Source organism: Pseudomonas sp. BAV 4579 (assembly GCF_009765395.1).
GTDB lineage: Bacteria > Pseudomonadota > Gammaproteobacteria > Pseudomonadales > Pseudomonadaceae > Chryseomonas > Chryseomonas aestiva.
Map to the genome: position 1 here is coordinate 1 of NZ_WHOV01000014.1, position 55,969 is coordinate 55,969.

General features: G+C 66.5%; 53 protein-coding genes (1 of these 53 cut by a window edge). 18 read left to right on the top strand and 35 right to left on the bottom strand.

The window, feature by feature from the left end:
• A partial coding sequence (locus GSQ95_RS04930; protein WP_178123833.1) for a 4Fe-4S dicluster domain-containing protein occupies window positions 1-575 on the top strand: 575 nt, incomplete at its 5' end.
• Between the two features lie 31 nt (window positions 576-606).
• Here the strand turns inward: GSQ95_RS04930 and GSQ95_RS04935 are convergent.
• The 4 genes from GSQ95_RS04935 to GSQ95_RS04950 all read right to left on the bottom strand — a co-directional run bounded on the left by GSQ95_RS04935 (window position 607) and on the right by GSQ95_RS04950 (window position 3,556).
• Window positions 607-1,167 carry a DUF1285 domain-containing protein gene (locus GSQ95_RS04935; protein WP_158892640.1) on the bottom strand — a complete coding sequence of 187 codons (561 nt, stop codon included), beginning with the start codon at window positions 1,165-1,167 and terminating at the stop codon, window positions 607-609.
• Between the two features lie 11 nt (window positions 1,168-1,178).
• Window positions 1,179-1,793, bottom strand: a complete 615-nt coding sequence (locus GSQ95_RS04940) for a DUF4823 domain-containing protein (protein WP_158892638.1) — start codon at window positions 1,791-1,793, stop codon at window positions 1,179-1,181.
• An 87-nt stretch (window positions 1,794-1,880) separates the two neighbouring features.
• Window positions 1,881-2,849: a GTP 3',8-cyclase MoaA gene (locus tag GSQ95_RS04945; RefSeq protein ID WP_158892636.1), complete on the bottom strand. Its 969-nt coding sequence runs from the start codon at window positions 2,847-2,849 to the stop codon at window positions 1,881-1,883.
• 65 nt (window positions 2,850-2,914) lie between these two features.
• Window positions 2,915-3,556 (bottom strand): TetR/AcrR family transcriptional regulator, encoded by a 642-nt coding sequence (locus GSQ95_RS04950; protein WP_007160588.1) that lies wholly within the window; start codon window positions 3,554-3,556, stop codon window positions 2,915-2,917.
• 171 nt (window positions 3,557-3,727) lie between these two features.
• On the opposite strand from GSQ95_RS04950, the gene GSQ95_RS04955 reads away from it, so the two are divergent.
• Complete coding sequence (locus GSQ95_RS04955; protein WP_158892633.1) at window positions 3,728-4,858, top strand: aminotransferase class V-fold PLP-dependent enzyme; 1,131 nt, start codon at window positions 3,728-3,730, stop codon at window positions 4,856-4,858.
• Between the two features lie 216 nt (window positions 4,859-5,074).
• Here the strand turns inward: GSQ95_RS04955 and GSQ95_RS04960 are convergent, their stop codons facing one another.
• The 13 genes from GSQ95_RS04960 to GSQ95_RS05020 form a co-directional block, all read right to left on the bottom strand.
• Window positions 5,075-5,857, bottom strand: coding sequence for a TatD family hydrolase (locus GSQ95_RS04960; protein WP_158892631.1), 783 nt, complete (start codon window positions 5,855-5,857; stop codon window positions 5,075-5,077).
• Window positions 5,858-5,912: 55 nt separating this feature from the next.
• Window positions 5,913-6,269 carry a PilZ domain-containing protein gene (locus tag GSQ95_RS04965; protein ID WP_158892629.1) on the bottom strand — a complete coding sequence of 119 codons (357 nt, stop codon included), beginning with the start codon at window positions 6,267-6,269 and terminating at the stop codon, window positions 5,913-5,915.
• Window positions 6,270-6,308: 39 nt separating this feature from the next.
• Window positions 6,309-7,292, bottom strand: a complete 984-nt coding sequence (locus GSQ95_RS04970) for a DNA polymerase III subunit delta' (RefSeq protein WP_158892627.1) — start codon at window positions 7,290-7,292, stop codon at window positions 6,309-6,311.
• Complete coding sequence (gene tmk / locus GSQ95_RS04975; RefSeq protein WP_158892625.1) at window positions 7,285-7,923, bottom strand: dTMP kinase; 639 nt, start codon at window positions 7,921-7,923, stop codon at window positions 7,285-7,287. The genes GSQ95_RS04970 and tmk overlap by 8 nt, the downstream gene beginning before the upstream one ends.
• Window positions 7,920-8,978: an endolytic transglycosylase MltG gene (gene mltG / locus GSQ95_RS04980; RefSeq protein WP_158892623.1), complete on the bottom strand. Its 1,059-nt coding sequence runs from the start codon at window positions 8,976-8,978 to the stop codon at window positions 7,920-7,922. The genes tmk and mltG overlap by 4 nt, the downstream gene beginning before the upstream one ends.
• 3 nt (window positions 8,979-8,981) lie before the next feature.
• Complete coding sequence (gene pabC, locus GSQ95_RS04985) at window positions 8,982-9,794, bottom strand: aminodeoxychorismate lyase (protein WP_178118415.1); 813 nt, start codon at window positions 9,792-9,794, stop codon at window positions 8,982-8,984.
• Window positions 9,794-11,038 (bottom strand): beta-ketoacyl-ACP synthase II, encoded by a 1,245-nt coding sequence (gene fabF / locus GSQ95_RS04990; protein ID WP_158892619.1) that lies wholly within the window; start codon window positions 11,036-11,038, stop codon window positions 9,794-9,796. Before fabF ends, pabC begins: the two co-directional genes overlap by 1 nt.
• A gap of 137 nt (window positions 11,039-11,175) precedes the next feature.
• The gene (gene acpP / locus GSQ95_RS04995) at window positions 11,176-11,412 is read right to left on the bottom strand and encodes an acyl carrier protein (RefSeq protein ID WP_007160597.1); all 237 of its coding nucleotides are present in this window, start codon (window positions 11,410-11,412) and stop codon (window positions 11,176-11,178) included.
• 168 nt (window positions 11,413-11,580) lie between these two features.
• On the bottom strand, window positions 11,581-12,324 hold the full coding sequence (gene fabG, locus GSQ95_RS05000) for a 3-oxoacyl-ACP reductase FabG (RefSeq protein WP_158892617.1): 744 nt from the start codon (window positions 12,322-12,324) through the stop codon (window positions 11,581-11,583).
• A 15-nt stretch (window positions 12,325-12,339) separates the two neighbouring features.
• Window positions 12,340-13,275 carry an ACP S-malonyltransferase gene (fabD, locus tag GSQ95_RS05005; RefSeq protein WP_158892615.1) on the bottom strand — a complete coding sequence of 312 codons (936 nt, stop codon included), beginning with the start codon at window positions 13,273-13,275 and terminating at the stop codon, window positions 12,340-12,342.
• 82 nt (window positions 13,276-13,357) lie between these two features.
• Window positions 13,358-14,347, bottom strand: coding sequence for a phosphate acyltransferase PlsX (plsX, locus tag GSQ95_RS05010; RefSeq protein ID WP_372240056.1), 990 nt, complete (start codon window positions 14,345-14,347; stop codon window positions 13,358-13,360).
• A 6-nt stretch (window positions 14,348-14,353) separates the two neighbouring features.
• A complete protein-coding gene (rpmF, locus tag GSQ95_RS05015) occupies window positions 14,354-14,536 on the bottom strand; it encodes a 50S ribosomal protein L32 (RefSeq protein ID WP_007160601.1) in 183 nt (60 codons plus the stop codon).
• A gap of 10 nt (window positions 14,537-14,546) precedes the next feature.
• Window positions 14,547-15,074 (bottom strand): YceD family protein, encoded by a 528-nt coding sequence (locus GSQ95_RS05020; RefSeq protein ID WP_158892611.1) that lies wholly within the window; start codon window positions 15,072-15,074, stop codon window positions 14,547-14,549.
• A 99-nt stretch (window positions 15,075-15,173) separates the two neighbouring features.
• Between GSQ95_RS05020 and GSQ95_RS05025 the strand changes: the two genes are divergently transcribed.
• A complete protein-coding gene (locus tag GSQ95_RS05025) occupies window positions 15,174-15,752 on the top strand; it encodes a nucleoside triphosphate pyrophosphatase (RefSeq protein ID WP_158892609.1) in 579 nt (192 codons plus the stop codon).
• Window positions 15,753-15,773: 21 nt separating this feature from the next.
• On the opposite strand, the gene sppA is transcribed toward GSQ95_RS05025, so the two are convergent.
• From sppA to rluC, 3 genes are read right to left on the bottom strand one after another with little or no spacing between them, the layout of a single operon-like run.
• Window positions 15,774-16,766: a signal peptide peptidase SppA gene (gene sppA / locus GSQ95_RS05030; protein ID WP_158892607.1), complete on the bottom strand. Its 993-nt coding sequence runs from the start codon at window positions 16,764-16,766 to the stop codon at window positions 15,774-15,776.
• Window positions 16,759-17,445 (bottom strand): HAD-IA family hydrolase, encoded by a 687-nt coding sequence (locus GSQ95_RS05035; protein ID WP_158892605.1) that lies wholly within the window; start codon window positions 17,443-17,445, stop codon window positions 16,759-16,761. The genes sppA and GSQ95_RS05035 overlap by 8 nt, the downstream gene beginning before the upstream one ends.
• The gene (gene rluC / locus GSQ95_RS05040; protein WP_133862675.1) at window positions 17,438-18,391 is read right to left on the bottom strand and encodes a 23S rRNA pseudouridine(955/2504/2580) synthase RluC; all 954 of its coding nucleotides are present in this window, start codon (window positions 18,389-18,391) and stop codon (window positions 17,438-17,440) included. The genes GSQ95_RS05035 and rluC overlap by 8 nt, the downstream gene beginning before the upstream one ends.
• Window positions 18,392-19,095: 704 nt before the next feature.
• Here rluC and rne point away from each other — a divergent pair.
• Window positions 19,096-22,374, top strand: coding sequence for a ribonuclease E (gene rne, locus GSQ95_RS05045; protein WP_256664480.1), 3,279 nt, complete (start codon window positions 19,096-19,098; stop codon window positions 22,372-22,374).
• 691 nt (window positions 22,375-23,065) lie between these two features.
• Here the strand turns inward: rne and rpsI are convergent.
• From rpsI to GSQ95_RS05075, 6 genes are all read right to left on the bottom strand, one after another.
• On the bottom strand, window positions 23,066-23,458 hold the full coding sequence (gene rpsI, locus GSQ95_RS05050) for a 30S ribosomal protein S9 (protein WP_158892603.1): 393 nt from the start codon (window positions 23,456-23,458) through the stop codon (window positions 23,066-23,068).
• Window positions 23,459-23,473: 15 nt separating this feature from the next.
• Complete coding sequence (rplM, locus tag GSQ95_RS05055; protein WP_007160609.1) at window positions 23,474-23,902, bottom strand: 50S ribosomal protein L13; 429 nt, start codon at window positions 23,900-23,902, stop codon at window positions 23,474-23,476.
• Between the two features lie 207 nt (window positions 23,903-24,109).
• Window positions 24,110-24,811: a deoxyribonuclease V gene (gene nfi, locus GSQ95_RS05060; RefSeq protein ID WP_158892601.1), complete on the bottom strand. Its 702-nt coding sequence runs from the start codon at window positions 24,809-24,811 to the stop codon at window positions 24,110-24,112.
• Between the two features lie 54 nt (window positions 24,812-24,865).
• Window positions 24,866-25,960 carry a cell division protein ZapE gene (gene zapE, locus GSQ95_RS05065; RefSeq protein ID WP_158892599.1) on the bottom strand — a complete coding sequence of 365 codons (1,095 nt, stop codon included), beginning with the start codon at window positions 25,958-25,960 and terminating at the stop codon, window positions 24,866-24,868.
• Window positions 25,961-26,046: 86 nt separating this feature from the next.
• Window positions 26,047-27,393: a tryptophan--tRNA ligase gene (locus GSQ95_RS05070; protein WP_158892597.1), complete on the bottom strand. Its 1,347-nt coding sequence runs from the start codon at window positions 27,391-27,393 to the stop codon at window positions 26,047-26,049.
• Window positions 27,394-27,426: 33 nt separating this feature from the next.
• The gene (locus GSQ95_RS05075; RefSeq protein WP_158892595.1) at window positions 27,427-28,062 is read right to left on the bottom strand and encodes an alpha/beta hydrolase; all 636 of its coding nucleotides are present in this window, start codon (window positions 28,060-28,062) and stop codon (window positions 27,427-27,429) included.
• Window positions 28,063-28,247: 185 nt separating this feature from the next.
• Here GSQ95_RS05075 and GSQ95_RS05080 point away from each other — a divergent pair, with 185 nt between their 5' ends.
• From GSQ95_RS05080 to GSQ95_RS05100, 5 genes are all read left to right on the top strand, one after another.
• Window positions 28,248-28,688: a YhcB family protein gene (locus tag GSQ95_RS05080; protein WP_064307427.1), complete on the top strand. Its 441-nt coding sequence runs from the start codon at window positions 28,248-28,250 to the stop codon at window positions 28,686-28,688.
• Between the two features lie 132 nt (window positions 28,689-28,820).
• A complete protein-coding gene (locus GSQ95_RS05085) occupies window positions 28,821-29,183 on the top strand; it encodes an ArsC family reductase (protein WP_158892593.1) in 363 nt (120 codons plus the stop codon).
• Window positions 29,184-29,256: 73 nt separating this feature from the next.
• Window positions 29,257-30,291, top strand: a complete 1,035-nt coding sequence (gene dapD / locus GSQ95_RS05090) for a 2,3,4,5-tetrahydropyridine-2,6-dicarboxylate N-succinyltransferase (protein WP_158892591.1) — start codon at window positions 29,257-29,259, stop codon at window positions 30,289-30,291.
• 50 nt (window positions 30,292-30,341) lie between these two features.
• On the top strand, window positions 30,342-31,550 hold the full coding sequence (locus GSQ95_RS05095) for an aminotransferase class V-fold PLP-dependent enzyme (protein WP_158892589.1): 1,209 nt from the start codon (window positions 30,342-30,344) through the stop codon (window positions 31,548-31,550).
• Window positions 31,547-31,945 carry a SufE family protein gene (locus GSQ95_RS05100; RefSeq protein WP_158892587.1) on the top strand — a complete coding sequence of 133 codons (399 nt, stop codon included), beginning with the start codon at window positions 31,547-31,549 and terminating at the stop codon, window positions 31,943-31,945. The genes GSQ95_RS05095 and GSQ95_RS05100 overlap by 4 nt, the downstream gene beginning before the upstream one ends.
• On the opposite strand, the gene tadA is transcribed toward GSQ95_RS05100, so the two are convergent.
• Window positions 31,942-32,445, bottom strand: a complete 504-nt coding sequence (tadA, locus tag GSQ95_RS05105) for a tRNA adenosine(34) deaminase TadA (protein WP_133862666.1) — start codon at window positions 32,443-32,445, stop codon at window positions 31,942-31,944. The genes GSQ95_RS05100 and tadA overlap by 4 nt on opposite strands.
• A 251-nt stretch (window positions 32,446-32,696) precedes the next feature.
• Here tadA and GSQ95_RS05110 point away from each other — a divergent pair, with 251 nt between their 5' ends.
• Window positions 32,697-34,919, top strand: a complete 2,223-nt coding sequence (locus GSQ95_RS05110) for an ATP-binding protein (protein ID WP_158892585.1) — start codon at window positions 32,697-32,699, stop codon at window positions 34,917-34,919.
• A 219-nt stretch (window positions 34,920-35,138) separates the two neighbouring features.
• The gene (locus GSQ95_RS05115; RefSeq protein WP_158892583.1) at window positions 35,139-35,726 is read left to right on the top strand and encodes a LysE family translocator; all 588 of its coding nucleotides are present in this window, start codon (window positions 35,139-35,141) and stop codon (window positions 35,724-35,726) included.
• Here GSQ95_RS05115 and GSQ95_RS05120 read toward each other — a convergent pair.
• A complete protein-coding gene (locus tag GSQ95_RS05120) occupies window positions 35,712-36,533 on the bottom strand; it encodes an AraC family transcriptional regulator (RefSeq protein ID WP_158892581.1) in 822 nt (273 codons plus the stop codon). The two genes, GSQ95_RS05115 and GSQ95_RS05120, sit on opposite strands and share 15 nt — an antisense overlap.
• A gap of 429 nt (window positions 36,534-36,962) precedes the next feature.
• Between GSQ95_RS05120 and GSQ95_RS05125 the strand changes: the two genes are divergently transcribed.
• Window positions 36,963-37,871 (top strand): AEC family transporter, encoded by a 909-nt coding sequence (locus GSQ95_RS05125; protein ID WP_158892579.1) that lies wholly within the window; start codon window positions 36,963-36,965, stop codon window positions 37,869-37,871.
• A gap of 142 nt (window positions 37,872-38,013) precedes the next feature.
• On the top strand, window positions 38,014-39,525 hold the full coding sequence (gene mqo, locus GSQ95_RS05130; RefSeq protein WP_158892577.1) for a malate dehydrogenase (quinone): 1,512 nt from the start codon (window positions 38,014-38,016) through the stop codon (window positions 39,523-39,525).
• A gap of 39 nt (window positions 39,526-39,564) precedes the next feature.
• Here mqo and GSQ95_RS05135 read toward each other — a convergent pair whose 3' ends face one another.
• The 4 genes from GSQ95_RS05135 to GSQ95_RS05150 form a co-directional block, all read right to left on the bottom strand.
• Window positions 39,565-40,446, bottom strand: coding sequence for an NAD(P)-dependent oxidoreductase (locus tag GSQ95_RS05135; protein WP_158892575.1), 882 nt, complete (start codon window positions 40,444-40,446; stop codon window positions 39,565-39,567).
• A 201-nt stretch (window positions 40,447-40,647) separates the two neighbouring features.
• Entirely contained in the window at window positions 40,648-41,403 is a 756-nt protein-coding gene (locus GSQ95_RS05140) for a molybdopterin-dependent oxidoreductase (RefSeq protein WP_158892573.1), read from the bottom strand.
• Window positions 41,390-42,016, bottom strand: a complete 627-nt coding sequence (locus GSQ95_RS05145; protein WP_158892571.1) for a cytochrome b/b6 domain-containing protein — start codon at window positions 42,014-42,016, stop codon at window positions 41,390-41,392. The genes GSQ95_RS05140 and GSQ95_RS05145 overlap by 14 nt, the downstream gene beginning before the upstream one ends.
• Before the next feature lie 54 nt (window positions 42,017-42,070).
• A complete protein-coding gene (locus GSQ95_RS05150) occupies window positions 42,071-42,682 on the bottom strand; it encodes a hypothetical protein (protein ID WP_158892569.1) in 612 nt (203 codons plus the stop codon).
• 120 nt (window positions 42,683-42,802) lie between these two features.
• Here GSQ95_RS05150 and GSQ95_RS05155 point away from each other — a divergent pair, with 120 nt between their 5' ends.
• From GSQ95_RS05155 to GSQ95_RS05165, 3 genes are all read left to right on the top strand, one after another.
• Window positions 42,803-43,474 (top strand): heavy metal response regulator transcription factor, encoded by a 672-nt coding sequence (locus GSQ95_RS05155; RefSeq protein WP_158892566.1) that lies wholly within the window; start codon window positions 42,803-42,805, stop codon window positions 43,472-43,474.
• Complete coding sequence (locus GSQ95_RS05160) at window positions 43,471-44,853, top strand: heavy metal sensor histidine kinase (protein WP_158892564.1); 1,383 nt, start codon at window positions 43,471-43,473, stop codon at window positions 44,851-44,853. The genes GSQ95_RS05155 and GSQ95_RS05160 overlap by 4 nt, the downstream gene beginning before the upstream one ends.
• Before the next feature lie 140 nt (window positions 44,854-44,993).
• Entirely contained in the window at window positions 44,994-50,126 is a 5,133-nt protein-coding gene (locus tag GSQ95_RS05165; protein WP_158892562.1) for a DUF4011 domain-containing protein, read from the top strand.
• 501 nt (window positions 50,127-50,627) lie between these two features.
• Here the strand turns inward: GSQ95_RS05165 and GSQ95_RS05170 are convergent.
• Complete coding sequence (locus GSQ95_RS05170; protein ID WP_158892560.1) at window positions 50,628-51,983, bottom strand: OprD family porin; 1,356 nt, start codon at window positions 51,981-51,983, stop codon at window positions 50,628-50,630.
• Between the two features lie 153 nt (window positions 51,984-52,136).
• On the opposite strand from GSQ95_RS05170, the gene GSQ95_RS05175 reads away from it, so the two are divergent.
• Window positions 52,137-53,075, top strand: a complete 939-nt coding sequence (locus GSQ95_RS05175; protein WP_158892558.1) for a DNA/RNA non-specific endonuclease — start codon at window positions 52,137-52,139, stop codon at window positions 53,073-53,075.
• A 139-nt stretch (window positions 53,076-53,214) separates the two neighbouring features.
• Here GSQ95_RS05175 and GSQ95_RS05180 read toward each other — a convergent pair whose 3' ends face one another.
• Complete coding sequence (locus GSQ95_RS05180; RefSeq protein WP_158892556.1) at window positions 53,215-54,396, bottom strand: MFS transporter; 1,182 nt, start codon at window positions 54,394-54,396, stop codon at window positions 53,215-53,217.
• Window positions 54,397-54,491: 95 nt separating this feature from the next.
• On the opposite strand from GSQ95_RS05180, the gene GSQ95_RS05185 reads away from it, so the two are divergent.
• The gene (locus GSQ95_RS05185; protein WP_158892554.1) at window positions 54,492-55,049 is read left to right on the top strand and encodes a TetR/AcrR family transcriptional regulator; all 558 of its coding nucleotides are present in this window, start codon (window positions 54,492-54,494) and stop codon (window positions 55,047-55,049) included.
• A gap of 97 nt (window positions 55,050-55,146) precedes the next feature.
• On the opposite strand, the gene GSQ95_RS05190 is transcribed toward GSQ95_RS05185, so the two are convergent.
• Window positions 55,147-55,969, bottom strand: the 3' portion of a protein-coding gene (locus GSQ95_RS05190; RefSeq protein ID WP_158892552.1) for a YrzE family protein. Its footprint extends 191 nt past the window's final position; the window shows 823 of its 1,014 coding nt (coding positions 192-1,014); its start codon lies beyond the right edge, outside the window; its stop codon occupies window positions 55,147-55,149.

Below are 55,969 nucleotides of genomic sequence, written 5' to 3' on the forward strand. Positions count from 1 at the left end.
CGGCCGGTCGCGAAGGCGACGAACTCCAGGGTTACGTCGATGGCTTCAAGGGCAGCTGGGTGCAGGAAGAGCTGCACGCCAGCCGCAACTTCGGTCCGGCCATGCACAAGTTCGGTCCGCTACTGGGCCCGGCCTTCGCCTTCGTCGAGCACAACCTGCTGGGTGGCGCCCTGCCCTTTACCCTGCACGATCGGCGCATGGACCACACCTGCCTGAAGAAGGCCGACGAGGCACCGCGCATCAGCTATCCCAAGCCTGATGGCAAGCTGAGCTTCGACAAGCTGTCCTCGGTGTTCCTCTCCAACACCAACCACGAGGAAGACCAGCCGGTTCACCTGAAGCTCAGGGATCCCTCGATTCCCATCGCGCAGAACCTGCCGCTGTACGACGAACCCGCCCAGCGCTACTGCCCGGCCGGGGTCTACGAGGTGGTCCGCGATGGTGACGAGCCGCGCTTCCAGATCAATGCCCAGAATTGCGTCCACTGCAAGACCTGCGACATCAAGGACCCGGCGCAGAACATCACCTGGGTAGCGCCGGAAGGCAGCGGGGGTCCCAACTACCCCAACATGTAAGCGTAAAAAAGGGCCCTGCGGGGCCCTTTCGCTATTCAGCGGGGGCGACGGGAAAGAAGCTGCCGCGACTCCAGACGCCAAGCCAGGAACGGCCCTCGTGGGTGCCCTCCTCGACCCTCTCCATCAGCCGATAGAACACCGCCCGATTGAGCCGCGCCTCCAGACCGCCGCGCACTCGGACATAAGGTGCAGGCTGGTCATCCTGTTCTTCGAATCGCAGCGGGTGCTCGGCGCTCGCGGCGACTCGATCCCCGACGTTAGTGACGAAATCCAGGGCCTGCTCCCTACCGCTGCCGCTCCATTCGACATCCACGGCCAGAAAGGGCACATCCTCGACCTGGATGCCCACGCATTCCACCGGCGTCACCAGTACATAGCGCTCGGGATCGCGCCTCAAGATGGTGGAGAACAGCCGGACCATGGCCGGGCGGGTGATGGGCGTGCCCTGGTGATACCAGCTGCCGTCCCGGGCGATGCGCATGTCGATGTCGCCGCAGAACGGCGGGTGCCAGAGCTCCACGGGTGGCAGCTTGCCGTCCTCGGCGGCTGGCAGCTGCGCCAGCAGATTCCGCGTCACGTCAACCTGGGTCACGCCCTTCTCCTCTACCGGGGGCCCAAACCGAGCAGGCGTTGGGCATATTCATTGAGCGCCGGCCCGAGCAAGTCTTCCGGGCGCTCGTCATAGAACGTCAGGAAGCCGCCACGACTGCGGATCCGCGCCGTGTCCACCAGGCGGAAGGTAGCGGTCTCCACCAGCATCATCTGCACGACGCTGCGATCGCGCCCGACCCGGCCGATGTCGTCCTGATCCTCCCATTCCTCCCAGGTGCCGATGCGATCGTCCGCGCCGGCGAAGCGGGTATAGAGCACATAGTGGGCCCCGAGCTGCCGGGCCTTGGCCATGGCCTCGTCGAAACCCTCAGGTTTGTCTGCCCGCCTTACCCGCGGGAAGTATTCCACAAAGCCTTTGAAGGCCTCTTCCGCCACCACGTTCGGGCGGGCATAGGGATGGCCCACGGGCACGAAGGCCCCCTGGGCTATGTAGATGTAGGAGTCGGCCTGCAGCCGAAAGTTGTTCAGCCGCTGGGTCTTGCTGTAGTCGAGCAGCCCCGCGTCGCGCAGGTGGTACTCGACACCGGACGCCATGTCGCTGACGTTCATGCAGCCGCCCAGGCAGGCCAGCAGCACGGAAATGAATAGAAAACGCAGTTTGACCATGAAGAGCAGACCCCTGTCCGGCGCCAAGTTGTCGTCGATACAGGGGCCTTAGCAGCTTTCGCGCCACTTCGAGGCGCAGCCGGTAGATCAGCCGCCGATGATCTTCATGACGGTCACACCCCCTGAGAAGGCCACCTCCTGCTTGTCGCCCAGCGCCTTGACCAGCAGCCGCTGCAGCGCTGGCAATGCCAGGTGACGCGGCTTGTCCAGCAGATCGCCGACATAATGGCGGTTGCTCGACGACAGACAGCCATGCAGCCAGCCGGTGGACGACAGGCGCAGTCGCGAGCAGGTCCGGCAGAAGGGCACGCTTTCGTTGGCGATGACGCCGAAGTGGCCGCCCGACTCGACGCGATAGCGCAGCGCCGTGGAATCCACCGGGGCATCGGCCTGCACATAGGCATGGCGCGACCCTATGATCTCCAGCAATTCGGCCAGGGGTACCAGCTGGTTGTTGAAGGTCGCGGGATTCTTGGCCAGGTGCCCCATGCGCATCAGCTCGATGAATCTCAGCTCGAAGCCCCGCTCCAGGCAGTAGTCCAGCAGCGGCAGCACCTGGTCGAGATTCTGGCCGCGCAGGGGCACCATGTTCAGCTTGATCTTGAGACCGGCGGCCCGCGCCGCGTCCAGTCCGGCCAGCACCGTGGCCAGATCGCCGCCCCGCGCCAGACGCGGAAAGGCTTCGGCATCGAGGGTGTCGAGGGAGACGTTGAGGCGACGGATACCGTGGTCGATGAGGAAATCCAGCTTGCGCAGCAGCAACTGACCGTTGGTGGTCAGGCTGATGTCCTTGAGGCCGAGCTGGGAGACACGGGCGAGAAAGGGTTCCAGCCGCGGCGTGACCAGGGGTTCGCCCCCGGTGATGCGCAGCCGTTCGATACCGGCGGCATCGATGAGGTATTCCACGCCCCGGGCCATGGTTTCGGCACTGAGTTCGTCCTGCGCCGCCACGAGCCGCTTGCCATCGGGCACGCAGTACGTACAGGCATAGTTGCAGGCCGCCGTGAGGCTGATCCGCAAGTTGCGAAACGCCCTACCCTGGCGGTCAACGATCATCTTGGGGGTACTCCAGTGGGACAAGAGAAAAGGGATGGCGCGGCATCCCTTGCCTCTATCGGACCCTAGGATCGGACAGGCGTTTCGACGTCTCGCTTGCGGCGGTTGCCCATGCGCACGCCGATCTCCATGAGGAACTGGAAGAAACCTTCCTGATCCTCCAGCACGTCGCGCCAGAAGGGCGAATGGTAAAGGGCCACGGCCCCGTGCACCAGCGCCCAGGCGGCGCAGTAATGGAAATAGGGCGGTACGTCCTCGAGCTTGCCTTCGTCGATCCGGCCTTCGATCAGACTGGTCAGCCGCTGGAAGTTGGAGGTGCGGATGCTGTGCAGCTGCTCGACCAGCTCGGGCACCTGACGCGTCTTGACCACCTTCTCCTCGAGTCGATCGAACAGGCGATAGCGCTGCGGATCGCTCATGCGGAATTCGAAATAGGCGCGGGAGAGCGCTTCGCGGTCGCGGGCGACGTTGTCCGACTGGAACAGCTCGGCCAGGTCCCGCTCGTAATCCAGCATCAGCCGCAGATAGATCTCGGCCTTGGAATTGAAGTGCTTGTAGATGGTGCCTTTGCCGATACCGACCGCCTCGGCGATCATCTCGACGGTGACGCTGTCTTCTCCTTCGGAGAGAAACAGCTGCAGGGCGGTATCGAGGATTTCCTGTTCGCGGCGACGGAACTCGCGGACTTTGCGGGATTCTTTCTGCATGGCAGCCCACTTGTTGTTTTGAAAAGGGATAGGGCCTTCGAATCGCCAGTCACCCCTCGGCATACCGGCACTTCGTCACACCTTGGGCGAGCTGCACCGAAAGCATCGGTGAACCGCGCGGGCGCGCCCCTTATTATGCCCCATCACACCCAGATTGTACGGATCGAGTCAATGTCTTCCTGGAAGCACGAATTCCCTCAGGCCTACGCCATGAGATACCTCAACCACGCGGCCGTGGCCCCGTGGCCCAAGCGCGCCGCGCAGGCCGTCACCGAATTCGCCGCCGAAAACTGCCAATACGGTGCGCGCAACTATCCGACCTGGCTGGTCATGGAGCAGCGCCTGCGCGATCGCCTGACCCGCCTGCTCAATGCGCCGTCCAGCAGCGACATCGCCCTGGTGAAGAACACCTCGGAAGCGCTCTCCTTCGTCGCCTTCGGCCTGGATTGGCAGAGTGGCGACCAGGTGGTGATCAGCGACGAGGAGTTCCCCTCCAACCGGGTGGTCTGGGAAGCCCTGGCCCGCTTCGGCGTCGAGGTGGTGGAAGTCAGCCTGGGTGACACCCCCGAGGCCAATCTGCTGGCCGCCTGCGGCCCGCGCACCCGACTCATGGCCATCAGCGCCGTGCAGTACGCCAGCGGCCTGCGCCTGGACCTGCCCCAGCTGGGCCAGGGCTGCGACGCCAAGGGCGTGCTGCTGTGCGTCGATGCCATCCAGCAACTGGGCGCCCTGCCCTTCGATGCCCAGGCCTGCAACTGCGCCTTCGCCATGGCCGACGGCCACAAGTGGATGCTCGGCCCGGAAGGCCTGGGGGTCTTCTATTGCCGCGCCGATCTGCGCGAGCAACTGAAGCTGCACGAGTATGGCTGGCACATGCTGGACAACGCCGGTGACTACAGCCAGCGCGAATGGCAACCGGCCAGGACGGCGATGCGCTTCGAGTGCGGCAGCCCCAACATGCTCGGTGCGGTGGCCCTGGAGGCGAGTCTGTCGCTACTGGAGGATGCCGGCATGGAACAGGTGGGCAAGGACCTGCTGGCGCGGATCGAGCTGCTCGACAGCCATATCCGCCGCCTGCCCGGTGCCGTCCTGCATTCGCCGGCCAACGTCGAGCGGCGCTCGGGCATCCTCACCTTCTCGCTCGAAGGCTGGGACAACCGCCAACTGTTCGAACGTCTCAAGACCGCCGACGTGGTCTGCGCCCAGCGGGGTCCGGGCATCCGCCTGTCGCCACACTTCTATACCAGCGAGCACGTACTGGAACAGACGCTGGATCTGGTCGGGGCGCTGGCGCGCTTCTGACGGCCTGAAAGGCCCGGGATAGCCAGTGTCGGGGCAGCGCTATTCCAAAACTGTTTAAAAAACGTCCAATCCCGACTGGACCTTTCTCCGAGCTGACCAATACTCAAGTGACTGGCCGCGTCGACCCCCGCGGCGCGGGCCAGGGAGGCGGCTCTCCATCCAGGCGAACCGCTGGTCCGGCCCGGGTATCCTTGGATACCCGGGCCATTTTTTTGCCTAGAGGGTGGCGCGGGGGAACAGCTGCCGGAAGTTGGCTGTGGTCTGCTCGGCCAGGGTCTCCAGACTGACGCCTCGCACGTCGGCCAGGCACTGGGCGACCTCGACCACGAATTGCGGCAGATTGGCCTTGCCGCGGTGGGGCACCGGTGCCAGATAGGGCGAATCGGTTTCCACCAGCAGGCGATCGGCCGGCACCTGGCGTGCGACGTCGCGCAGGTCGGCGGCATTGCGAAAGGTCAGGATGCCGGAAAAGGAGATGTAGAAGCCCAGATCAAGGGCAGCTTTGGCCGTCGCCCAATCCTCGGTGAAGCAGTGCAGCACCCCGGCGCCTGGCAGGTCGGCGGTGCCCAGCATGGCCAGGGTGTCGGCCCGCGCCTCGCGGGTATGGATCACCAGGGGCAGCGCCGTGCGGCGGGCCGCCTCCAGGTGCAGGGCGAAGGACCGCTGCTGGATCTCGGCGGTGTCCGGCTGATAGTGATAGTCCAGCCCGGTCTCGCCGATGGCGGCGACGCGGGGATGGGCCAGCCGCGCGAGCAGCCAGTCGAGATCGATGGCACTGCCCTGGGCTGCATCCAGCGGATGGATACCCACGGCGCAGTGGACGTCGGCATAGCGTTCGGCCAGGGCCTGCACCGTGGGGGCATTGCCGGCATCGACGCCGATGCAGAGGAACTGGCTGACGCCCCGGGCGCGCGCGGCATCCAGCGCTGCGTCCAGGGAGCCGTCGTGAAGGGAAAGATCGAGTCGATCCAGGTGACAGTGGGAGTCGACGAAGTGCACGAGAAATAGCCTTGAATCAGCAGCGACACCCCGCCCCAGCGGGACGGCGCGGGCATCACATGGTATGGGTGGGACGGTCCGACTTCAGCGAGCCGGCCAGATAGGTTTCGATCTTGTTGCGCGCGGTATTGTCGCCTTCGTTGAACTGCACGCCGACCCCGGCGGCTCTATTGCCCTGGGCGCCCTTGGGGGTGATCCAGACCACCTTGCCGGCGACCGGGATCTTGTCCGGCTCGTCCATCAGGTTGAGCAGCATGAAGACCTCGTCGCCGAGCTTGTAGGTCTTGCCCGTCGGAATGAACAGGCCACCATTGCGGATGAAGGGCATGTAGGCGGCATAGAGCACCGACTTGTCCTTGATGGTAAGGGACAGAATGCCATTACGGGGGCCCAGGTTCTGCGTCAAACTCATGAGATTCTCTCAAGACAGGCAAGACGAACGCGCGGATCGCTAGCGTCCGGGCACCAGGCCGGCCCAGCGGATCAACAGCGATTCCAGCAACAATACGCGGTTGAGGTTGGCTTTGCCCAGCACCTTCTGCCGCTCGGCATGCAGCCATTCCTGCAGGGTCAGCACCGCCTGCGGCGCGCTCTTCTCGGCCAGATAACCCAGCACCTTGGCCATGTCCGGTGCGGCTTCGGCATCGGCGCCACCCCACTGCTGGCGCAGGACGCCATGGGTCCACTCGCAGAACCAGTCGAGCAACAGCGGCAGCGGCACGGCGTTCCAGCTCTCGGCCAGCTGACTGGGCCCCGCCTGGCGCTTGAGCAGGCGCTTCACCCCCTCCACCACCAGGGCCCGGCGGGCGAGCACGTCCTCGCCATGCAGGCGCAGGGCCGCCAGCGGCGAGCCGCCGGCCAGCACCAGCAACTGGATGCGGATCTCTTCCTCGAGCTCCGGCAGGCGCTCGCCCAGCCAGGCGAGACTCTCGGCGCGCGAGGGCACCGGACAGGCCTGCTGCACGCAGCGGCTGCGCACAGTGGGCAGCAGGCGACTCGGCTGATGGCTCACCAGCAGCAGCACGGTAGCGCCCGAGGGCTCTTCCAGACTCTTGAGCAGGGCGTTGGCGGCATTGAGGTTCATCGCCTCGACCGGCTCCAGCAGGATCAGCTTGCGCCCGCCCAGCTGGGCGGTCTGGGTAACGAAGTCCACCAGCCCGCGGATCTGATCGACGCGGATGGGCTTCTCGGCCTCTTCCGGCTGGATCACGCAGTAATCGGGATGGGTCCCGGCCCTGAGCAGCGAACAGGCCTTGCACTGGCCGCAGGCGGCATCGCCCTGGGGCGCCTGGCACAGCAGCAGGGCAGCCAGGCGTTCGGCCAGGTCACGCTTGCCGATGCCGCGCGGGCCATGCAGCAGATAGGCATGGGGATGCTGCCGCCGGGGCGAGATCCGCGCCCAGAGGTCCTGCTGCCAGGGATAGACGTCAGCCACCAAACGTTGACTCCAGGGTGGCGACCAGGGCGCGCAGATCCGTCTGCACCTCGGCGAGACTGCGCGAGGCATCGATCAGACGATAGCGCGCCGGCACGGCCCGGGCGCGATCCAGATAGGTCTGGCGCACCGCCTCGAAGAAGGCGCGCTGCTCCTGCTCGAATCTGTCCAGGGCACCACGGCGGGCGGCACGGGCCAGGCCGATGTCCACCGGCAGGTCGAACACCAGGGTCAGATCGGGTTGCAGATCGCCCAGCACGAAGGCTTCCAGGGTTGCGATGCGCTCGACGGGTACGCCGCGGCCGCCGCCCTGGTAGGCATAGGTCGCATCGACGAAGCGATCGCAGAGCACCAGGGCCCCGCGCGCCAGGGCGGGCCGGATGACCTGGGCCAGGTGCTGGGCGCGGGCGGCAAACATCAGCAGCAACTCGGTATCCACGGCCATGGGCTCGGCCGCCGGCGCCAGCAGGATCTCGCGGATACGCTCGGCCAGCGGCGTGCCACCCGGCTCGCGGGTCAGCACCACCTCACGCCCGCTGGCGCCAAGAAGTTCGGCGAGATAGTCGCGGTTGGTGCTCTTGCCCGCGCCCTCGGGGCCTTCGAGGGTTATGAAAAGGCCGTTTGCCGTCATGGGGTTTCCTTGGTTTCGGGCGTCTGCGGAGCGGGACTGGAGCGATAGTCGGAGCGCCGCTTGAGCTGGAAGTCGCGGACCGCCTGGTTGTGCGCTTCCAGGTCCTTGGAGAAGACATGGCTGCCATCACCACGGGCGACGAAATACAGGCTGTCGCCGTCCTTGGGATGCAGCGCCGCATGGATGGCCTCGCGACCGGGCATGGCAATCGGCGTGGGGGGGAGCCCCGCGTTGAGATAGGTGTTGTAGGGCGAGGGCTCGCGCAGATCGGCGCGGGTGATCCGGCCGTTGTAGCGCTCGCCCATGCCGTAGATCACCGTGGGATCGGTCTGCAGCAGCATGCCGGCCGCCAGGCGCCGGACAAAGACCCCGGCGATCTCGTCGCGTTCTTCGGGGACGCCCGTTTCCTTTTCCACCAGCGAGGCCATGATCAGCGCCTGGTAGGCGTCCTTGTAGGGCACCGCGGGATCCCGCGCCTGCCATTCCTGATCGAGCACGGCCTGCAGGCGCTGGTTGGCCTGGCGCAACAGCTCGGATTCGCGCTGGCCCTTCACATAGCGATAGGTATCGGGAAAGAAACGTCCCTCGGGGTGCTGGCCGTCCAGCCCCAGGCGTTTCATCAGGGCCGCATCGTCCAGCTCGGCGGTGTCGTGCTCGAGCTTGGGCTGGCGCGCCAGGGCAGCGCGGACCTGGTGGATATTCCAGCCTTCCACCAGGGTAAGGCCGTATTGCACCACCTCGCCCTTGCGCCAGAGGCTGAACAATTGCTCCACCGTCATGCCCGGGGTCAGGCGGTATTCGCCACTGTGCAGCGTCTGCCCGGCCAGATTGAAGCGCCAATACAGGCGCAGCCAGAAGGCGCCATCGAGTACGCCCTGCTCTTCCAGGCGCAGCAGACTGCCGCCCGGGGTCCCGCCCTTGGGGATCTCGATCAGTTGCTCGCCATCGACTTTCAACGGCTGAATCAGTGCCTGGTGCTGGCGCCAACCGGCCAGGACCAGCAGCAGGCCACCGGCGGCCAAGACCGCCGTAAGCAGAGCTCTCGCCTTGCGCATCGGCTATTCCAGAATCTCGTTTATCGAACCTTGCAGTTTACGGGTCACCGGCCCCACGGACCAGTTCGCGGCTGCGTACCGGCGCACGGGCCAGATACCGTATTGGCTGTTGCAGAGGAAAACTTCGTCGGCACCGAGCAGCTCGTCCAGCGCCAGTGGCCGGACCTCGCTCCGGATGCCTGCCTGGGCAGCGAGGTCGAGCAACAGACCGCGCAGCACGCCGGCCACGCCACAATGATCGAGCGCGGGGGTCTGCAGCCGCCCCGCGCAGACCAGGAACAGATTGCTGAACACCCCTTCGATCGGCCGGCCGTCCTGATCCAGCATCAGGCCTTCGGCATAGTCGGTAATGGTCCATTCCCCACGCGCCAGGACCTGTTCGAGTCGATTCAGGTGCTTGAGCCCGGCCAGCAACGGCTGGGTAGCCAGACGCGTCGTGCAGGGATAGAGGGCGATGCCCTCGGTCGCGTGAGCCGGTGGATAGGCCGCCGTGGGCGAGCCCAGCAGCAGGCGCCGGACCTCTGGTTCGGCCGGCGGGGCGTAACCGCGCAGGCCTTCGCCGCGGGTGAGCAGCAGCTTGGCCACGCCCTCCCCCAGCAGCGCCGCATAGGCGCGGATCTCGGCGTCCAGCTGGGCGATGTCGCAGGGAATACGCAGCCGCTGGCAACCGGTGGCCAGCCGCTGCAGATGACGCTCGAGCAGACGCGGCTGGCCCCGGCGTACCGCGATGGTCTCGAACAGCCCATCGCCATAGGCCAGACCCCGATCGCGTTGCAGACCAGGCTCCAGCGGTTGGCCGTTGAGCCAGTCCTGGATCAAGCGTCGAAGCGCCGGAACACCAGACTGCCGTTGGTGCCACCAAAGCCGAACGAATTGGACAGCGCCACTTCGATGGGCCGCTGCCGTGCCTCGTGGGGCACGAAGTCCAGATCGCAGCCGTCGCTGGGATTGTCCAGATTGATGGTGGGCGGCGCCACCTGGTCGCGCAGGGCGAGCACCGTGAAGATGGCTTCCACCGCACCGGCGGCGCCCAGCAAATGACCGGTCATGGACTTGGTAGAGCTCACGCTCAGGCGCTTGGCCTGCTCGCCGAACACCTGCTTCAAGGCCGCCACTTCGGCCAGGTCGCCGGCCGGCGTGGAGGTGCCATGGGCGTTGACGTAGTCGACCGCTTCCGGCGCGATACCGGCATCCTTGAGCGTCGCTCTCATGCAGCGAGCAGCACCCGCGCCATCTTCCGGCGGGGCGGTCATGTGGAAGGCGTCCGCGCTCATGCCGAAGCCGATCAGCTCGGCATAGATGCGGGCGCCCCGCGCCTTGGCGTGCTCGTAGTCTTCCAGCACCAGGGCGCCGGCACCGTCGGACAGCACGAAGCCATCGCGATCACGATCCCAGGGACGGCTGGCGCGGGTCGGATCGTCATTGCGGGTCGACAGGGCACGCGCCGCGCCGAAGCCACCCAGACCCAGCCCCGAGGTCGCCATCTCCGAACCGCCGGCGACCATGACGTCGGCTTCGCCATAGGCGATGTTGCGCGCCGCCATGCCGATGCAGTGCGTCGCCGTGGTACAGGCAGTGGCGATGGCGTAATTGGGGCCCTGCAGACCCAAGTGGATCGACAGGAAGCCGGACACCATGTTGATGATGGAGCCCGGTACGAAAAAGGGGGAAATACGGCGGGGACCCTGGGCGAGCAGCGACTGGCAATTCGCCTCGATATTGGTCAGTCCGCCGATGCCGGAACCCATGGCGACACCCATGCGCTCGCGATTGCCATCGTTGACCTCGAGACCGCTGTCACGCATGGCCTGGAAGCTGGCGGCGAGACCGTATTGGATGAACAGATCCAGCTTGCGGGCTTCCTTCGCGGACAGATACTGCTCCACGTCGAATCCCCTGACCGATCCGCCGATCCGCGTGCTGAAGGCAGAGACGTCCATATGCTCGATCGGCGCGATACCGCTGCGACCGGCCAGGATGCCTTCCCAGCTGCTCGCCACATCGGCGCCAAGCGGCGATACCATGCCCATACCCGTGATCACGACACGTCTACGCGACACACCCAACTCCTCTTGTCCTTCCGGGGCGGCCACCCCTCTTAAAAACAGCCGATTGCATCGATCTTGACCTTGGACCTAAAGAAAAGCCGCACGCCCTACAGGACGTGCGGCTTCTTTTGTCCGAAACTGGCGGCTACTTATTGCTGGTGAGCAACGATGTAGTCGATAGCTTCCTGGACGGTGGTGATCTTCTCAGCCTGCTCGTCCGGGATTTCGGTCTCGAATTCCTCTTCCAGAGCCATCACCAGTTCGACGGTGTCAAGGGAGTCGGCGCCCAGATCCTCGACGAAGGAAGCGCTGTTGGTAACTTCCTCTTCCTTCACGCCGAGCTGCTCAGCGACGATCTTCTTAACGCGTTCTTCGATGGTGCTCATACCGTGTTCTCACTCCTAAAGGAAAAATCCGCACAACGGATTGCGCGTAAGTGTATAGAAAGGGATTTCCGTATTTCAAGCTGACGCGACATCAAGACGTATGCGCGGCCATTGCTGGTCCGACAGTTTACCAGCTTAGCGCAATAGCCGCGCGGGGGGTAACGTCGGTCAGCTCATGTACATTCCGCCATTCACGGGGATCGTGGCGCCGGTCACATAGGCCGCGCCCTCGCCCGCCAGGAAGCCGACCACCTTGGCGATCTCGTCGGCCTGACCGAGGCGGCCGGCCGGGATCTGGGTCAGCAGCGCGGTGCGCTGGGCTTCGGGCAGCTCACGGGTCATATCGGTGTCGATGAACCCCGGGGCCACGGCATTGACGGTGATGTTGCGCGAACCCACCTCGCGGGCCAGCGCCCGGGTAAAGCCCTCGAGACCGGCCTTGGCGGCGGCATAGTTGGCCTGACCGGCATTACCCATGGCGCCGACCACCGAGCCGATGCTGATGATACGACCCCAGCGCCCCTTGGTCATGCCCTTGAGCACGGCCTTGGAGAGCCGGAACAGGCTGTTGAGGTTAGTATCGATCACGTCGAACCACTCATCGTCCTTCATCCGCAGCATCAGGTTGTCGCGGGTGATACCAGCGTTGTTGACCAGGATCGACGGCGCGCCGAATTGCGTCTGGACCTGCTCGAGGGCAGTCGCGACGGAGGCGCTGTCGGACACGTTGAGCACCAGACCGGTACCTTCGATGCCATTGGCCTTGAGCGACTCGGCGATGCGCTGGGCGCCCGCCTCGCTGGTCGCGGTGCCGATTACGGTGGCGCCGAGCCGACCCAGTTCCTGGGCGATGGCTTGACCGATACCACGCGTGGCGCCCGTGACCAGGGCGACCTTACCTTGCAGACTCATCTCGTTTTCCTCGATTCAAAAAGCCGCGCGCGCGGCGGCGAAGGCGTCGGGGGTGTCCAGGGCCAGTGTTTCCACGCCCTTGACGCATCTCTTGTTCAGACCGGCCAGGACCTTGCCGGGGCCGCACTCCACCAGGTGGGTGACACCCTGGGCAGCCAGGTACTGCACGGACTCGACCCAGCGCACCGGACTGTACAGCTGGGCCAGCAGATCCTGCTGGAGGCTGGCCAGATCGGTGTTGACGCCGGCATTGACGTTTTGTACTACCGGAATCTCGGGCTGGCTCCAGGTGCAGCCACGCACGTCCTTGGCGAAGCGCTCGGCCGCCGGACGCATCAGCTCGCAGTGGGAGGGCACGCTGACCGGCAGGGCCACGGCGCGCTTGGCACCCAGGGCCTTGCAGGCCTCGATGGCGCGCTCTACCGCAGCGGCGGCACCGGCGATCACCACCTGCCCCGGAGCGTTGAAGTTGACCGCACTCACCACTTCACCCCGGGCGGCTTCGGCACAGGCGGCCAGCACCTGGGCGTCTTCCAGACCCAGGATGGCGGCCATGCCACCCTGCCCGGCGGGGACGGCTTCCTGCATCAGCTCACCGCGGCGCGCCACCAAGCGTACCGCCTCGGCGAACGGCAGACTGCCTGCGGCGACCAGCGCCGAATATTCGCCCAGGCTGTGACCGGCGACATAGGCCGGCCTGGCGCCGCCTTCGGCCAGCCACAGACGCCACAGCGCGATGGAGGCGGTCAGGATGGCGGGCTGGGTACGGTGGGTCTGATTGAGCGACCCCTGCGGGCCCTGCTGGGTCAGCGCCCAGAGGTCATAGCCGAGGACAGCGGACGCTTCGGCGAAGGTTTCGCCGATCAGCGCGTGGTGCGTGGCCAGCTCACCCAGCATGCCCAGGGCCTGGGAACCCTGACCGGGAAAGACGAAAGCGAGAGAGGCGGACATAGGCAGGTCTCTTGTAGGTCCATTGCCGGCGAAACCGTGGTTCCGCCACTGACAGACTGAGATGTCGGTGTCGACCGGTCGGTCACACCGCTTTCAGAACCGCCAAGTTTAACCGGATCCGTCCGGGGAGATCAGTCTCCACATCGCGCAGGGCCCGCTCGATGGCCTGAACGAGACCGACTTCGCCTGCCGCGCCATGGCTTTTCACCACCACCGCATTCAGGCCGAGAAAGCTCGCGCCATTGCGCAACTCCGGATCCCAGTGACGGAAACGTCGGGCCAGCCAGGGCTGCAGCAACTGACGCTCAAGCCAGGAGGCCGTGCCGCTGCGCTCAACCAACAGGCGTAGCAGCGCCTCTCCGGACTTGAGCACGGCATTGCCGGTGAAGCCATCGCAGACCACCACATCCGCCACCGCGGCATAGAGATCACTGCCCTCGACGAAGCCGATGAAGTTGAAGGCCTGACTCTGGGCGAGGCGCCGTGCGGCGTCCTGGATCACCGGCGTGCCCTTGCCCGGTTCACGACCGACATTGAGCAGCGCGACCCTTGGCCGCGCCAGGCCCCGGGCCTGGGCCGCACCTGCCCCCAGATAGGCGAATTGCACTAGCTGTTCGGCGGTGGTGTCGAGATTGGCGCCAAGATCCAGCAGCAGCGTCTGATGCCTGCCCTGCCCGGGCAGTGCCGACATCATCGCCGGGCGATCGATGCCCGGCAGCGTCCCGAGCAGCAGGCGCGCCAGCGCCATCCAGGCCCCGGTATTGCCGGCGCTCAGGCAGCCCTGGGCGCGGCCTTGCTGCACCGCTTCGAGCGCGGCGTGCATGGACGTACGGGTGCGACTGCGCACCACACTGGCGGGTCGCTCATCGGGCCCGACGAGGCCATCGACGTATTCGAACTGCAGGCGAGCGGCAAGAGAGGCAGGCGGTGACCAGGCCGACAGGGCGTCGCGCTGACCACAGAGAAGGAGGTGTAAGGCGGGGAAACGCTCGAGAGCGTCGAATGAAGCAGGAACAATGCAGCGGGGACCGAAGTCCCCGCCCATTGCATCGATCGCGATGACGATTTCGATCGAGGATTACTCGTCGGAACCTTTGTCGATCACTTTGCGACCGCGGTAGAAACCGTCGGGCGACACGTGGTGGCGCAGGTGAACTTCACCAGTGCTCTTTTCCACGGACAGAGCGTTCGCTTCGAGGGCGTCGTGCGAACGACGCATATCGCGAGCGGAACGGGATTTTTTGTTCTGCTGAACAGCCATGATTTAACTCCTAAACGTTTGGGTCACGCTTCAACTGCGCAAGTACACTGAACGGGTTGGGTCGCTTTTCCTCGTCCGCCGGCTCTTCGGGCGCCTCGAAACCTTCCGGATGCTGGCAAGCACCTTCTGGATGCACGGGAATGATCGGCAGCGCGAGCAGCAGCTCTTCTTCGATCAGACTATGCAGATCCAGGGGCTCTTCACCAACCTCCAGGGCATCGTAACCCTGTGGCAAGGCATCGGCCGACTTCCCTTCCCAGAGCACGGCGAAATCGAATTCGCTGCTAATGGGAAGCACTGCCGGCTCCAGACAACGCTGGCAAATCATCTCGACCCTGGTATCCAGGACACCATGGATAACGAATTGCTTTTGTTGATCACGCCCGAAGTCGAGGACGACGGCAACCGCGCCTTCGGACTTCACGAGCTGCTCGCCGACACGCCGCATGTTCGCGAGAGGCAGCTCATCCTTGAGGGTTACGCCGCGATCCGCCAATTTGCGAGGATCGACCTGAGGTGGAATTGGCCCATTCAACATAAGCGCGCCATTATAGGGACGGCCTTACGGCTGTCAAAGGAAATTAACCCCGAAGCGACTCCGACCGACCTTTGGTCGACCTCGCCCGAGAACAAACTGATGCCTCTCATTCTACTCGCTTCCAGCTCGCCTTACCGCCGCCAATTGCTGGAAAGGCTGCAGCTGCCCTTCGTCCACCAGTCGCCGGACATCGACGAGACGCCGCTACCCGGCGAAAGCCCGCGGGCACTGGTGGAGCGCCTGGCCCGCGCCAAGGCCGCCGCCCTGGCCGATCAGCGGGAGCCGACACTTATCATCGGCTCGGATCAGGCGACCGCCATCGACGGCGAGATTCTTGGCAAGCCCCTGACGCATGACCGCGCCCACCAGCAGCTGGCCCGGGCCAGCGGTCGCACCCTGGTGTTCCATACCGGCCTGGCCGTACTGGACAGCCGCAGTGGCGAGTGCCGCAGCGAGGTGGTGGATTTCCAGGTGCGCTTTCGCCCGCTGGATGCTGCGACCATCGACCGCTATCTGCGGGCGGAGCAACCCTATGACTGCGCTGGCAGCTTCAAGGCCGAAGGCCTAGGCATCGCCCTGTTCGAAGCCATGCAGGGAGAGGATCCGACCAGCCTGATCGGCCTCCCGCTGATCCGCCTGGCCGCATTGCTGCGCCAGGCAGGACTGCAGGTGCCCTAGGCCACCTGCAGCGGGCACCAGCTAACGCAGCACCGGACCCTGCCAGCCCATATAGAGGGCCAGACGCTCGGCGACGCTGGCACCTAGCCGCTTGGCGAAGCGATCAAAGGGCGAGTCCTCCTGGGTAAAGTCCACCAGGCGCTCCTCCTTGACCACATCCCGTGCCACATAGCTGGTGCTGCCGAGGCCATCGATCAGCCCCAGGGAAAGCGCCTGCTCGCCGGACCAGACCAGTCCCGAGAACAACTCGGGATGACCCTCGACCTTGAGTCGATCGCCGCGGCCTTTCTTGACGCTGTCGATGAACTGCTGATGGGTGGTATCCAGCACCTGCTGCCAGAAGCGGGTTTCCTCGGGCTTCTGCGGCTGGAAGGGATCCAGGAAGGCCTTGTGTTCGCCGGAGGTATAGACGCGGCGTTCCACGCCCAGCTTTTCCATGGTGCCGACGAACCCGAAGGAAGCCGCGGTCACGCCGATGGAGCCGACCAGACTGGCCTTGTCGGCATAGATGGCATCGGCGGCACTGGCCACATAGTAGGCGCCCGAGGCACCCAGGTCGGTGATTACCGCGTACAGCTTGATGTCCGGATGCAGGCCGCGCAGGCGCTTGATCTCGTCATAGATGTAGCCGGATTGCACCGGACTGCCGCCGGGGCTGTTTATACGCAGCACCACACCGCGGGTGTTGCTGTCGTCAAAGGCCTTGCGCAGCGCCGTCACGACATTGTCGGCACTGGCCTTCTCGTCGTCGGCGATCACGCCCTTGAGTTCGATGAGCGCGGTATGGGCGCCGGACTCGGTCACCCCGCCCTTCTTGCCCAGCGACAGCAGGGGCGTGAACAGCACCAGCATGACAATCAGATAGGCGAAGGTCAGCAGCTTGAAAAAGATGCCCCAGCGCCGCGCTCGCCTTTGCTCGCGCACGCTGGCGAGCATGGTCTTCTCGATCAGGGCCCAGGTCTTGTCGTCCGCCGGACGCGTACGTCCGCTGTCTTCCTTCCACTCGTCAGCCATGCCCGCTATCACTCCTGCACACAACATTGTCACCCAGCCATAGCGCCAGGTCCGCGAAAGCTTCGATCACCAGGCGCGGCCCGAAATCCCTGAGGACCTCGGCCGGCTGGGCGCCATAGGCGACCCCGATCGCCGCGACCCCGGCACGTCGCGCCATTTCCAGGTCGAAGACGGCATCCCCAATCAGCAGGGCACGCTCCGGCGCCACGCCGCAGTGGGCGAGAATTTCCTGCACCATCTGCGGATCGGGCTTGCCGGCGGCCTCGTCGGCGCAGCGGGTGATGTCGAAGAAATCGCTCAGGCCATGCTGCTGCAGCGAACGGGCCAGGCCGCGACGGCTCTTGCCCGTCGCCACGGCCAGCTGATAACCCTGGGCGCGAAAACGCTGCAGCCCGCTCAGCACATCGGGAAACAGCGGCGAGGCCGCCTGCTCGCGACGGACGAATTCGGCGCTGTAGGCATCGCGAAAGCCCTCGATCTGCGCCGGGGTCACCAGCTGCGGATAGAGGGTCTGGATCGCCGCGACCAGCTCCAGGCCGATGATGCCCTTGATGGCCACGTCGCTGCGCGGCGGCAACCCCAACTGCTCGGCCGCCACGTGCATGACCTCGACGATCCGGCCGATGGAATCCGCCAGGGTGCCGTCCCAGTCGAAGATCAGCAGCTGGTAGTCAGGCATCCAGACGCTCCAGCGTCTGACTCCAGGTGCTGTCGACCGGCGCTTCCAGGCGCAGCTCACCGCCTTCGGGCAAGGGGATCACCAGACTCGCGGAGTGCAGGAACAGTCGCTTGCCACCGAGCTCGCGGATCTCCTGGGAAAAGGCTTCGTCGCCGTACTTGGGATCGCCGGCGATGGCGTGCCCCGCATGGCGCGCGTGGACGCGGATCTGATGGGTCCGCCCCGTCACCGGCCGCGCCTCGACCAGGGTGGCGAATTCGCCATAGCGCCGCAGCACCCGGAATTCCGTGAGTGCCTCCTTGCCCTCGTCGTTGACCTCGACCATGCGCTCGCCGGACCTGAGGGTGTTCTTCAGCAGTGGCGCGCTGATCTTCTTCTTGGCCGCCGGCCAATGGCCGCGCACCAGGGCGTGATAACGCTTGTCCACGCCGTCGCCGCGCAAGGCTTCGTGCAGGAAGCGCAGCATGCTGCGCTTCTTGGCGATCATCAGCAGGCCCGAGGTATCCCGATCGAGACGATGGACCAGCTCGATGTCGCGGGCGTCGGGACGCAGCTGGCGAAAGACCTCGATGACCCCGCCGGACAGGCCACTGCCACCGTGCACGGCGATGCCGGCCGGCTTGTTGATGACGATGAGGGTCTTGTCCTCGTGGACGATGGAATCCTCCAGGCGCTCAAGCAGGCCCTTGGCCAGGGGCGCCGGCTCGTCGGGCTCGGACAGGCGCAGTGGCGGTACGCGGATCTGGTCGCCGGCCTGCAGGCGATAGTCGGGCTTGATGCGCCCCTTGTTCACCCGTACTTCGCCCTTGCGCAGGATGCGATAGATGAGGGTCTTGGGCGCACCCTTGAGCTGGGTACGCAGGAAGTTGTCGATACGCTGGCCGGCATAGTCGGCGGGCACATCGAGCAGTTGAACGCCGGTGCTGGGAGAAGGAGGCTTAGTCATCGGCAGATGATAGCAATTTTCCCTTATTTGAAGCACTTAAAGCTTGCTGCTATAGTCCGGAGGCGGTTATCAGTCCTGTCTGGATGGCACCGCTCGCGAGGCCGTAGATTCCGCCCGCGAATAATAGGCTGCAAATGCAATAGTCACTGGACGTCTGGCCGTCCAGCAGACCGCCGACTCTGCCCAAGGGGGTGAGTGGCGAGCTGCGATCCGCCTGGTAACCAAGGCAGCGGCACCCAGGGTGTCAGCTGTAAAACGACAACCGCTCCGGACCTTGCGGGCGGCACCAGATTCCTGAAGATTGTGTGCAGGATGGAGATGCACAACCAGCGTATCGCGTAGCCTGACAGTACGCCTGCAGCCCGCTTCGCGCCCAGCTTCGGCCAAGGTGACGATCGCAGGTGGAAGCCTCAAGGCCAACGGCCGATGCTCCAACCGCGACACCTGACACGAATCCCGCGACGACCCGGCTGCCTGAGCCTTTCGGCTGTCACGCCCGCACCATGCCTGGTTGATTCCTCCTCTTGTGGAGCTGCAACGGCAGTCGCTCAAGCGCCTGCAGGAGACGTAGTCGCGGCACGCCCCCGGGCCTGCTGCTGGACACGAAGGCCGGCTTGGACCGGCTTCGATACGACCCCGTGCACCCTTCTCCTGAATCCTGTTGCTACCACGCGGGCCGAGAGCCTGGAACGTAGTGGTATTACATGAAAAGAATGCTCATCAACGCGACCCAGCCCGAGGAATTGCGGGTTGCCCTGGTCGACGGTCAACGTCTGTTCGATCTGGACATCGAGTCCGGAGCCCGCGAACAGAAAAAGGCCAACATCTACAAAGGCCGCATCACCCGCATCGAGCCCAGCCTGGAAGCCGCCTTCGTCGACTTCGGCGCTGACCGCCACGGCTTCCTCCCGCTGAAGGAAATCTCCCGGGAATACTTCAAGAAGAACCCGGAAGGCCGCGTCAACATCAAGGAAGTGCTCTCCGAAGGCCAGGAAGTAGTCGTCCAGGTCGAAAAGGAAGAGCGCGGCAACAAGGGCGCCGCCCTGACCACCTTCATCAGCCTCGCCGGTCGCTACCTGGTGCTGATGCCCAACAATCCCCGCGCGGGCGGCATCTCGCGTCGCATCGAGGGTGAAGAGCGCAACGAACTGCGCGAAGCCCTGAACGGCCTGAACGCCCCGGGTGACATGGGTCTGATCGTGCGCACCGCCGGTCTCGGCCGCAGCACCGAAGAACTGCAGTGGGACCTCGACTACCTGCTGCAACTCTGGTCCGCCATTAACGAAGCCTCGGGCGAGCGCAAGGGCCCCTTCCTGATCTATCAGGAAAGCAACGTCATCATTCGCGCCATCCGCGACTACCTGCGCCAGGACATCGGCGAGGTGCTGGTCGACAGCGTCGAGGCCCAGGAAGAAGCCCTGAGCTTCATCCGCCAGGTGATGCCGCAGTACGCCAGCAAGATCAAGCTGTATCAGGACAGCGTCCCGCTGTTCAATCGCTTCCAGATCGAAAGCCAGATCGAGACCGCCTTCCAGCGTGAAGTGAAGCTGCCCTCGGGCGGCTCCATCGTCATCGACCCCACCGAAGCCCTGGTGTCCATCGACATCAACTCGGCGCGCGCCACCAAGGGTGGCGACATCGAAGAAACCGCCCTGCAGACCAACCTGGAAGCGGCTGAGGAAATCGCCCGCCAGCTGCGCCTGCGCGACATCGGCGGCCTGATCGTCATCGACTTCATCGACATGACCCCGGTCAAGAACCAGCGCGCCGTGGAAGATCGCGTCCGCGAAGCCCTGGAAGCCGACCGCGCCCGCGTGCAGATCGGTCGCATCTCCCGCTTCGGCCTGCTGGAAATGTCCCGTCAGCGCCTGCGCCCTTCCCTGCGCGAAACCAGCGGCATCGTCTGCCCCCGTTGCAACGGCCAGGGCATCATCCGCGACGTGGAATCCCTGTCGCTGGCCATCCTGCGCCTGATCGAGGAAGAAGCCCTCAAGGATCGCACCGCCGAGGTTCGTGCCCACGTACCCATCCAGGTCGCGTCCTTCCTGCTCAACGAGAAGCGCAACAGCATCACCAAGATCGAGCTGCGCACCCGCGTGCGCATCATCATCCTGCCGGACGATCACATCGAGACCCCGCACTTCGAAGTGCAGCGTCTGCGTGACGACAATCCCGAGCTGCTGAACAGCCAGTCCAGCTACGAGATGGCCAACACCGAAGCCGAAGAGGTGCAGCCGGTCAGCTCCACCCGCACCCTGGTGCGCCAGGAAGCGGCGGTGAAGGTTGCGCCCGAGCGCGCACCGGCCCCCACCCCGGTCACCGCCGAGGTCGTGGCGCCCGTCGCCCCCGCAGCCAAGGCCACTGCCGAGCCCAATCTGTTCAAGGGCCTGGTCAAGTCCCTGGTCAGCCTGTTCGCCGGCAAGACCGAAGAGCAGCCCATGGCCGACAAGGCCGTTGCCGCACCGGTCGCCGCCAAGAGTAGCGACGAGCAGCGCAGCCAGGACGAGCGCCGCAACGGCCGTCAGCAGAATCGCCGCCGCGAAGGTCGTCGTGACGACGAGCGCAAGCCGCGCGAAGAGCGTCAGCCCCGCGCCGATCGTGGCGAGCGCAGCGAGCGCCCGGCCCGCGAAGAGCGCAAGCCGCGGGAAGAGCGTCAGCCCCGCGAAGAGCGTCAGGCCCGTGAAGACCGCCCGGCTCGCGAGGAGCGCCAGCCCCGCGAAGAGCGCGCCTCTCGCGAAGAGCGTCAACCGCGTGAAGAACGCCAGCCGCGCGAAGACCGCCCGGCTCGCGAAGAGCGTCAGCCCCGCGAGGAGCGCGCCTCTCGCGAAGAGCGTCAGCCGCGTGAAGAGCGTCAACCCCGCGAAGAGCGCCAGCCGCGCGAAGAGCGCGTGAGTGCCGAAGAGCGTCCGGCTCGCGAAGAGCGCCAGCCGCGTGAGGAGCGTCAGCCTCGCGAGGAACGCAAGCCACGTGAAGAGCGTCAGCCTCGCGAGGAGCGCAAGGCTCGCGAAGAGCGTCAGGAAGCGGCCAGTGCCGAAGAGCTGAACGAAGAAGAAGTGCTGGAAGGCAATGACGAGCTGGAAGAAGGTGAAGAGCGTCCGCGTCGCCGTTCCCGCGGTCAGCGTCGCCGCAGCAACCGTCGTGAGCGTCAGCGCGATGCCAATGGCAACTTCATCGAAGACGAAGAGCCGGGTACCGATGCCGCTTTAGCGCCTGCCGCCATGGCTCTGGGTACCGCTGTCGTGGTGAGCGAGAGCGTGACTGCCGTCGCCACCCAGGAAGAGGCGCGTGACGTTCACCAGCAGGAGCCGGTGGTTGCTGCCGACACCCCTGCCGCTGAAGCCACCCGGGAAACCGCCGTGGAGCAGCCTGCCGCCGAAGCGCCGGCCCAGCCGGAGATCCTCACGCCCGACGTGAGCCAGCTGCAGGACGAGCGTGCGCCGCACCAGGAAGTGGAAATTGCCGCACCTGCCGCCGAGCAGATCGCCCCGGTCGCGACCCCTGCCGCCATTCCTGCCGCACCGGTCGAAGCCGAAACTGCAGAGTCGGCCGCAGGCCGCGCCTCCAACGACCCGCGCGAGCGTCGTCGCCGTGAGCGCATGGCTCGTGAAGCTGAAGCCGCTCGCGCCAGCCAGCCCGAGCAGCAGGCCGAGGCACCCGCCCTGGGCGCCATCGCCGAAACCGAGGAAACCTTCGCTACCGCAGCGGTAGGCACCGTGGAGCCGCAGCAGGCGCCCGAGGTCCAGCCCGTCCAGGCGACCGAAGAGCTGCCCGCAGCCGAGGCCGAGTCGGCGCCGATCGTGATGGAAGAGCCCGTCGAGGTCGTACCCAGCCCTGCCCAGGAAGAAGCGGCCAGTGCCGCCCTGACCGGTCAGGACAGTGTCACTGACGAAGCACCCAAGGCCGGTGCCGTGAAAGAGGACGAAGCCACTCAGGCCGAACTTGATCGCAAGCTCAAAGACTCCCGGGAAAATCATCCCGGCTGATCTCAGCCACCCATGAAAAGGGGCGCCTAGGCGCCCCTTTTTTTATGCCTGGAATCCGTACAGGCGCCGGTACACGCTCGAGTACGTCTTCGCCCCGGTCCAGGCAAGGCTATAGAAGCCTTGCAGGGGCTAATGCCGAGCCAGAGACAAAGTAACAGGCCCTGGGTACCGGGCTCCGAATGGGAGCTGCCTCAGCCCACCATAGGGCCCTTCGACATGGCAGACAGAGTGACGCTGAGCTTAGCGAAGCTCGACATTGAGTGGGATGACCAGGCTGTTGGGCTTCGGCGGTGGAGCCGCCTCAACCTAACCTACGGCAACTCGACAGACCGGGTAGGTTGGCGCTGAGCGCAGCGAAGCCCAACGCTGGCGGGATGGCCAGGTTGTTGGGCTTCGGCGATGGAGCCACCTCAACCCAACCTACGGCGCCCCGGCATAGCCGGTAGGTTGGCGCTGAGCGCAGCGAAGCCCAACGTTAGCGCGGTAGCTGGACTGTTGGGCTTCGGCGATGGAGCCGCCTCAACCCAACCTACGGCAACTCGACAGACTGGGTAGGTTGGCGCTGAGCGCAGCGAAGCCCAACGCTGGTGAAATAGCCCGCACGCCAAAAGCTCCAGCGCCCATGCGGGAAAAATACCGAGCATAAAAAAACCCAGCCATCGGCTGGGTTTTTCGAGCGCATCCCGAAGGATTAACGCTTGGAGTACTGCGGACGCTTACGCGCTTTGCGCAGACCGACTTTCTTACGCTCGACTTCACGGGCGTCACGAGTGACGTAACCGGCTTTGCGCAGGGAGCTGCGGTAGCCTTCGTCGTACTCGATCAGAGCGCGGGTGATGCCGTGACGGATAGCACCGGCCTGACCGCTCACACCACCGCCAGCGACGGTAACGTAGATGTCGAACTTCTCCAGGGTCTCGGTCAGCTCGAGGGGCTGACGCACGACCATGCGCGCGGTTTCGCGGCCGAAGAAGGCGTCCAGAGCGCGATCGTTGATGGAGATCTTGCCAGTGCCCGGACGGAGGAAGACACGAGCGGTGGCAGTCTTACGACGGCCGGTACCGTAATTTTGAGTTGCCGACATGTTGTACTATCCCGATTAAAACTTGAGTTCTTGGGGCTGCTGAGCGGTGTGCGGATGGTTCGCACCCTTGTACACCTTGAGCTTGCGATACATGTCGCGGCCCAGCGGGTTCTTCGGCAGCATACCCTTGACGGCGGTCTCGATGACGCGCTCGGGAGCACGGGCGATCAGCTTTTCGAAGTTGATCGACTTGATGCCACCCGGGAAACCGGAGTGATGGTAGTACATCTTGTCGGTAGTCTTGGCACCGGTCACACGAACCTGCTCGGCGTTGATGACGACGATGTAGTCGCCGGTGTCAACGTGAGGGGTGTATTCGGGCTTGTGCTTGCCACGCAGGCGAGTGGCAATTTCAGTAGCCAGACGACCCAGAGTCTGGCCAGCAGCGTCGACGACGTACCAGTCGCGCTTAACGGTTTCCGGTTTTGCGGTGAAAGTTTTCATTCTCTATGGCCTCAGAGGCCGCCCTGGTAAAAAGACGGCAAATTCTACACAACAGTGCAACCCCAGACAAGTCGGGGGCAGCCGGAAACAGACGCTCTTCGGGGGCTCGGGTCGGCGTCCGCTACGGCGATCTCGGCAGGCTTAGGCATCCCCCGCCAAGAAAGCTGCGGCATGATACCCGCTCAGGGTAAAAAAGCAAGCAGAGAATCAGAAGGAAAATAGCGCCTGGGTAGCCGCCGAGCCCCGACGGCGCGAGGCCAGGTGGTCTGCCAGTCGCGTGGGTTCCGGCAGGCGGTGACGCCTTACGCAGGCCATGACCAGCGCGGGTGCAGTGGCCAGAGCGACCCGGTGCCCGGGCGACACGATCAGCGGCCTGACCCGATCCTTGCTGCGCAGCATCGTACCTATCACCCCACCCTCGCGATCCAGCAAGTCGACCTGGCTGCCGCGCGTCTCGGCGAGTTCGTCGTAGTGGCCGGTAAGGATTTTCTTGGCCACACCGATCGTCGGCAGACCGGTGACCACACCCAGATGAGCGGCGATACCCAGCCGGCGGGGATGGGCGATGCCGTGGCCATCGCAGAACACCAGATCGGGAGTCTCCGGCAATTCCGCCAGTGCCTGGAGCAGTGCAGGGAGCTCCCGAAAGGACAGCAGTCCCGGGACATAGGGCATCACCGTGGGGATGCGCGCGACGGCATGGGCCAGCGGCTGGAGGGTCTCGGCATCCAGCAGGACGGCCACCGCACGGGTGATCTCGCCGCCCTCTTCGAAACCTACATCGACACCGGCGTAACGCCGCGGCGAGCCGAAGTCGTCGTGCAGCAGGACCTGCCTGGCGAGTTGCTTTTGCAGGATGCGCGCCTGGGTAGGCGAGCCATCCCAATCGGCGAAGGGATCGGAATTCACGCGTACCTCCCGAAAACCTGGGTCAAGGGGTTGATCCCTCAACCCAGGCAGGATTCACGGCTTGTGCGGACGCGCCAGGTATTCGTGGGACTGCATTTCCAGCAGGCGACTGAGGGTGCGCTGGAATTCGAACTCCAGGCGGCCACCGGAATAGAGGTCCTTGAGCTCGACCTCAGCGGATAGGATCAGTTTGACCTGGCGATCGTAGAATTCATCGACCAGGTTGATGAAGCGGCGCGCCATGTCGTCCTTGAGCGCATCCATCTGCTCGACATTGCTGACCAGCACCGTCTGGAAGATCTTGCCCAGCTCGATGTAGTCGTTCTGGCTGCGCGGACCGTCGCAAAGGGCGCGGAAATCGAACCAGGCGACGTCTTCGCAGGTGCGGCGGGCGCGGATCTCGCGATTCTCGATCATCAGCGGCACGTCTTCGCAGAGGTCGTTGCACTCGACGGTGAGCGAACGGAAGCTCTTGGCCATCGCCGCCTCGACCTCGTCGCTCAGCGGATAGTGAAACAGCTGGGCCTGCTCCAGGGCGCGCAGGCGATAGTCCACGCCGCTGTCGACGTTGACGATCTCGGTATGCTCCTTGAGCAGCGCGATGGCCGGCAGGAAGCGCGCGCGCTGCAGGCCGTCCTTGTAGAGGCCGTCGGGCACGATGTTCGAGGTGGCGACCAGACTTACGCCGTTCTTGAACAGCTCTTCGAGCAGGGTCGCCAGGATCATGGCGTCGGTGATGTCGGAAACGAAGAATTCGTCGAAGCAGATCACCCGCGCCTCGTCGGCGAAGCGCCGGGCGATGATGGTCAGGGGATTCTTCTCGCCCTTGAGGGTGCGCAGCTCTTCGTGGACACGCTTCATGAAGCGGTGGAAGTGGGTGCGCATCTTCTGCTTGAACGGCAGGGCGTCATAGAAGGTATCGACCAGATAGGTCTTGCCACGCCCTACCCCACCCCAGAAATACAGCCCCTTGATCGGCGTGACCGTCTTGCGCCCGAGCAGCTTGCCGAACAGGCCACCCTTGGCGGCAGGCTCGACGAGCAATTCGTCATAGAGGCGCTGCAGATGGCGAACGGCCTCTTCCTGGGCAGCATCGTAGAAAAACTCCGGGCGCTTGAGGTCGGCCTGGTAACGCTCGAGGGGGGTCATGGCGGCTTCTGGTCGGGTGGGAAAAAAGGGTGGTCACTGTACTGGCGGTCCCTGGCGTTGACAACGCCAGGGACCGCGGGTGCCCTTTAGGACTCGGCCAGCTGTGCGAGCGCGGTCCGAGTGCGTTCGATCAGCGCATCGCGCGCGGCGGGGGAATCGCTGGCGACGCCCTCGGCTACCACCTGATCGCCCAGCAGCAGCTGGAAGCCGTTGCCCTCAACCGCCACGACGGTAGCCGGCGCCGTGACCAGCTGCTTGCTGGTGATGCCGGCGGTCTTGGCTTCGGCGAAGGGAAGCGACAACGCCAGTTCGGTGCCGTCGGCGTCGAGCAGGCGGAACCGGAAGTTATCGCCTTCACGGAAGCTGACGAAGCGGGCGGTCTTGCTGGCCTTCTTCTTGGTGCCGCCCGCGGCGACCTGGGTCTTAAGCGAACGCAGGCCCACGGCTTCACGCAGCTCGCCGAGGAAAGGCGTGGCATAGCGGCGGGCCTTGGCGGCGCCGGCCAGCAGGATGTCTTCCAGATCGTCGGGACGGGCGATCAGCGCCGCATAGCGCTCGCGGGCTTCGCCCAGCTCGGCATCCAGTACCTCGAACAGCTGACCCTTGGCTTCGCCCCAGGCCAGGCCATCCTGCAGGGCCGCGCGGAAGGCCGCGCTCTGCTCGGGGGTGGCGAAGGCCTGGTAGAGGGTGAAAAGATGGGCGCTGTCAGGATCCTTGGGCTCGCCGGGCAGCCGCGAGTCGGTGACGATGCGGGCGATGGCGTCCTTGAGCTGCTTGGCGCTGCCGAACAGCGGGATGGTGTTGTCGTAGCTCTTCGACATCTTGCGGCCGTCGAGACCGGGCAAGGTGGAGACGCTTTCCTCGATGACCGCCTCGGGCAGGGCGAAGTAGTCGCGCCCGTTGCCGAACAGGTGGTTGAAGCGCTGACCGATGTCGCGGGCCATCTCCACGTGCTGGATCTGGTCGCGCCCGACCGGCACGCGCAGGGCATTGAACATGAGGATGTCCGCGGCCATCAGCACCGGGTAGCTGTAGAGGCCCATGGTCACGCCCGCGTCGGGGTCTTCGCCCTGCTCCAGGTTGCGGTCGACCGCGGCCTTGTAGGCATGGGCACGATTGAGCAGGCCCTTGCCGGCGACGCAGGTGAGCAGCCAGGTCAGCTCGGGGATCTCGGGGATGTCGGACTGGCGATAGAAGGTCACCCGCTCCGGATCCAGGCCGCTGGCCAGCCAGGTGGCGGCGATCTCTAGGCGCGAACGCTGGATGCGCGCGGGGTCGTCGCACTTGATCAGGGCATGGTAGTCGGCGAGGAAATAGAAGGAGTCGGCATCGTCGGCCAGGCTGGCGCGGATGGCGGGACGGATGGCCCCGGCATAGTTGCCCAGGTGCGGGGTACCGGTGGTGGTGATGCCAGTGAGAATGCGAGTGGTCATGGAGGCGCTGGGAATCCGAGAGGCTAACGAGGGTCAGGCCTGCAGGCGCGGCAGGACCAGATCTTTGAGTTCGACGAGTTTGCCATGGAAGAAATGGCTGCACTCGGCGACGCGAAGCAATTCGTGCGGCTGTTCGAGCGCGGCGGACCAGGCGTAGACCCGCTCGGGGGTCACCACCTCGTCGGCTTCCGGCTGGATCACCGTGAGGCGCGCTCGCTGTGGCAGGCGACCGTCGACTGCGAAACGCTCCACCGGCGGCGCCAGCATGAACAGCCGTTCCACCGCCACGCCCTCGCCTTCCAGGCGGCCGCCCAGGCAGGCGGCGACACAGGAACCGAAGGAGAAACCGCAGAGGGTCAGCGGCAGGTCGGGATGGCGCTCGCGCAGCCAGGCCACGGCGGCCGCGGCATCGTCGATCTCGCCTTCGCCGCCGGCATGCACGCCGGTGCTGGCGCCGACGCCACGAAAGTTGAATCTGAGGGTGGCCTGGCCGGCGTCCCGGGCGATGCGCTGCAGGGTGGCGACCACCTTGTTCTGCATGGCGCCGCCATGGAGCGGATGGGGATGACAGAGCAGGACCGCGCCGGTGGCGGCATCCGGGCTCTGGTACAGCGCTTCCAGAGTGCCCGTGGGGCCCTCCAGCAGCAGGGATTGTTCACGGGCTGACACGCTTGACTCCGTGATCCCGGACGAACAGTGCTCATCCAAGGAGTTGATTTTGATAGGGTCGATCCTGCGCGATGCCTGACTGCGGGGTATGATGACGCCCAGCGAATGGCAGATGACGCAACCCAGTGTACAGGCTCGCCGGTCTGCCGTTACCGTAAAGCAAAGCCGCTCATAGAGGAAGTTTCGTGGAACAGTCGCTCACTACCTGGTTGTTGCCCCTGATCGCGCTGCTGATCGGGGTCGGGATAGGTTTTCTGCTGGCGCGCCTGGTGCCGGGTGCCGCGCCGAGCCGCGTGCAGCGCCAGCTGGATGACCTGCAGAAGAAGTTCGACGACTACCAGCACGAGGTCACCAGCCACTTCAGCACCACCGCCGGCCTGGTGCGCAAGCTCACCCAGACCTACCAGGACATGCAGTCGCACCTGTCCGAAGGCGCCGAGCGCCTGGCCCAGGACGAGCTGACCCGTCAGCACCTGCTGGCCTCACTGCACAGTGCCGAGCAGCGTTACCCCTCCAGTCGCGAGCGCATCGACGGTCCGACCGAAGCGCCGCGGGACTACGCGCCCAAGGGTGACGGTACGCCCGGCACCCTCGACGAAACCTACGGCGTGAAAAGCCGCGGTTGATCGCCACGGCCGGGGACTCCCCCGGCCTTCTGCTTTCCGGCGCCTGCCCTCGTCACTCGAGACGCGACGCCCGGCCCTTTTCCGGCCCGTCATGGCATAATCCGCGGTTGCAGTCTTTCGCAGGAGAACGCCATGCCCGCAGCGGCCATTGGCCTGAGCCTCTACGGCATCAAGGCCTGTGACACCATGAAGAAGGCCCGCCAATGGCTCGACGAGCATGGCCAGGCCTATCACTTCCATGACTACAAGCAGAGCGGCATCGACCGCGAACGGCTGGCGGCCTGGTGCGCGGAACATGGCTGGGACAAGGTGCTCAACCGCGCCGGCACCACCTTCCGCAAGCTCGACGACGCCCAGAAGGCCGACCTCGATACCGCCAGGGCCATCGACCTGATGCTGGCGCAGCCTTCGATGATCAAGCGACCCGTGCTCGATCTCGGCGACCGTACCCTGCTGGGCTTCAAGCCCGAGCTCTATGCCGCGGCCCTGAACTGACCCCGCGGCCACCGCCCCTACTACCGAACATCTCGCACCGACCGGATCGGTGCCTCTGCAAAGGAACAGTCTCATGTCGAATGCCCTCTTCAGTATCGCCTTCGGTGTCGGCACCCAGAATCGCCAGGACGCCTGGCTGGAAGTCTTCTATGCACAGCCTCTGCTGAATCCCCCGGCAGCGCTGGTCGAGGCGGTCGCGCCACTGCTGGAGTACCAGGGTGGCAACCAGGCCATCGCCTTCGCTCCAGCCCAGGCCCGCGGTCTGGCGGAAGCCCTCAAGGGCATCGATGCCGTGCAGTCGGCGCTGCTGACCCGCCTGGCGGAAAGCAACAAGCCGCTGGTGGCCACCCTGCTGGCCGAAGACGCCGCACCCGCCTCCACCCCCGAGGCCTACCTGAAGCTGCATCTGCTGTCCCATCGCCTGGTCAAGCCCCATGGGCTGAACCTGACCGGCATCTTCGCCCTGCTGCCCAACGTGGCCTGGACCAACCAGGGCGCCGTGGACCTGGCCGAGCTGCCGGCCGAGCAGCTGGAAGCCCGTTTGCGCGGCAAGCTGCTGGAAGTCTTCTCGGTGGACAAGTTCCCCAAGATGACTGACTACGTGGTGCCGGCCGGCGTGCGCATCGCCGATACCGCCCGCGTGCGCCTGGGTGCCTATGTGGGTGAAGGCACCACCGTGATGCACGAAGGCTTCGTCAACTTCAACGCCGGTACCGCCGGCCCCGGCATGATCGAAGGACGCGTTTCCGCGGGCGTCTTCGTCGGCAAGGGCTCGGACCTGGGCGGCGGCTGCTCCACCATGGGCACCCTGTCGGGCGGCGGCAATATCATCATCAGCGTCGGCGAAGGCTGCCTGATCGGCGCCAACGCCGGCATCGGCATCCCGCTGGGTGATCGCTGCACCGTGGAATCCGGCCTCTATGTGACCGCGGGTACCAAGGTGGCGGTGCTGGATGACCAGAACCAGCTGGTCCGGGTGGTCAAGGCGCGCGAACTGGCCGGTCAGAGCGACCTGCTGCTGCGCCGCAATTCGGAAACCGGCGCGGTCGAGTGCAAGACCAACAAGACCGCCATCGAACTCAACGAAGCGCTGCACGCGCACAACTGAGTCCACAACCGGGCGGCCCGCCTCGCGCGGGCTACCCCGGAGCTGTCGCCATGTCGCTACCCTCCCCCTGGAGAGCCGAGTTTCCGGCTTTCACCGCCTTCGCCGCGGACGGCATCACCTACCTCGACAGCGCCGCCACGGCGCAGAAGCCACAGGTGGTGCTGGATGCCCTGCTGGCCAGCTACAGCCTGGGTGCGGCCAACGTGCACCGCGCCCAGCACTGGGCCGCCGAGCGGACCACCGCCGCCTACGAAGGCGCCCGCGGACGGATCGCCGCCTGGCTGGGCGCGGCTTCGCCGCACGAGGTGGTGCTGACCCGTGGCGCGACCGAGGCCCTCAATCTGCTGGCCTACGGGCTGGAAGACGCCTGCGCGGCGGGTGACGAGATTCTTATCAGCGCCCTCGAGCACCATGCCAATCTGCTGCCCTGGCAGCAACTGGCCCGGCGTCGGGGCCTTGAACTCAGGGTCATCCCCCTGACCCCGAGCGGTCATCTGGACCTGGAAGCCGCCGAGCGGCTGCTGGGCCCACGAACGCGCGTGGTCGCGGTCAGCCAGTTGTCCAATGTGCTCGGCACCTGGCAGCCACTGGCGGAACTCGCGGCCCTGGTACGGGCGCGCTCGCCGGCCTGGCTGGTGGTGGACGGCGCCCAGGGCGCGGTCCATGGCCGCCATCGCCCGGGCGACTTCGACGCCGACTTCTATGTCTTTTCCGGCCACAAGCTCTATGCCCCCGAAGCCATCGGCGTGCTCTGGGGCAAGGCCGCTGGCCTGGCGCGGCTCAAGCCGTGGCAGTTCGGCGGCGAGATGGTGCAGCACACCACCTTCACCGACGCCCGCTTCCATGCCGCACCCATGGGCTTCGAAGCCGGGACGCCGCCCATAGGCGCGGCCATCGCCCTGGGCGCCGCGGTCGACTGGCTACAGGGTCAGGACGAGACGCTGATCCGCGGTCACGAGCAGGCGCTCAGTCTGAAGCTCCTGGCCGGGTTGGCCGCCCGCGACGTCGTCCGGGTGCTGGGGGAACCCCAGATCGCCCTGGCCAGCTTCCAGGTCGCGGGCATCGATGTCGGCGACCTTTCGCACCTGCTGGGTGAACAGGGCATCGCCGTACGCGCCGGTCAGCACTGCGCCATGCCACTGTTCCAGACCCTGCAGACCCCCAGTGCGCTGCGGGTCTCCCTCGGCCTGTACAACGACGCCGAGGACCTGCAGCGCTTTTTCACTGCCCTGGACAATGCCCTGGAGCTCTTGCGATGAATCTGCTTCCCGATGCGGCGGAAGCGCGCCGCGCCTTCGTCATCGCCAGGGGCTGGGAGGCCCGCTCGCGACTGCTGCTGCAGTGGGCCGAGCGCCTGCCGGCGGTGCTCGAGGAACGCGACGAGGATCTGGTGCAGGGCTGCGAGAGTCGGGTGCGCCTGACCCATGAAGCCCAGGGCGATCGTCACTTCTTTCGCGCCAGCAGCGAATCCCGGGTGCTCAAGGGACTGCTCGCCGTGGTGCTGGTGCGCGCCAACGGCCTGACCCGCGAAGAGCTGGGCCGCCTCGACATCCACGGCTGGCTGGGCGAACTCGGACTGGAACGGCAGCTGTCGCAATCGCGCAGCAACGGCCTGAACGCCGTGCTCACGCGGATGCGCGAACTGGCGGCCTAGCCTTCGCTGGCCGCGGGATTGCGCCGCGCGCGGAAGAATTCGGTCAGTACCTGGCCACAGGCCTCGGCCAGCACCCCGCCTTCCACCAGGACCCGGTGATTGAGAAAGTCCTGCTCGAAGAAGCGCCCGCGACTCTGGGCCATGCCGGCGCGTGGCTCGCTGGCGCCATAGACCAGCCGCTGGATGCGACTGTGGACGATCAGGCCGGCGCACATGCTGCAGGGTTCAAGCGTCACATAGAGCGTCGCGCCGGGCAGCCGGTAATTGGCCAGACGCGTGGCGGCATCGCGGATGGCCTCCATCTCGGCATGGGCGCTGGGATCGTGAGCACCGATGGGCCGATTGAAACCGCGGCCGATGACCTCTCCGTCAAGTACCACCACGGCCCCGACCGGCACCTCGCCCTGCCCGGCGCCCTGCTCCGCCAGGACCAGGGCCTCGCGCATGAACAGGTCATCCCGGCTGCGATCGATGATGGGCAAGGGGCGGAAGCGGGCCATGACTGAACTCTGCGCAAAGCGCCATGATACCGCCGTCGGCCCGGGAGGCCAGCCATGGGATCCAACACCAAGGATGAACCCTTCGACAAAAAATGATCGCGATAATGGTTATCGGTAACAGCCAGTGCGAAACTGGTGCAAGGCCCGGGAGCCGTACGTGACCGGCATCACATTCACAGCCATTCGGTGCTAAAGCTTTAACAGGACCGCCTCGATGCGGTCCTATTCAAGAGTTCATCTGAGACAGTCGCATGATTGCTGCACCTTCCGGTCAGTCGCTGCAAAGCTGCGAAAGCGAGCCGATCCGCATTCCAGGCGCCATCCAGGCCCACGGTTACCTCATCGCCTTCGATGAGGTGGACTGGCTGATCAAGCATGTCAGCCGCAATCTGCCCGAGTTGCTGGGCAAGGCGCAGGTCGAGGTGCTGGATCGGCCACTGCAGCAGGTGCTGCCGCCCGAGCTGCTCGAACAGGTGCGGCAGGCGTTGACCCTGGAGCATCTGGAAGAAGCCAATCCGCTGAGCTGGACGCGCCCCGTCCGCGACCTGGACGTTATCCTGCATCGCAGCCATGGCCTGGTGTTCCTGGAATTCGAGCCGGACGACCATGGCGGTGTCGAGCCCGCCGGGTTGGCCCGCGCCCTGGCCCGCCTGCAGCAGGCTCGCACCCTGCCCGAGCTGTGCGAAGGTGCGGTGCGCGAGGTGCGTGCCCTCACCGGTTTTGATCGGGTGGTGGTCTATCGCTTCGATGACGGCGGCGATGGCCAGGTGGTGACCGAGGATCGGGTCGACGACATCGACAGCTATCTGGGCATGCACTTTCCGGCGGCCGATATTCCCGCCCAGGCCCGCGCGCTCTATCACGAGAACTGGATTCGCAACATTCCCGACGCCCAGTACGAGGCGGTCCCGCTGGTGCCGGCCTTTCTGCATGGCACCGGGCGGGATCCGATCGACCTCACCCATGCCGTGCTGCGCAGCGTATCGCCCATCCATTGCCAGTACGTGCGCAACCAGGGCCTGCGTGCGTCCATGAGCGTGTCGCTGATCAGCGACGACAAGCTCTGGGGACTGATCAGCTGTGGCCATCGCGAACCCCTCTATCTGCCCTTCCGTACCCGGATGGCCTGCCGCTCGGTCGGGGTGCTGGTGTCGCTGATGATTCGCGCGCTGGAAAATCGTCAGGTGCAACGCGAGATCGATGCGCGCGAGGCACAACTGGCGGCGCTGATCCAGGGCATGTGCGACAGCCGTGGCGAGGTACTCAGCGGCCTCAGCGAAAGACCCACCGATCTCCTGGAGCTGGTGAATGCCGCCGGTGTCGCGGTACTGGTGGAGGATGAACTCAGTACCCTGGGGGAATGCCCGAGCACGGAAGACATCCGCGTGCTCGCCGCCTGGGTGACGGCCGAAATGGATGCCTCGGGCATCTATGCGACCCGCTGCCTGGCCGACGAACTGCCCGAGGCCCGCCGCTACAGCGACAGGGTTAGCGGCGTCCTGGCACTGGCGCTGCCCAAGCCGGTGCGCAATCTGGTGCTCTGGTTCCGCCCCGAGATCGTCACCACCGTGGTCTGGAGCGGCAATCCGGCCAAGCTTGAAGCCACGTCGCTCGCGCCGGGCCCGGGGCTCAACTATCCGCATCCGCGGCGTTCCTTCGATGCCTGGAAGGAGCTGGTCCGCCTGCGCTCGGAGCGCTGGCGCCCGGCCGATCTGTTTGCCGCCAAGGACCTGCGCCGCTCGGCCATCGAGCTGGACCTGGCACGCCAGGTCGAACGCGAACGCCAGGCAGTGCGCCTGCGCGACGAGATCGTCGCGGCGGTTTCCCATGACCTGCGCAGCCCTATCACCATCATCCTGATGAAGGTCGGGATGCTGCAGCGCCAACTGGAAAAGCTGGCGCTGGGCGACGACCGCCTGCCCAGTTCGCTGCAGGTGATAGAGACCGCGGCCAACCGCATGAACGCGCTGATCAGTGACCTGCTGGATCTGTCGAAGATCGAGTCGGATCGCCTGGCGCTGAACCTCAACCCGGCGCGCCTGGCGGACGTCTGCGCGCAACCCATCCTGCTGTCGCGGCCGCTGGCGGAGATCAAGAACATCAGCCTGGAATACGCCGCCGATCCGGATCTCCAGGTGCTGGTGGAAGCCGAACGCATCTTCCAGGTGCTGATGAATCTGCTGGGCAATGCCATCAAGTTCACCGCACCGGGCGGGCTGGTGCAACTCAGCATGCGGCAGCTCGGCAACCTGGCCGAGATCAGCGTCACCGACAATGGCCGCGGCATGAACCAGGCGCAGCAGGCGCGGGTGTTCGAGCGCTTCTGGCACGTGCAGGAAGACAATCCCACCGGTCACGGTCTGGGGCTGTACATTGCCAAGGGCATCGTCGAGGCCCACGGCGGCGAGTTGAGCGTCACCAGCGCCCTGGGTCAGGGCAGCACCTTCAGATTTACCCTGCCTATCGCACCCTAGCGCGCCAGGATCCGAGAAGAGCCAGGATCCGAGAAGAGAAAGCCCCGGTGGCCGACAGCGACGTTGAAACCACCGGGGGAGCGCTAAGCTCGCTGTAATGGACGTCAGCGAATCGCTGCGAATTCCCGCCTTTCGTCGGGCTGGAAGGGTCATTTTCTTCAATACCGCCAGGGCTCACCCTCGCTAGGTTCAGGTCTCCACAACTGTCGAGACCTCGTGATGACCCTGATCCTGTCCATGGCCGCCTTTGCCCTGGTGGCCTCCCTTTCTCCTGGCCCGGTCAATCTGGTGGGCTTCAACACCGGCCTTGTCCATGGTTGGCGGTCGGCCCTGTGGCATGTCGCCGGGGCCACCCTGGGCTTCGTTATCCTGCTGCTGGCGGTCGGCCTCGGCCTGCACCAGGTGCTGGCCGCTTGGCCGGCGCTGCTCTGGATCCTGCGCGTGGCCGGCGCCCTCTTCCTGCTGTACCTGGCGTGGAAACTGGCACGGGCCGCGGGGGACCTGGGCAGTGGCGCGGTGGCCGCCTGCCCCGGCTTTCGCGACGGCGCCCTGCTGCAGTGGCTCAATCCCAAGGCGTGGCTCGCCGCCGCGGCCGGGGTCGCGCTGTTCGTCGGTGAGGATCGCGGCCGCCTGGCGCTGTTCGCCGGCCTCTACCTGGTGATCTGCTTCGCCTCCCTGGCCTGCTGGGCCGTGGCCGGCCAGTGGCTGCGTGGCCGCGCCCTGACGCCAGGGCGCCTGCGCCTGCTCAATCGCGTCCTCGCGGCACTGCTGGTGCTGTGCGCCGCCTCGCTGCTATGGGAGGGCTGAGGCGGCGCGGTACTGACCGGGGGTGGCCGCCACCAGGCGCTTGAAGGTGCGCTGCAGGTGGGCCTGGTCAGCGAAGCCGGTGGCCAGGGCGACCTCGGCCAGGCCATCGCCCTGACGCAGGCGTTGCCGTGCCAGGCGAATGCGCCGGTCGATCAGGTAGGCGTGGGGCGTCAGGCCATAGCGCCGGCGAAAGCTGCGAATCAACTGGGTGGGCGAGAGATCCGCCACCTGACTGAGCTGGTCCAGGCTGACGCCCTCGCTGCAGTGGGCATCGAGAAATTCGGCGGCGCGCCTCAGGCGGCGATCCTCGCGCGCTCGCGCCGCCGCGACCGGGGTACGCCCCAGGCGGGCCAGTACGACCTCGAAATACAGCAGCGCCTGACTCTGGCGCTGCAGGGTAAGGCTATCCGGGTCGATCAGGCAGGCATGCAGCGCTTCCAATCCGGCGTACAGCTGGCCATCACGGGACAGCTGTACGCCCAGCGGCTGGAAGTCGTCAGCCCCCGGGCGCTGCAGCTCGGCCAGCCAGCGGGCGTCCACGTGCAGCATGCGATAGCGCCAGGCGTCCTCGCCCTGCGGATTGCAGGCATGGACGTCACCGGGATTCATCAGCACCAGGGTGCCCGCCCCCACCAGTTCGCGGGTCGAGCCGTTGTGATAGCGACTGCGCCCACCCAGCACGGTACCTATGGAGAAGGTTTCGTGGGAATGCGGGGCATAGCAGAGCGCGCGGCCGTCCTGGATGGAACGGGCTTCGAGAAAGGGCAGCGCAGGATCGTGCCAGAAGCGTGGGGTGGTCGCTGTCATGCCGTCTCCTCGCACCGGGTACTGCCGCTGGCCACCAGTATCCGGCCAGGCCAGCCAGCTTAGCGGACACTCGCTGGCGCTGCAGCCGGATTGACAGACGCTTTTCCGCCACATCAGCGACTTCACATAGAGACCTACACGAGAATTCGACAAAGGTCTAGATGCGACAAAATGTCGCATCAAGAGCTATAAACAAACGTTTCCCTTTGCCCTCAGAGCAAGGGCAAACCCGCATTGCAGAGCCCTCAAGCCGTAACGGCTGGTATCCCGATGCCGGCGCTACCCGGGAAGAGGCCGCGATGAATCTATCAATCGAAGACCCGCATCTGGGCGGGCACAGGAGTTTCGGATGCCTCGCTGTTCATTCGATGATCCAACGCCATTCAGCCAGTCTTTCGCCGTGTCCCCGGCTGCCATAGGGCCTCGCTCATGATCGAGACCATTTCTCAGGCACTCGCCCCTATCATCTTCGTTACCGTCCTGGGCTGGGGCGCCGGCCGCTGGAAGCTGCTGCCGCAGACGGCAAGCAAGCCCCTGGCAACCTTCGTGGTCACCTTCGCCCTGCCTATCGCGCTGTTCCTCGCCGCCGCCCACACCCGCCCCGAGCAGATCCTCAACCTGCCTTATGTCGCGACCCTGGCTACCGGACTCATCGGCGTCTGGCTGCTGGGCCTGCTACTGGGTCGCTACCGCGGTGGGCGGACATGGCGTGAAGGAGCCATGCGAGGCATCACGGTGGCCTTTCCCAACATGGCCTATTGCGGGCCGCCGGTGCTGACCGCCGCCATTGGCCCCTCCGCCGTGCTGGCAGTGATCGTCGGCAACCTGATCTTCACCCTGGTGGTCATCCCGCTGTCGCTGCTGTTGTTGAGTGGCGGCGGGGCCCGCCAGGCGCTCGGCAAGGCGCTGCGCCAGCCGCTGGTGATCCTGCCGCTGCTGGGATTGCTCTGTGCGCTGCTGGGTATCCGCCTGCCCCAGTTGCTGGTGACGGCGACGGACGAGATAGGTCGGGCAGCCGGGGGCGTCGCGCTGTTCACCCTGGGCCTGATCCTGTCCGGCATCCAACCGCGTCTTGATCGCGACATCGGGCTCAATGTGGCCCTGAAGAATCTGCTGCAACCGCTGGTGATGCTGGGCGTCGGCCTGGCCGTGGGCCTGCAGGGCGGGCTGCTCCAGCAGGTATTCCTGCTCGGCGTACTGCCGGCGGCCACGGCGGCGCCCACGCTGGCGATGGCCCACGGCGTCTACACCGAGGACGCCGCGCGAAGCGTGCTGTTCAGCACCCTGGTCGCCATCCCGGGTATCGCCCTGGGTATCGCCTTGACCACCCTGCTCTAGCCCGTCCGGGGCTCGCGAGGCGCAAGCCGTGAGCCCCGGCAAATCAGAGCGGTTGCAGGAGCGCGCCATGGTCTGTTGGCCGCTCGGCGGCCGCCCAGTCGTATTGCGCCACCATCAAACCCCTGACCGCGAGGAACCTGGCATGTCGTTATCTTCCACGGATTCACCCGACGTCGTGTTGATCGGCGCCGGCATCATGAGCGCCACCCTGGGCACCCTGCTCAAGGAACTCGACCCCAGCCTGAGCGTGACCCTGTTCGAGAGTCTGCACGACTGCGCCCAGGAGAGCTCCCAGGGCTGGAACAACGCCGGAACCGGCCATGCCGCCAACTGCGAGCTGAACTACACCCCGCAGCGCGACGACGGCAGCGTCGATATCGCCAAGGCGCTCAAGGTGAACACCCAGTTCGATCTCTCGCGCCAGCTGTGGGCCCATCTGGTTCGCAAGGGCGCCATCCCCGATCCGCAGGCCTTCATCCATGCCTGCCCGCACCTGAGTTTCGTCTGGGGCGCGGACAACGTCGCCTTCTTGCGTGAGCGCTATCGGACGATGAGCGCCCATCACTGCTATCACGGCATGGAATACAGCGAAGACGGAGCCCAGATCGCCCAATGGGCACCGCTAATCATGGAAGGACGCGGTGCCGACAAGCTGGTGGCCGCCACGCGCATGGTGACCGGGACCGACGTCGACTACGGCACCCTCACCCAAGTGCTGGTGCGCCAGCTCAGTCAGCAATCCGGTTTCGCCGTGCACTATCACCAGCGGGTGGTGGACCTGGCGCGTACCGACAGTGGTCGCTGGCGGGTGACGGTGGAGGACGTCGAGCACGGCGGACGGACGGAGGTCACCGCCCGGTTCGTCTTCATCGGCGCCGGTGGCGGCTCGCTGCCGCTGCTGCAGAAGTCCGGCATTCCGGAAGGTCACGGCTTCGGCGGCTTTCCCATCTCCGGCATCTGGCTGCGCTGCGACGTCCCGGCACTGGCCGAACGGCACCAGGCCAAGGTCTATGGCAAGGCGCCCTCGGGCTCGCCGCCCATGTCGGTGCCACACCTGGATACCCGTATCGTCGGCGGCCAGCGCTCGCTGCTGTTCGGGCCCTATGCGGGCTTTTCCTCGCGCTTCCTCAAGCACGGCGCCCTGACCGATCTCTTCACCTCGCTACGCCACGACAACATCCTGCCGCTGCTGAACGTGGCCAAGGACAATATCGACCTGACCGAATACCTGATCGGGCAGATCTTCCAGAGCTCCAGCCAGCAATTTGCCATGTTGCAGCAATTCTTCCCCCTGGCGAAAAAGCGCGACTGGCAGGAAGCCGTGGCCGGGCAGCGGGTGCAGACCATCAAGCCCACCGGCCAGCACGGCCTGCTGAGCAAGAAGGGCGAACTGGAATTCGGCACCGAACTGGTGAGCGCCGCGGACAGGTCCATCGCCGCGCTGCTCGGCGCCTCACCCGGCGCCTCGACGGCAGCGGCCATCGCCCTGGAAGTGCTGGAAACCTGCTTCCCGGAGCGCCTCACCGAAGACGCCTGGCTGCCGGCGCTGCGACGCATCCTGCCGACCTATGGCGTCGACCTGAAGACCGATGCGGCGGCCTGCCGGCAGAGCCGTAGCGAAACCGCACAGGTGCTCGGAATCGCCGATGTCTAATGCGCCTTGGCCGCACGTCCGCGCGTGCGGCCAGCCCTCCTACCGGGTAGCGGCGTCTTCGGCTTCTTCCAGCAGGATATCGGCGGTGATGACGTAGTCGGCGTCCGGGTGCAGTTCGGCGCCCAGCGCCAGTTGCTGCGCCGCGGCGGCCAGGGTCGGCGCGCCCTGGAAGGTGGCGTTGAGTTCGGCCAGCAGGAGGCCCATGTCCTTGTGCATCAGCGCGGCGGGGAATTGCGGGGCGAAGTCGCCGTCGCGCAGGGCCGCCAGCTTGCGCTGATGATGGGGCGAGAGCACCGCCAGGTCGCCGAACACCTCGAACAGCACCTCGGCATCCAGGCCGGCGCGGGTGGCATAGGCCAGCGCCTCGGCCAGGGCGGCGAGCCCGGCGCCCATCAGGCCGTTGATGGCCAGTTTGATGGCCGCGCCCTGCCCGGTCGGACCGACGTGGTGCACGGTCTTGCCCAGGACGTCGAGAATCGGCCGCGCCCGCTCCACCGCTTCGGGCTCGCCGCCGGCCAGGACCACCAGCTGCGCCTTTTCCGCCTCGGGCGTGCTACCGGACACCGGCGCCTCGACCACGGCGATGCCACGGGCCCGGCCGGCCGCTTCCAGACGCAGCGACAGCGCCGGCGAATTGGTGCTGGTGTTGATCAGCAGCCGACCGCTTTCCAGGCGCGCGAGGACGCCGTCGGGGCCGAGCAGCACCTGTTCGAGAATGGCGTCGTTGGGCAGGGAGACGATCACTGCCTCGGCCTGGGGCAGCAGGGTCGCCAGGGACTCCATCGGCGTACCGTGGCGCTCGCCATCCTGCTGGTGCTCGGCATAGGCGCTGACCGTATAGCCGGCCTCGCGCAGGTTGGCAGCCATGCGCTGGGCCATGGCGCCGAAGCCGATGAAACCGATCGAGGGATGAGCGGACATGAGGGGAGCTCCGGGTAGAGGATGGTGGTATCTCGACTCCACCTCCAGGTCGGGGTTCCGCCACCAGAAGCTTAGGCAACGTCTCGCGAGCTAGCGCCAGACCAGGCGAGAAGACCTGAGGCAGCGCAGTTTACGAGTGGTAAATGAGCATTCGGAAGGTCTTTTCAACGCAGTTTGGCCGACGCGCAGCAGCGGTTGCACCTAGATCCCGCTGAACCAGTTGTAGCCCTGGTCTTCCCAGTAGCCGCCGGGATAGTCGTTGGTCACGAACAGCGCCTGGATGTGCTTGGGATTCTTGAAGCCCAGCTTGGTGGGTACCCGCAGCCGCAGCGGATAGCCGTAGTCCGGCGGCAGGGCCACCTCGCCGAAGTCCAGCGCCAGCAGGGTCTGGGGGTGCAGCGCCGAGGCCATGTCGATGCTGGAGTAATAGCGGTCGGCGCACTTGAAGCCGACGTACTTGGCGCTGGTGTCGGCGCCGATGCGTTCGAGGAAGGTGCGCAGGGGCACCCCGCCCCACTGGCCGATGGCGCTCCAGCCTTCGATGCAGATGAAGCGGGTGATGTCGGCGCGTTGCGGCAGGCGGCGCAGGTCTTCCAGGGTCCAGGCCTGCTTGTTGGCGACCAGGCCGGAGACCTCCAGGCGATAGTCGCTGAGGTCCACTTCCGGAACGTTGTATTCGGGGTAGAAGGCGTTGAAGGGAAAGGGATTGGTGATCTGGCTAGCGGCATAGGTCGGCGCCAGGCGCTCGCGGCCGAACAACCAGGCCTGCACCCGGTCGTTGAAGCGCGACATGGACCAGAGCACCTTGTCGACGCTGTCGCCGTCCTGCAGGTTGCAGCCGCTGAGCATGGCCAGGGCGCCCACCGTCAGGCCCTGCTTGAGCAGCAGCCGCCGTTGCAGATTTTCCACCTGCCGCTGTTGCGCCGGTTCCAGGCGCAGACGCTCACGCCGACTCATCGTTAACCTCCTCATGCGCCCGACCGGTAATCATCGGCGGCAGGGTGCGGGGTACCAGGATGACCAGGGCCAGGTGCACGACGACGAAGGCGCCGATGCCGGCCATGGCGAAGAAATGCACATAGCGGGCGGTGTCGAAACCGCCGAGCAGCGCGGCCAATCCCTGCAACTGCACGGGTTTCCAGATCGCCAGGCCCGAGAGCACCACCAGTACCCCGAGCGCCAGCACGCCCCAGTAGAGCAGGCGCTGCACGGCGTTGTAGGTGCCCAGCCGGTGGCCAAGCCGCAGCCGTGCGGCGGCGATGAAATCGCGGCCGATGGCGCGGGGCGACAGGGGCAGAAAATCGCGCCGGAAGTGGCCACTGAACAAGCCATAGAGCAGATAGACCAGGCCGTTCACCGCCAGCAGCCAGAACACCGCCAGGTGCCAGGCAATGGCGCCACCCAGCCAGCCGCCAAGGGTCGCCCAGGCGGGAAAGGTGAAGGAGAACAGCGGCGAGGCGTTGTAGATCGCCCAGCCGCTCATGAACATGCAGGGCATCGCCAGGGCGTTGAGCCAATGGGTGAGGCGCACCGGCCAGCGGTGCACCAGACGCCGTCGCGAGGTGGTCATGGGGTTCCCCTCCACGGAAAGTTGGACGCGGTCGCCGGGCGACCGCGCTGGGGTTTACATGGGCGGGGTGAAACCGTCCTTACCTACCGCCACGCCCTTGGCGTGCTTGCCGTCTTCGGCGGGGAACAGCACCACCTTGGCGCCGGGCTTGAGCAGGCTGCGGTCGCCCTTCTCGACGTAGGCGATGGGTACGTCTTCCGGCACCACCAGCTGCTTCTCGCCGCCCTTGTACTGCACGGTCAAGGTGCGGCCGTTGGCCTTCTTGAGTTCGCCCACGGTGCCGTTGGTCATGGTGCCGGTGCTGCCATCGGCGTTTTCCCAACCGTAGTGGCCTTCGCCGGAGCCGCGCAGGCTGGCCTCGAACACCGTCACTTCCAGCGCCTTGAGGGTGCCGTCGGGCTGCGGCGTGGCGGCGGAGCCGATGAAGCTGTTGGCTTCGATGCGATCCAGATTGGCCTTGGACACGGCGCGGTAGCTGGTCTTGTCATCCAGCATCAGGGTCTGGTGGGCACCGCTTCTGGTGGTGAAGGCCAGGGTGTCGCCCTGGACGCTGTCCACGGTGCCGCGCATGGGCTTGACGGTGGGCATGGACGCGGCCTGGGCCAGCAGGGCGCTGCTGGCGAGCAGCAGGGCAAGGGAACCGCGAAGCAGAGTCTGGGTACGCATGAAACCTCCAGGGATAGGGAATCGCCCCGCCACAGTGCGACGCGTGGGGGGTCAGCAAGATGACCGGCGAATGACAAAAATGTCACCCAGCGAAGCGACCGAAGGCCCTACCATGACGTCATGCATATTCTCCTCATCGAAGACGACCAGAAGACCGGCGAGTACCTGAAGAAGGGCCTCGGCGAATCCGGCTACGCGGTCGACTGGACCCAGCACGGCGCCGACGGTCTGCACCTGGCGCTGGACGGCCGTTACGACCTGGTCATCCTCGACGTGATGCTGCCCGGCATCGACGGTTGGCAGATCATGGAAGTCCTGCGCAAGAAGCTCGACGTGCCGGTGCTCTTTCTCACCGCCCGCGACGGTCTGCAGGATCGCATCCGCGGCCTGGAGCTGGGCGCCGACGACTACCTGGTCAAGCCCTTCTCCTTCGTCGAGCTGCTGCTGCGCATCCGCACCCTGCTGCGCCGTGGCGTGGTGCGCGAGCCCGAGCAGTTCCACCTGGCCGACCTGCAGCTGGACCTCCTGCGGCGACGGGTGACCCGCGGTGACGACCTCATCGTGCTGACCAACAAGGAATTCGCCCTGTTGCACCTGCTGCTGCGCCGCGAAGGCGAGGTGCTGTCGCGCACCCTGATCGCCGCCGAGGTCTGGGACATGAATTTCGACAGCGACACCAATGTGGTGGACGTGGCCATCAAGCGGCTGCGCGCCAAGGTCGACAACCCCTACCCGGTCAAGCTGATCCACACCGTGCGCGGCATCGGCTACGTCTGCGAGGTGCGGCCTTGAGTGCGCGGTCACCCTCGCTGATCCTGCGCGCCACCCTGGGTTTCGCCCTGGTGGCATTGCTCGCCGTGGGCGGCGCGGGGGCCTTTCTCTACCACAGCCTGGAACGTACCGTGCTGGAGCGCGCCGACTACGCCCTGCTCGGCCGCCTGGCGCATTTTCGCAGCCTGCTCAGCGCCGACCTGTCGCTGGAAACCCTGGGCCGCAGTCCGCAGCTGTTCGCCAACATGCTGGGCAACGAGCAGGACGTCTTTCTCATCGGCACGCCGGGCGCCAAGCCGGTGATCGCCTCCAATCCGCTGCAGATCGCCCTCCCCGACCTGGCCGTGGTGCCACAGACACGACGACCGACCCGGGCCGATCTGCGCGAAGGCCAGCTGGCCGACGGGACCCGCTGGCGCGCGGCGCGGGTCGCGGTCAACACCCCCGAAGGCCCGGTGGAACTGACCGCCGCCCATGTGCTACGCAACGAGGACACCACCCTGGCCGATTTCCGGCTGGGGCTGCTCGGCGCCGTGACCCTGGCCTTCCTCGCCACCGCCGGGCTCGGCTATCTGCTGCTGCGGCGCGGCCTGGCGCCGCTGCGGCGCATCGCCCGCCATGCCGGCGGCATCACCCCGACCCGGCTGGCCGCGCCCCTGGAGCTGGCCGATGCACCGCGCGAACTGCAGCCGCTGGTGGAAAACTACAATGCCATGCTGGCGCGGCTGGCCGACGGCTATGGCCGGCTGGTGCAGTTTTCCGCCGACCTCGCCCACGAGATCCGCACGCCGATCAATGCCCTCATGGGCCATACCGAGGTCGCCCTGCGTCAGGTGCGCAGCAGCGAGGACTACCAGACGCTGCTGGCGTCCAACCTGGAAGAGCTGGAGCGCATCTCGCGGCTGGTGGAGAGCATCCTCTTCCTCGCCCGCGCCGACGACGCCCAGGCGGTGCTGACCCCGCAGCCGCTGCAGCTGGACGAAGAACTGGCGCGCATCGCCGACTATTTCGAAGGCCCGGCCGACGAGCGCGGCCTGCGCCTGGTGGTGACCGGTGGCGGCCAGGTGGTCGCCGATCCGCTGATGCTGCGCCGCGCCCTGAGCAACCTGGTGGCCAATGCCATTCGCTACGCCGAACCGGATGGCGAGATCCGCCTGCAGGCCGAGGGCGAGCGTATCCGCGTCAGCAATGCCGGTCCCGCCCTGGCACCGGCACAGCTGCAACGGCTGTTCGACCGCTTCTATCGCGCCGATCCCTCGCGTCATCAACCCCATGATTCCAACGGCCTGGGCCTGGCCATCGTCGCGGCGGTCATGCGTCTGCATGGCGGTCGGGCCGAGGTCGAGCAGAATGAACGGGGCATCCATTTCAGCCTGGTCTTCCCGCCCCCGGCAGCCTGAACCGCGACCTATCGCTCAAACCACGCAACCGCCCGTCACCAAAGGACTTTTTCCGCTTGCCCAGGCAGGCTATGGGCTGCATCGACCCGCCCACTACTGTACATTCATCTACCTTAGGCAATAAGCAAGGGTGGTAGGCGATGAGCGTGGATGTCGAACTGGTGCTGGCCGGCAAGATCGGCTTCGCGGCGCACCAGAACGCGGTGCCCGTGCTGCGCGAATTGCGCCTCACCCACAGCGGCCAGGAAGCCCTCGCCGACCTCAGCCTGACGGTCACCGCCGAGCCAGCCTTCGTGGTCCCGCGCACCTGGCATCTGGAGCGCCTCGATCCCCAGGGCACCCTCTATCTCGATGATCGCGACCTCGAATTCGACGCCGCCCTGCTCGGCAGCCTGCAGGAAAGCCTGGTCGCCCAGCTGACCTTCACGGTGCGCCAGGGCGAGACGATCCTGCAGACGCGGCGCTATCCGGTCGAGCTGCTGGCCCGCAACCAGTGGGGTGGCGTGGACAGCATGCCGGAACTGGCGGCGGCCTTCGTCATGCCCAACGATCCGGCGGTGGAGCTCCTGCTGGGCGCGGCCGCCGAGGTCTTGCGTCGCGCCGGCAAGTCCACGGCGCTGGATGGGTACGAGAGCGGCTCGCGGCGGCGCGTCTGGGAACTGGGCTCGGCGCTCTGGTCGGCGTTGTGCGGTCTGCAACTGACCTATGCGGTGCCGCCCGCCAGCTTCGAGCGCCAGGGCCAGAAGATCCGCACGCCGGGCAGCATCCTCGACGGTGGCCTGGCCACCTGCCTGGATCTCGCCCTGCTCGCCTGCGCGGCGCTGGAACAGGCCGGCCTCAATCCGCTGCTGATCATCACCCGCGGCCATGCCTTCGCCGGAGTCTGGCTGCAACCCCAGGAATTCGCCCAGCTGCTCACCGACGACGCCGAGCCGGTGCGCAAGCGGGTGGCGCTCAAGGACCTGCTGGTCTTCGAGACCACCCAGGCCACCGCCTCGCCGCCGCCGTCCTTCAGCCAGGCCATGCAACTGGCCGAGCGGCAGCTGGACGACGAGACCTTCGTACTGGCCCTGGACGTCCGTCGTGCCCGCCTGCAACGCATCCGCCCGCTGGCGGTGCCGGGCCAGCCGGCCAGTAACGCGGACGGTCTGCTGCTGCCGGGCGAGGCCCTGGAAGAGGCCCCGCCGCTGCCGGCCTTCGACGTGGACGTCGAGGCGGCGCCGACCACCCCAGTCGGGCGCCTGGCGCTGTGGCAGCGCAAGCTGCTCGACCTCACCACCCGCAATCGCCTGCTGCATGTGCCGGACAACGCCCGCAGCGTGCCCCTGCTCTGCCCCGAGCCGGCGGCGCTGGAAGATCGCCTGGCCGAGGGCCGGGCGCTGCGCCTGGTGCCGCTGCCGGACCTGGCGGTGAGCGGCCGCGACGCCGTGCTGCACGAAGCCCGCGAGCACGAGAATCTCGACGACGAATACGCCCGCGGCGCCCTGGCCCGCGGCGAGGTGGTCGCCCCCCTGGATGCGACCAGGCTGGACGCGGCGCTGGTGGAACTCTATCGCCGCGCCCGCAGCGATCTCGACGAGGGCGGCGCCAACACCCTCTACCTGGCGCTGGGCTTCCTGCGCTGGAAAAAGGCCGCCGACGACCCCAAGCACTACCGCGCGCCGCTGATCCTGCTGCCGGTGCGCCTGGAACGGCAGAGCGCCGCCAGCGGCATCACCTTGCACCTGTTCGAGGACGAGCCGCGCTTCAACCTGACCCTGCTGGAGCTCCTGCGCCACGACTTCGACCTGGACATCCCCGGGCTCGACGGCCCGCTGCCCGGCGATGGCAACGGTATCGACGTGGACGGCATCTGGACCAGGATGCGGCGTGCGGTGCGCGACCTGCCCGGCTTCGAGGTCAGCAGCGAATTGCTGCTGGGCCAGTTCTCCTTTGCCAAGTACCTGATGTGGAAGGACCTCACCGAACGCAGCGACCAGCTGCTGGAAAGCCCGCTGGTGCGCCACCTGCTGGAACGCACCGCGGAATCCGGCGCCTACCTGGGCGGCGGCAGCTTTCCCCGCGAGCGCGAACTGGATCGCCAGGTCACCCCGGCCGAACTCTTCACCCCGCTGCCGGCGGATTCCTCGCAGCTGGCGGCGGTGCTGGCCTCGGCCGGTGGCCAGGATTTCGTGCTCGACGGCCCGCCCGGCACCGGCAAGTCCCAGACCATCGCCAACATGATCGCCCACAATCTGGCGCTCGGTCGGCGGGTGCTGTTCGTCGCCGAGAAGCGTGCGGCCCTGGACGTGGTGTATCGCCGCCTGGAGGCCCAGGGGCTTGGCGAGTTCTGCCTGGAACTGCATTCGAGCAAGGCCTCCAAGGCCGAGGTGCTCAAGCAGCTGGAGCGCGCCTGGGATACCCGCGACGGCCTCGACGAAGAGGAATGGCTGGTCGAGGCCGCCGAGGTGGAACGCCTGCGCGATCGCCTCAATGCCGTGGTGGAGCGCCTGCACCGGCGCTGGCCCAACGGCCTGACCCTGCAGCAGAGCATCGGTCGGGTATTGCGCGACGCCGCCCCTGATACCCCGCGCCTCGCCTGGTCCAACGCCGACGCCCATGACGCCGAGGGCCTGGCCGAGTTGCGCAACGCCGTGCGGCGCCTGGCCCTGCACGCCGAGACCGGCCGCAGCCTGGCGGCGGATTTCGCCCTCCTGCCGGCCCATCCCTGGTCCAACGCCTGGCAGGATGCCCTGGTCAGCGCCGCCGAACGGCTGCGCGATACCCAGCAGGCCTTGCAGCAGGCGCGGCAACGCCTGCGCGATGCCCTCGGTCTGCCACTGGCGGACCTGGTGGCGCCCCGGCGCCTGCTGGACTTCGCCGAGCTGCTGCAGAGCGCCGCTGGTCAGGACCTGGCCTTCGCCTTCGGGCCTGGCGCCGCCGAGCGTCAGCGCCAGCTGGGGCGCGCCCTGGAGTTGCTGCGCGACTACCAGACGCTGGAGCGCGAGCTGTCGGTGCCCTATGCCGCCGAAGCCTGTCGCCGTGTCGCCCTGACCCAGCTGGAAACCGCCTGGGACGCCGCCGGGCAGCGCTTCTGGATCTTCGCCAGCCGCGCCCAGCGACAGGTCACCCAGGATCTCGCCCGCCAGGGCGAAACCCAGGGTCAGCCCGATGTGGCTGCCGATCTGCCGCGGCTGCGGCGTCAGCGCACCCTGCTCACCGAACTGGACGAGTTGACGCCCACCCTGGCCGGCATCAGTGGCTGGCAGGGTGTCACCAGCGCTCTCGACGCCCTGCTCGCGCGCCGCGCCCTGGCGGAACGACTGAGCGCGGCGCTGCCGACCCTGGCGGAAACCCCCGAGCAGCTGCTGGCCCTGCGCCAGGCGGCGGCGCGCCGGTTGCAGCATCCCGAGGACCAGCCGGTGGACACCACCCTGGCCCCGGCCAGCGGTGCCTTCGCCGAGGCCCTCGACGCGGCCGAAGCCGCCCGCCAGGCATTCGCCGCGCAGGCGGGATTGGCCAGTGACACCGCCGCCGCCGAACTGGTGCGTACCGCTGCCGCGCTGCTGCGTCAGCCGGGTCGCCTCAAGGCCTGGTGCGACTGGCAGCGGGTCCGCGAAGAAGCCGACGCCCTCGGCCTGGCCACTCTGATCACGCGCGCCACGGCCGCCCCGGTCGAGGACCTGGCAGCCCTGTTCGAGACCGCCTATGCCCGCTGGTTCGCCGCCACCGCGCTGGACGCCGAGCCGCTGCTGCGCGACTTCGTCCCGGCCGAGCACGAGAGCGATATCCAGGCCTATCGCCGGCTGGACGATCGCCTGCAGACCCTGGCCGTGCGCCATATCCGCGCCCTGCTCTGCCACGGCCTGCCCCCCAAGAACGACGCGGCGCGTCAGGGTGGCGGCTTCGCCGTGCTCAAGCACGAACTGCAGAAGCAGCGCCGACACAAGCCGCTGCGCCAGCTGGCCCTGGAAATGGGCGACGCCCTGGCGCGACTGGCGCCCTGCATGCTGATGAGTCCGCTGTCCATCGCCCAATACCTGCCGCCGGACGGCGGTCTGTTCGACCTGGTGATCTTCGACGAAGCCTCGCAGATCGCCCCCTGGGACGCGGTGGGTGCCATCGCCCGCGGCGTGCAGGTGGTGATCGCCGGCGACCCCCGGCAGATGCCGCCAACGCGCTTCTTCGACCGCGCCGCTGGCGAGGACGACACCGCCGAGGACCTGGAAAGCATCCTCGACGAATGCCTGGGCGCCGGCATCTACAGCCACAGCCTCAACTGGCACTACCGCAGTCGCCACGAGAGCCTGATCGCCTTTTCCAACCACCACTACTACGACGGCAAGCTCATCACCTTCCCCGCCCCGGAGATCCGTCCGAGCGCGGTGGAATGGCGGCGGGTCGATGGCGTCTACGCCAAGGGCAAGGGGCGGCACAATGCCCTGGAGGCCCAGGCCATGGTCGCCGAGGCGGTCAAGCGCCTGCTCGATCCGGCCTTTGCCGGCCTCAGCCTGGGCATCATCACCCTCAACAGCGAACAGCAGCGGCTGGTCACCGACCTGCTCGACCGGGCGCGCCAGCAGCACCCGGAGATCGAGGCGCACTTCGCCGAAGACCTGGCCGAGCCGGTGGTGGTGAAGAACCTGGAAACGGTCCAGGGCGACGAGCGCGACCTAATCATGCTCGGCATCGGCTTCGGTCCCACCGAGCCCGGCGCCAATACGATGTCGATGAATTTCGGTCCGCTGAACAAGGACGGTGGCTGGCGGCGCCTCAACGTCGCCGTGACCCGCGCGCGGCGGGAGATGCTGGTGTTCTCCTCCTTCGATCCGGGGCTGATCGACCTCAATCGCACCAATGCCCGTGCGGTGCGCGATCTCAAGCTGTTCCTGGAATTCGCCCAGCGCGGCCCCCAGGCCCTGGCGGCGGCGGTCAAGGGTTCGTTGGGCGGGCACGACTCGCCCTTCGAGGAAGCCGTGGCCCAGGCGCTAGAGGCCAAGGGCTGGCAGGTGGTGCCGCAGATCGGCGTGTCGCGCTTCCGCATCGACCTGGGCATCGTCCACCCCGATCGCCCGGGCGACTACCTGGTGGGCATCGAATGCGACGGCGCCACCTACCACAGCGCCGCCACCGCCCGTGACCGCGACAAGACCCGCAGCGCCATCCTCCAGGGCCTCGGCTGGACGCTCCTGCGCGTCTGGTCCACCGAATGGTGGATCGACCGCGCCGGGGCGACCGAGCGGTTGCATGGGGAGATCGAGAAGCTGCTGGAGGCGTCGCGGGCGAAGGGTTGAGGGTGAGGTCTGTTGGGCTTCGCTGCGCTCAACCCAACGATCCGCGCTCGACCCTGGCACCGTTGGTGGGGGCAACCCTCACCCCAGCCCTCTCCCCGAGGGAGAGGGGGCGATTGGGTCCGGCGCGGGTGGTGGCTTGTCCCCTGGTGTCCCGCTGCCAAGACGTCCGTAGCGCGGAAAACCGCGCAGCGTTTTCCACCGATCAACTGCACCTGGACGTGGATAAGGCTGCGCCGTTATCCACTCTACGCGGCTACCTCCTCTTCCTTTGGAAGAGGGCTGGGGTGGGGGTATTCCCGGGCATGCCGATGGCCAAAGGACTGTTGGGCTTCGCTGCGCTCAACCCAACCTACCAGGCACCTGCTCACACCGAACTACCCCCTCTCCCCTTGGGAGAGGGCTGGGGTGAGGGTATTCCCGGACAGGCTGATGGCCAAAGGACTGTTGGGCTTCGCGACGCTCAACCCAACCTAAAAGGCCCAACCTACGGAGCGCGATCAATTACAGGATATTCAACAGGTACTCGGTGATCAGCCGGGTCTCGGCCACGGTGCCGCCGGTGCTCTGGCTGCCGGAATGCCAGGCCTGGCGCAGGCGGAAGCTCAGGTCCTTGGCCAGGCCGTTCTGCAGGACGTACTTGGCCTCCAGATCGGTCTCGTGTTCCTTGTCGCCGTCGCCATAGAGGCCGGCATAGGCCGAATCGGCGGCCACGTGGCTGCCATCGATGCCGCTGCCGCGGGTATGCCGCACCATCAGGCTCAGCCCCGGCACACCGTAGCTTTCCATGTCCAGGTCGTAGCGGGCCTGCCAGCTGCGCTCGCCCGGGCCGTTGAAGTCGGAGAACTGCATCGAGTTGCCGAGCAGGATGGAGTCACCGAAGGACCCCGGCACCGGTGCGCCGAACACCGCGTAGTCGAAGGGCTGGTCGCCATGGATACGCTGGTGGATCAGGGTGAAGGTATGGGCGCCGGTCTGGAAGGCGGCGGCCAGCGAGCCGGCGGTGTTGGCGATGCTGCCGGCCTTGGCGCTGCCGGCGTCCAGGGTGCGATAGAGGTTGGCGTCGAAGGTCAGGCTCTGCTCGGCGGCCAGCGGCACCACATAGTTGAGGTTGCCGTAGTACTGGTCCCAGACGTCCTCGAAGTGCCCGGCATAGAGCGAGGCGCTCAGATGATCGCTGAACTTGTAGACGCCCCCGGCATAGCTGGCCGAGGCCGCTTCAACGCCGGCATAGCCGGCGAAGATGCCGCCGTCCGAACCGGTGGTGCGCGGCGCCGTGGCGGCGGTGAAGTGACCGCCTTCGAGCATCAGGTGATCGACCTCCTGACTCCCCAGGCTCCAGCCACGGGCGGTCTGGGGAAACAGCCAGTTGCCGCCCGCCGCCAGCACCGGCGCCGTGGGTTGCTGGTCACCGTACTTGAGCACGGTGTTGGAGACGCGCAGCTTGACCGCCGCCCCGCCCTTGCTGAATTCGCTGCGCTGGCTGCCGTCGCCGTCCACCGGCATGTTCGGGGTGTTGGCATGGCCATCGCCGCCATCCAGCTTGAGGCCCAGGTAGCCATAGGCATCCACGCCCACGCCCACGGTGCCCTGGGTGAAGCCCGAGGTGTAGTTGAGGAGGAAGGCCTGGGTCCAGCTGCGCGGATCGCGACTGTTGCGCGCGGCGGCGCCATGACCGTCGCCTTCGTTCTGGCGCAGGTAGTAGTAGTTGCGCAGCAACAGGGTCAGGTCACCGTCTTCGACGAAGCCCTTGGCATCGGACTGCTGACTGGCCAGGGCGGCGCCGCTGAGGAGCAGGCCGGGCACGCCGAGCAGCCAGGTACGCCGACGGGCAAAGGAGGAAAACAGCGATAGCTTCATGGGCGGTTCACTCGGGGATCTCGGTGGGAATCGTTAGGTCGCGAACGAGTTTGCCAGCTAGCGCCGGCGCATACCACTTCGCTGACCGTGGTCATCGTCCGGTCACCTTCCTGTGCTGCGCTGACGGTTCGCCCTCTGCGCCCGAGACAACCCATGCCCAGCCAGCCCTTTGCCGTCGATCTCGCCTATCGCCCGCGCCTCGCCGACCTGCGTCCCCTGTTGCCGGCGCAACCCGCCGGTCTGAGAAGCGTCGAGCCGCGCATCACCCCCGCGGCCAGCCTGGCGGATCGCCAGGGTTACCAGGCCGACTTCCTGGGCGCCTTCCAGGTCCCCTGGCCCCGTCCAAGCGCGGCCCTGGCCGGCGACGTCTATCCGCTGCCCGCCTCCGGCGATCGCCTGGACTACATCCACTTCTCGGTCACGCTCTCGCGCAGCCGGCGAATGGCGCTCTGGGTCGGCGTCAATATCGACGGCGACCAGCACGTCGAGGTGCCCCGCAGCCGCGATGCCTGGGCCTACGACGGCCGGGGGCCGCTGGAGGCTCAACTGGGCGAGGCACTCTATGCCGACAACCTGCTCGACCGCGGCCACCTGGTGCGCCGCCAGGACCCCAACTGGGGCGCCGCCGCCACCCAGGCCAACCGCGACACCTTCCACTTCACCAACTGCGCACCGCAGATGGCGGCCTTCAACCAGAAGACCTGGCTGGAGCTGGAGGACTATCTGCTCGACAACACCCAGCGCTGGCAGGCGCGCATCTCCGTCTTCAGCGGCCGGGTCCTGCGCGCGGATGACCGCCCCTATCGCGAGGCGCGGATTCCCGAGGCCTTCTGGAAGGTGGTGGCCTTTCTCGGTGACGACGGCAAGCCCTCCGCCAGCGCCTACCTGATCGACCAGCGCCGCGAGCTGGACGAGTTGTCCATCACCTTTGGCCGCCTGCGCACCTACCAGTGCAGCGTCCTGCGCATCGAGCAGCTGACCGGCATCGACTTCGGCCCGCTGCGCGACCACGACGGCTTTTCCAATGAGGAGCGGGCCACTGGCAGCCCCGTCGAGCGGGCCATCTTCGGCCCAGCCGATATCCTGCTCTAAGGCTTGTCTGTAAAGTCGCCGAGCGAAGGTCAGGCAAGGCAAAAATCCGTGAGGAAGCGGAGTTTACGAATGGTAAATGAGCATTCCGAACGGATTTTTAACGCCGCATGACCAAGCGCAGGCACTTTTCAGACAAAGCCTATCCCGGCTGCACGCAGGCGCGCGGCAGGCTGTTGCGCACGCCCAGCGCCGCCAGCAGGATCACCCCGCCCAGATAGAGTTCGGCGGCGCCGGCCAGGCCCAGCAGCGGCACCAGGGCGCTGACCGCCAGGGCGGGCAGGCAGAACGCCAGGTAGCTGAGCACATAGAAGGCGGCCAGCAACCCGGCGCGCTGAGTCGGTTCCGCCAGCGGCAGCAGACTGCGGGTGGCGCCGAGAAAACCGCTGCCGAAGCCGACGCCGGTCACCAGGGTACCCAGGGCGAAGAAGCCCAGCTGACCGCTGGCCACCGCCAGCCAGAGCACGGCCGGACCGGCCACCAGGGTGACCGCGCCCAGGCGCAGCAGGCGCGGCGCCGGCCAGAGGTGCAAGCCGTGCAGACAGGCCGCACCGGTGAGCGTCAGACCGGCCACCACCCCTCCGCCGACCAGGATCGACGTCGTACCGGTCGCCGCCTTGACCAGCCCCGGCATCAACGACAGATAGAAGCCGCCCACCGCCCAGACCGCCAGCTCCAGCGGCAATACCCGCCAGAGCATGGCGCGAGCCTGGGGCGGCACCGCCAGCTGGGGCCGCAAGGCGGCGAACAGGCCCGGCCGGCGCGGTACGCGATCGGGCAGGCGCAGCAGCGCCAGGCCCTGCAACACGAACAGCAGCAGGAACAGCCGATAGACCAGTTGCAGCGGCGCCGGCGCGAATTCCACCAGCAGACCGCAACCCAGCGCGCCGACCGCCATGCCGAGCAGGGGCGTCAGGCTGTTCAACCAGGGGCCGCGCTCGGCATCCACGTCGAGCAGCGCCGCACCCAGGGCACTGGTGGCGATCCCGGTCGCCAGGCCCTGCAAGGCGCGGGCAAGGACCAGATCCGCCAGACCCTGGGCCTGCTGGAACAGCAGCATGGAACCCGCTTCCAGCACCAGCGCCACCAGGATCACCGACCGGCGCCCCAGGTGATCGGACAGCCGCCCGCCCACCAGCAAGGCGGCCAGCAGGGCAAAGGCATAGACGGCGAACACCAGCGTCAGCCAGAAGGTGGAAAAGCCCCAGGCCTGCTGGTAGCTGGCATAGAGGGGGGTCGGCGCACTGGACGCGGCGAGGAAGGTCAGCAGCACCGAGCCCAGCAGCGTCAGGCGTGCGGAGGAAGAGCCGTTCAGCGAAGACATGCCCACACCTTAAAGCTAAATAATTGCTTTAAAGCCTGAACCCTTCCGACAGCAAAAGCAATGCGTTTGCGTTAAGAGCCGGGTATCCTGTCAGCATGACCAACAAGCAAGCCCGCCCCGGCGGCCGCAGTGCCCGGGTTCAGCAAGCCATCCACGAGGCCGTCCTGGCGCTCCTGCAGGAGCAGCCCCGGGAAGCCCTCACCGTCCCCCTGATCGCCGCGCGCGCCGGGGTCACGCCTTCGACCCTCTATCGTCGCTGGGGCAATCTGCCCAGCCTGCTGGCCGACGTCGACCTGCAGCGCCTGCGCCCGGACCAGCCGCCAGAGGATACCGGCAGCCTCAGAGGCGATCTCGAACGCTGGCTGGAACACTATGTCGACGACCTTGCCTCCACCCCTGGCCAGGCCATGCTCAGGGATGCCCTGGCCGCCACCGATCCGGGATGTGCGTTGCGCTGCACCGAGCCGACCCGGGAGCGCCTGGAGCTGCTGCTCGAACGCGCCCACCGACGTGGCGAGCCGGCGCCGACCCTGGACGCCCTGCTCGACGGCCTGGTCGCCCCGCTGATCTATCGCACCCTGTTCGGCGCCGAACGCCCCGACCTGGCGCTGTGCCTGCAGCTGCTCGCCCGGGTACTGCGGCCAGACCGCTAGGAAAAGCACCGGTCACTAAACGACGAGGCCCGGGCTGTCACCAGTCCGGGCCTCGTGCCTTGTCAGCGGATCCCAGGGGATCCGCCAGAGGTTGCGCTTAGGCGGCGACCACCTTGTTGGCCGGCTGGGTACGACGACCCAGGGCACCACCGATGGCACCGACGATGCCGCCGATCACCAGGCTGATCAGCAGGACCCAGCTGGCCTGGGAAACCTTGCGGGCAGCCACGTCAGCCGCTTCGCGGGCCTTCTGCTCGGCCTGGGCCTTGAGCTCCTGGTACTTGGCATAGGCCTGCTGATAGGTCTGCTGGGCCTTGTCGACGATGGCGTTGGCCTCGGCGTCGCTCTTGCCAGTGCGAGCCTTGATCAGGTTCACCAGAGCCTGACGGTCAGCGGCGTTCCAGGCCTGGTCGCCACGCTGCTTCAGACGATCCAGCAGGGCGGTCAGCTGGTCATCGGTCTGCTGCGGATTGTTGGCGCTGTTCTGGGCAGTGTTCTTGGCATCCTGTTCGGCGCCCTGAGCCTGCTGCTTGAGGTTCTCCGGCTGCAGCTCGGTCTTGCCGGTCTGGCGCAGCGCGGTTTCCAGTTCGTTCTGCAGATCACCCAGGTCGAGCTGGATGCCCTGCTGACGCAGTTGGTCCTGAACCTGGTTGGTCAGGGCCGGTGCAACCTGGGACAGGCCGCTGCCGACCATCGACAGGCCACTGCCCGCCACATTCAGACCGGTGCGCACCACGCCGCTCACGGCACTGGACACCAGATAGACGCTGACCAGGGTCACGCTGGCCCAGACCAGGATGCCGTGCAGGGCGCCTTCGCGCTGCGCCAGGCGACCGGCGATCCAGGCGCCGACGAAGACCGAAACCACGGCGCTGACGCCGACCCAGATACCGGTGCCCTTGCCCAGGCCGGACAGCGGA

What these genes read in the sequence shown, in the direction of transcription:
- GSQ95_RS05020 (WP_158892611.1), bottom strand. Translation starts at nt 15,074, where the DNA reads ATGTTGAATGGGCCAATTCCACCTCAGGTCGATCCTCGCAAATTGGCG.
- GSQ95_RS05145 (WP_158892571.1), bottom strand. Translation starts at nt 42,016, where the DNA reads ATGACCACCTCGCGACGGCGTCTGGTGCACCGCTGGCCGGTGCGCCTC.
- GSQ95_RS04965 (WP_158892629.1), bottom strand. Translation starts at nt 6,269, where the DNA reads ATGAGTTTGACGCAGAACCTGGGCCCCCGTAATGGCATTCTGTCCCTT.
- fabG (WP_158892617.1), bottom strand. Translation starts at nt 12,324, where the DNA reads ATGAGTCTGCAAGGTAAGGTCGCCCTGGTCACGGGCGCCACGCGTGGT.
- GSQ95_RS05100 (WP_158892587.1), top strand. Translation starts at nt 31,547, where the DNA reads ATGAATCTGCTTCCCGATGCGGCGGAAGCGCGCCGCGCCTTCGTCATC.
- dapD (WP_158892591.1), top strand. Translation starts at nt 29,257, where the DNA reads ATGTCGAATGCCCTCTTCAGTATCGCCTTCGGTGTCGGCACCCAGAAT.
- GSQ95_RS05070 (WP_158892597.1), bottom strand. Translation starts at nt 27,393, where the DNA reads ATGACCACTCGCATTCTCACTGGCATCACCACCACCGGTACCCCGCAC.
- GSQ95_RS05025 (WP_158892609.1), top strand. Translation starts at nt 15,174, where the DNA reads ATGCCTCTCATTCTACTCGCTTCCAGCTCGCCTTACCGCCGCCAATTG.
- GSQ95_RS05125 (WP_158892579.1), top strand. Translation starts at nt 36,963, where the DNA reads ATGATCGAGACCATTTCTCAGGCACTCGCCCCTATCATCTTCGTTACC.
- GSQ95_RS05165 (WP_158892562.1), top strand. Translation starts at nt 44,994, where the DNA reads ATGAGCGTGGATGTCGAACTGGTGCTGGCCGGCAAGATCGGCTTCGCG.
- GSQ95_RS05170 (WP_158892560.1), bottom strand. Translation starts at nt 51,983, where the DNA reads ATGAAGCTATCGCTGTTTTCCTCCTTTGCCCGTCGGCGTACCTGGCTG.
- GSQ95_RS04940 (WP_158892638.1), bottom strand. Translation starts at nt 1,793, where the DNA reads ATGGTCAAACTGCGTTTTCTATTCATTTCCGTGCTGCTGGCCTGCCTG.
- tmk (WP_158892625.1), bottom strand. Translation starts at nt 7,923, where the DNA reads ATGACGGCAAACGGCCTTTTCATAACCCTCGAAGGCCCCGAGGGCGCG.
- GSQ95_RS04950 (WP_007160588.1), bottom strand. Translation starts at nt 3,556, where the DNA reads ATGCAGAAAGAATCCCGCAAAGTCCGCGAGTTCCGTCGCCGCGAACAG.
- GSQ95_RS05155 (WP_158892566.1), top strand. Translation starts at nt 42,803, where the DNA reads ATGCATATTCTCCTCATCGAAGACGACCAGAAGACCGGCGAGTACCTG.
- tadA (WP_133862666.1), bottom strand. Translation starts at nt 32,445, where the DNA reads ATGGCCCGCTTCCGCCCCTTGCCCATCATCGATCGCAGCCGGGATGAC.
- GSQ95_RS05085 (WP_158892593.1), top strand. Translation starts at nt 28,821, where the DNA reads ATGCCCGCAGCGGCCATTGGCCTGAGCCTCTACGGCATCAAGGCCTGT.
- acpP (WP_007160597.1), bottom strand. Translation starts at nt 11,412, where the DNA reads ATGAGCACCATCGAAGAACGCGTTAAGAAGATCGTCGCTGAGCAGCTC.
- GSQ95_RS05185 (WP_158892554.1), top strand. Translation starts at nt 54,492, where the DNA reads ATGACCAACAAGCAAGCCCGCCCCGGCGGCCGCAGTGCCCGGGTTCAG.
- GSQ95_RS05115 (WP_158892583.1), top strand. Translation starts at nt 35,139, where the DNA reads ATGACCCTGATCCTGTCCATGGCCGCCTTTGCCCTGGTGGCCTCCCTT.
- GSQ95_RS05110 (WP_158892585.1), top strand. Translation starts at nt 32,697, where the DNA reads ATGATTGCTGCACCTTCCGGTCAGTCGCTGCAAAGCTGCGAAAGCGAG.
- rplM (WP_007160609.1), bottom strand. Translation starts at nt 23,902, where the DNA reads ATGAAAACTTTCACCGCAAAACCGGAAACCGTTAAGCGCGACTGGTAC.
- rpsI (WP_158892603.1), bottom strand. Translation starts at nt 23,458, where the DNA reads ATGTCGGCAACTCAAAATTACGGTACCGGCCGTCGTAAGACTGCCACC.
- rluC (WP_133862675.1), bottom strand. Translation starts at nt 18,391, where the DNA reads ATGACTAAGCCTCCTTCTCCCAGCACCGGCGTTCAACTGCTCGATGTG.
- GSQ95_RS05140 (WP_158892573.1), bottom strand. Translation starts at nt 41,403, where the DNA reads ATGAGTCGGCGTGAGCGTCTGCGCCTGGAACCGGCGCAACAGCGGCAG.
- mltG (WP_158892623.1), bottom strand. Translation starts at nt 8,978, where the DNA reads ATGCGCAAGGCGAGAGCTCTGCTTACGGCGGTCTTGGCCGCCGGTGGC.
- GSQ95_RS05175 (WP_158892558.1), top strand. Translation starts at nt 52,137, where the DNA reads ATGCCCAGCCAGCCCTTTGCCGTCGATCTCGCCTATCGCCCGCGCCTC.
- GSQ95_RS05095 (WP_158892589.1), top strand. Translation starts at nt 30,342, where the DNA reads ATGTCGCTACCCTCCCCCTGGAGAGCCGAGTTTCCGGCTTTCACCGCC.
- GSQ95_RS05150 (WP_158892569.1), bottom strand. Translation starts at nt 42,682, where the DNA reads ATGCGTACCCAGACTCTGCTTCGCGGTTCCCTTGCCCTGCTGCTCGCC.
- rne (WP_256664480.1), top strand. Translation starts at nt 19,096, where the DNA reads ATGAAAAGAATGCTCATCAACGCGACCCAGCCCGAGGAATTGCGGGTT.
- GSQ95_RS04955 (WP_158892633.1), top strand. Translation starts at nt 3,728, where the DNA reads ATGTCTTCCTGGAAGCACGAATTCCCTCAGGCCTACGCCATGAGATAC.
- GSQ95_RS05180 (WP_158892556.1), bottom strand. Translation starts at nt 54,396, where the DNA reads ATGTCTTCGCTGAACGGCTCTTCCTCCGCACGCCTGACGCTGCTGGGC.
- GSQ95_RS05135 (WP_158892575.1), bottom strand. Translation starts at nt 40,446, where the DNA reads ATGTCCGCTCATCCCTCGATCGGTTTCATCGGCTTCGGCGCCATGGCC.
- GSQ95_RS05120 (WP_158892581.1), bottom strand. Translation starts at nt 36,533, where the DNA reads ATGACAGCGACCACCCCACGCTTCTGGCACGATCCTGCGCTGCCCTTT.
- fabD (WP_158892615.1), bottom strand. Translation starts at nt 13,275, where the DNA reads ATGTCCGCCTCTCTCGCTTTCGTCTTTCCCGGTCAGGGTTCCCAGGCC.
- GSQ95_RS04945 (WP_158892636.1), bottom strand. Translation starts at nt 2,849, where the DNA reads ATGATCGTTGACCGCCAGGGTAGGGCGTTTCGCAACTTGCGGATCAGC.
- zapE (WP_158892599.1), bottom strand. Translation starts at nt 25,960, where the DNA reads ATGACCCCCCTCGAGCGTTACCAGGCCGACCTCAAGCGCCCGGAGTTT.
- mqo (WP_158892577.1), top strand. Translation starts at nt 38,014, where the DNA reads ATGTCGTTATCTTCCACGGATTCACCCGACGTCGTGTTGATCGGCGCC.
- rpmF (WP_007160601.1), bottom strand. Translation starts at nt 14,536, where the DNA reads ATGGCTGTTCAGCAGAACAAAAAATCCCGTTCCGCTCGCGATATGCGT.
- sppA (WP_158892607.1), bottom strand. Translation starts at nt 16,766, where the DNA reads ATGGCTGACGAGTGGAAGGAAGACAGCGGACGTACGCGTCCGGCGGAC.
- GSQ95_RS05035 (WP_158892605.1), bottom strand. Translation starts at nt 17,445, where the DNA reads ATGCCTGACTACCAGCTGCTGATCTTCGACTGGGACGGCACCCTGGCG.